Below are 55,186 nucleotides of genomic sequence, written 5' to 3' on the forward strand. Positions count from 1 at the left end.
GGCGGTGGACGCGGCCACCGAGAGCATGAACGGCAGGTTCCTGGTGAACTCGGCCTGGATCAGCTTCTCGTCGTCCGGGAAGTGGAAGATGCTCGGGCAGGTGTCCGGAGTCCACTCGTCGGCCGGGTCCGAGGCGGCCGCGGCCTGGCAGGTGGTCAGCTCGGCGGCGATCATGGGTACGCCGTTGACGTTGACCGAGTTGCTCAGCGAGTCGCCGTTCGAGGTGTAGATGTCGGAGAGCACCTGGGGCCGGAAGCCGGGCACCGCCGGGTTGCCGGGCACCCCGACCAGGCTGCGGTAGAGCACGTCGTCGGGCGACGGCGTGGCCGTCTGGAAGCTGACGCCGTACATCAGAACCTGCTGGGCCGAGTGCATGTTGAGCGCGAGCTCGGGCTTGACCCGGCGCTCGAAGGCGTTGAATGCGACGTTCTCCGGCTCGGAGCCCGGCCCGGGGCCGCGATAGCCCTCGCTGCCGGGATCCGGCGAGGAGCCCTCGTCGTCCCAGGCCCAGCGGAAGCCGAAGTTGCGGTTCAGGTCGACACCGTCGGCCACGGTGAGCTTGCCGTCGCCGTCGTTGTCGCGCAGGTTCTTGCGCCACAACCGGGCGCCGGGCGCGTCGGTGAAGGTGAAGTCGTAACCATCCGGGTTGGCGACCGGCAGGAACCACATCTCGGTGGTGTCGACCAGGCCGGTGATCCGCGGGTCGGCGCCGTACTGGTCGATGACGTGGTGCATCAGCCGCCGGGTGACCTCCGGGGTGATCCACTCGCGGGCGTGCTGGGCGCCGAAGAAGAAGCTGCCCGGGCGGGCGCCGTCCGGCGTGGCGGCGGCGTCCCTGGTCACCTTGACCGCGAGGATGTCCTGGCCGCGCAGGGTCTTGCCGATCGACTCGACCTTGGCGATACCGGGATGCGCGGCGGCCACCGCGCGCAGCTCCTCGGCGATGCCGCCGCTGCCGCTGTACGGCCGGAACACGCCTTGGCCGGCCGGGGCGGCGGCCCGCCGCTCGGTGAGCCGGACGCCTTGGTCCCGCAGCCCGTCGGCCTGCTTGCCGGTGAGCACCAGCTCGACCGGTCCGGACCGGCCGCCCTCGGGCAGATCGATTTCGGTGGTGTCCGCGCCGGCCTTGCCCAGGTCGTCGACCTGGGCCGGGGTGACCTGGGCGGACCAGACGCGGAGCCGGTCGTCGCCGGTTCCGGGTGCGGCCTGGGCGGCGGTCGCCCCGGCGAGCGGGAGGAGCGCGGCCGCGAGGGCCACGAGCGTACGTCTCACAATGACTCCTGGTGACGTCGGTATGTGTCCTTTGACTGCAACGGGCCGCCACGCCGGAACTTCAGTCCGCGTTCCGTCCAGTCCCGACAGTCCCCGCGTTCCTGCCCGAATGGTCGCCGCCGCAAGATCCGGCCGGCGACCGGCACGGACGATTCCCGACAAATACCTCCGGACGCGGTGAATGGCCGGGCGCGCCAAGATCACGTGACATCGGGGCAGTTCATAGCTCGGAACTTATTGGTTGAACCTGCATCGGATTAGCGTGGAGGCATGGCCCCCGACGACGCCCCGGCGATCCGCTTCTCGCTGCTCGGACCCGTCCGCGTCACCCGTGGCGACCTGGAGCTGAGTCTCGGGCCGCGGCAGCAGCGCCTGGTGCTGGCGCTGCTGCTGTCCCGGGCCGGCGGCCTGGTCACGATGACCGAGCTGATCGAGCTGCTGTGGCCGGCCGACGCCCCGCCCAGCGCCGCCAACGCGGTCCACCGGCAGATCGGGGCGCTCCGGCGCATCCTCGAGCCCGGCCTGCCGCCCCGGTCCACCGGCGCCTACCTGCACCGGGAGGCGGGCGGCTACCGGCTGCGGGCCGACCCGGACACGCTCGACCTGCTGGCCTTCCGCCGGGCCGCCGCGCGGGCCGCGGCGGCGCTGGCCGGGGGCGATGCGGCCGAGGCGGTGCGCCGGTCGCAGGAGGCGCTGCGGGAGTGGCGCGGGCGGGTCGCGGCCGGGCTCGAACCGGTGTCGCTGGACCACCCGGCGTTCACCGCGCTCGAGGCGGAACACATCCAGGCCGTACGGACCGCGGCGGACGCGGCGGCGGCCGGTGGCGACACCGGGGCGGTGCTGGTCCCGTTGCGGCAGGCGGCCGACCGGCACCCGCTGGACGAGGGGTTGCAGAGCCGGTTGCTGGTGGCCCTGGCCGCGACCGGGCGGCAGGCCGAGGCGGTGGACCGGTACCGGGAGATCCGGTCCCGGCTGGCCGACGAGCTCGGCGTCGACCCCGGCCCTGAGCTGCGCGAGGCGTACGACCGGCTGCTGCACCAGCGCTTCGAGCCGCGTGCTCCGGCCGTACCCCGGCCCCCGGCTCTTGATCTTGATCGGAACGGCCCGCCACGACCGGCTCAGCTGCCGCCCGGCCAGCCGTTCTTCACCGGCCGCACCGCGCTGCTGGCCGAGGGCCGGGCGATCGCCGAACGGCCCGGCGGCGGCGTGCTGGCCATCGACGGGATGCCCGGCGTCGGCAAGACCACCTTCGCGGTGCACCTGGCGCACGAGGTGGCCGCGAACTACCCGGACGGTCAGCTCTACGTCGACCTGCGCGGCTACGACGAGCAGGGCCCGGCGATGACCCCGGCCGAGGCGCTGCGCGGCTTCCTCGGCGCGCTCGGGGTGCCACAAGATCGGGTGCCGGCCGAGCTGCACGCCCAGGCCGGCATGTTCCGGAGCACGGTGGCCGGCCGGCGGCTGCTGATCGTGCTGGACAACTGCCGGGACGCCGAACAGGTGCGGCACCTGCTGCCCGGTACCCCCGGCTGCCTGGTCGTGGCCAACAGCCGCAACCGGCTCACCGGCCTGCTGACCGGCGCCGGCGCCCACCCGATGCGGATCGACCCGCCGTGCGTGGCCGAGGCCCGGGACGGCATCCGGCACCGGCTGGGCGCGCGGGCCGACCGGGAGCCCGAGGCGGTGGACGCGATCATCGCCGCGTGCGGGCGGCTGCCGCTGGCGCTGGCGGTGGTCTGCGCGCGGGCGGTGAGCCGGCCGGAGACGCCGCTGGCCGCGATCGCGGCCGAGCTGACCGAGGCGCAGGGCGGGCTGGACGGGTTCGGTGGCTTCGGCGCAGAAGACCCGCACACCGACCTGCGCGCGGTGTTCTCGTGGTCGTACCGGGCGTTGCCGGCGCCGGCGGCCCGGCTGTTCCGGATGCTGCCGGGCCATCCCGGCCCGGATTTCTCGACGGCCGCGGCGGCGGCGCTGGCCGGGGTGCCGCCGCGCGAGGGGCGGGCGCTGGTCGGCGAGCTGGAACGGGCCCGGCTGGTGGTCGAGCACCGGCCGGGACGGTTCCGGCTGCACGAGCTGCTGTGGGCGTACGCGAGGGAGCTCTTCCGGGCCGTCGACTCCCCCGACCAGCGGCTCGCGGCGCGGGACCGCATCGTCGCGTTCTACCGCGACACCATCCTGGCCGGACACCGGCTGCTGCTGGCCCGGCGCGCCTTCCTGCTCGAGCCGCTGGTCCTGCCCGAGCCCGGCCCGACCCCGCTGGACGGCGCCGGCCGGGACGCCGCGCGGGCCTGGTTCGACGCCGAACGCGACGTGCTGGGGTCGCTGGTCGGGCTGGCCGCCGCGGACGACCGGCACGGACCGGCGTGGCTGGTCGTGGTCGGCCTCCAGCCGTACTTCGACCGCAGCGGCCGGGCGCTGGACTGGGCCGCCGCCGCCCGGGTCGCGCTGGACGCCGCGATCCGGGCCGGTGACGCGCTGGGCGAGGCGCGCATGTGCCGCAGCCTGGCCGGCGCGCACCACTTCCTCCAGGAGTACGACCAGGCCCTGCGCCTGCTCGGCCGGGCCCGCGAGCTGCTGGCCCGGCACGGCTCGCCGGCCGAGCTGTCCCGGGTGGGCATCAACCAGGGCATGGTGCTGCGCGGCTGCGGCCGCCACGAGGAGGCGCTGCGGGTGCTGGAGGCGAGCACCGCCGAGGCCGAGGCGGCGGGCGAACGTCTCCAGGTGGCCGACTGCCTGACCACGCGGGCGGACAGCTGCGTGGCGTTGGGCCGGTTGGACGAGGCGCTCGATCTGGCCGAGCGCGCCCGCTGGGACCTGGCCCGGCACGACGACGTGTTCGGGCTCGGCGACGTGTGGATGGTGATCGGCTCGGTGCACGCGGCGCGGCGCAAGCACGACGAGGCGGTACGCGCGTGGCGCAAGGCGGTCACCTGTTTCAAGAAGGCGTCGGCGCCGGCGCTGACCGCCGAGGTGCTCACCCGGATCGGCGACTCGCTGAGCGACGCGGGCGACCGGGCCGGCGCCGAGCGGTCCTGGCGGGAGGCGCTCGACCTGACCTCGGACGCGCAGACCGCGGTGGCCCAGGCCCTGCGCCACCGCCTCCGGCACGTGGCCTGAACGGCCGGGATTGAACCGTACGAATCCTGTTACGTAGTAAGCGCAGTGACACGCATTCAGCTTCGTGGACGTTCCGCCGAACAGGCCGCCCTCCGCCGCTCCGGTCGCGGCGTGGTCATCGTCGGCGGCGAGCCCGGCATCGGAAAAACCGCCCTGCTGCGGGCCGAAGTGGCCCACGCCGCCGGTGACGGGTACGCCGCCCTGGCCACCGCCCGCCCCGGCGACACGGTCGCCCCGCTCGCCACGCTGGCCCCGGCCCTGCGCCCGCTGCTGTCCACGGACGGCTTCCACGCCCTCGCCGATCTGCAGGACAAGCCACTGTGGCTGGCCGAACGGCTGGCCTCGGTGCTGGCGGCCAAGGCGCCCGCGCTCATCGCGGTGGACGACGTGCAGCACGCCGACCCGCTGAGCGCCTTCCTGCTGCGGGCCCTGCCCGCCCGGCTGGCCGGGGCGCCGGTGCGGTGGCTGCTGGCCGGCTCGCTCCCCGCCGGCGCCGACGTCCGCCGGCTCGACCTGGGCCCGGTGAGCGCCGAGGCACTGGCCGAGATCGCCGCCGACCGGCTCGGGCACCGGCCGGACGCCGGGTTGCGGGCCCGCCTGGCCGAGACGGACGGGCTCCCCTACCTGGCCGTCCGGATCATCGAGGACGACCCGGCCGGGCTGCGCGCCGACGTCCGGCGGCGGCTCGCCCACGCCACCGATCGGTGCCGGGCCCTGGTGACCGCCGCGGCCGTGCTGAGCGAGGCGATCCGGCTCGACGACATCGCCTTGCTGATGGACGAGCAGCCGCTCGACCTGATCGGCCCGTTCGGCGAGGCGGTCGCCCTGGGCCTGCTGTCCGACGGCGAGGACGGCGCGGCGTTCCGGCACCCATGGCTGCGCCGCGCCGTCCTCGACGACCTCACCCCGTCGGCCCGCCGTACCCTGCAGACCAGCGCGATCGACCTCGGCGCCGGCACCGAGATGTCCACCATGGACGAGGAGCTCAACCGGCTGCTCGAGGCCGAGGCGCCCCGGCCGGACAACGCCTGGGCCACCCTGACGGCGATGGAGCAGCGTGTGGCCACCCTGATCTCGGACGGCCACACGAACCGCTCGGCCGCCGCGACCCTGCACCTCTCCCCCAGCACGGTCAGCACCCACCTGCGCGCGGTCTTCGCCAAGCTGGCCATCAACTCCCGCGTCCAGCTGACCCGCCTGGCCATGCGGCGGCAGTTGACCTGAGACTTCTCTCAGAGGGTGAGCGGGCGCTGGTTCTCGAACTCGTCGGTGCGGCCCTGGGCCCAGAACAGGTTCGGGGTCTGCTGCGGCGGCATCAGGGCGACGATCCGGCGGTGCAGGTCCGGGTACGTCGTGGCCGCGCCACTGGCCCAGACCTCGCGGAACCGCTGCGTGAACAGGCCGTTGCGGGTGCCGTCCAGGGACAGCTGGTTGTCCTGGCAGCCGGACATGAGCAGCACGCTCGCCGGGCCGGCCGGAACCGCGCGGGCGGCCTGTTTCGCCGCCCGGTAGACGTCGCGCCGCCCGGCCGCGTCGGCCGCGAGCACCTCGGCCGGCAGGTTGCGGGTGGTCGGCACCCGGGACAGGTCGACGCGCTCCGGCTCCACCACGGTCGACCGCAGCGCCGGCAGGACCAGTTCGGCCAGCCGGGTCTGCCGCTCGGCCGCCTCGGCGCCGAATGCTCGCGTCCCGTACAGCTCGTCGGCGACCGGCCCCAGAACGGCGTCGACCGCGTCACGCAGCCCGGCCGCCGAAGCGAGAACGAACGTTCTTTCTCGCTGTCCGTCGGCCGTCTCCTCGGTCGCCGCCGAATACGCCCGGTAGGCCAGGTCCACCGACCGGGCCACGGTGCCGCTGTGACAGCTGTCCGACAGGAACAGCACGCGCACACCCGGCCGGAACCGGGCCCACACCGCGCTCAGCTCGTCGTCCAGCAGCTGCCGGTCGTAGAGCACCAGCGTCTCGTCCTGCCCGTCCGGCTCCTCGCCGGTCGGGTCGGGCATCTGCGAGCCGTGCCCCGAATAGGTCAGGAAGAAGAAATCCCCCGCCCGCAACTCGTCCGCCGCGGCTCCGATCCCGGCCACCACGGCCTGGGCGGTGGCCTGTCCGTCGACCAGCACGGCCGGCGCGAACCCGCGCTCGACGGCCAGTTGCCGCATGTCGTTCGCATCATTCACACAGCCCTTCAGCTCGGGCACCCGGATCGGGTACGCGCCCGGGTCGACGACGTTCACCCCGACGTGCAGGGACCTCGCGGTTCTCGGGGAAAACGCGGCCATCGTGATCGGGCCGGCCGCCCCGTCCACCACCAGACCCTTCGCGCGCTGGAAACCGCGGACCGCGGCATCCGTACGCGTACCGAAAATGCCGTCGATCGGACCGGGATCGAACCCGGCCTGCCGGAGCAGCTCCTGAAGCCTCCGCACGTCGTCGCCCTGATGACCGCGGAGAAGTGTTCGAGCCATGATCGTTCTCCTTTCCGTTGGGGCGGCGCCACCCGGGGCAGCGCCGCCCGCGTTGACGCAGCGGTCAGTCGGTGAACAGCGAGATGATGTCCGGCACGGCCGACACCAGGGCCGGGATCGCCATGCCCAGCAGCGGCCCGAGGAAGCGGGTGGCCTCGTTCGGGTCGGTCAGCGCCACCGAGCGCCGGCCGCCGGTCAGCGCCTCGATGATCGACGGCGCGGCCTGCACGAGCTGCGGCACCACCGTGCTCAGCAGCGGCATCAGCCAGCGCGTCTGGAGCTCCTCGTCGTTGGCCGGCACGCTGCGGATGCCGGCGAAGAGCTGGCCGAGGACCGGGGCGGCCTGGGCCACGACCGGCATGACGGCCGAGAACAGCTCACCGAAGAACCGCTCCTGCACCTTCGGGTCGCGGGTGTCCTCGGCGAAGATGTCGCGGTTGTTCTCGACGATGCTGTCGATGATGGCCGGCGCGGCCTGCGCGACCACCTGGGCCAGCTGGCCGATCAGCGGGACCAGCCAGCGCGGCTGCTGACCCGCCACCGGGACCGGCGCCGAGGCCGGAGTCGTGGCGGGTGTCGTGGCCGGCACGTCGGTGCCCAGGTCGCGGCTGGAGCCGGCCGAGGCGGCCAGCAGCTCGCCGAGCCGCTGGATCACCTCCTCGGCGTTGGTGCGGGTGGTGCTGCTGTAGGCGTACGTGGTGGTCATCTCGTCCCCCTCGGGTCGGTGTTGCGGTCGATCTCAGGCAACTACCGATCCGGTCCCGGCCGTACGTGTCATCCGTCCCCCGGCCGACGGGACGATCCGGCGGCGATTCGGGACCGGCGGCAACCGTGCGGGGTTACGGTCAAGCCCGTGCAGGCGGTACGGGCCCTCGTCGTGGACGACCACCCGGTGTTCCGGCGCGGGCTGCGGTCGCTGCTCGCCGACGAGCCGTGGGTGGCCGAGGTCGGCGAGGCGGACACGGTGGCGGCGGCGGTGCCGGCCGCCAGGGAGGCCGACGTCGTGGCGATGGACGTCCGCCTGCCCGACGGCGACGGCATCGACGCCACCGCCCGGATCCTGGCCCACCGCCCGGAGACCGCGGTCCTGCTGCTGACGATGGTCGGCGACGAGCGGATCGTGCGCCGCGGGCTGGCCGCGGGCGCCCGGGGCTACCTGCTCAAGGACACCGATCCGGACGCGGTGGTGGACGCCCTGCGTACGGTCGGCCAGGGCGGGCTGGTGCTCGGCCCGCGCGTTCCCGCCACGGTGCTGACGGCCCCGGCCGCGACGGGTCCGCCCGCCCCGTTCGACCGGCTCACCGCGCGCGAGCGGCAACTCGCCGAGCACCTGGCCGGCGGCCGGACCAACGGTCAGATCGCCCGGGTCCTCGGCGTGAGCGAGAAGACCGTCCGCAACGCGGTCTCCGCGGTGCTGGCCAAGCTGGCCGTGCCCGACCGGCTCGCGGTGGCGCTGCTCGCCCGCGACGTCGGCCTGATCCCCGCCCCGTCTTCCGACGACCGCGTTCACCACCCCTTCGGCCCGGTTGTCGACGCCCGAGGTCACCACAGATGAGGGGGTACGCGGTGCCCGCCGCCGCCGCGACCGTGGTCGGGGCCGGGCTTGTCCACCAGTGGACCGGCGGCGGCCTGGTGCCGACCCTGTCCCAGCTCGCGCTGCCCGCGTCGATGGCCCTGTCCTACTCGTCGCTGGGCGCGCTGATCCTGGCCCATCGGCCCGGCCACCGGGTCGGCCGGCTGATGACCACGATCGGCGCCCTCGCCACCCTGGCCGTGCTCGCGGTCAGCTGGCCCTCGCTGGGGGTCGCGGCCTGGGTCGCGCAGTGGGCCTGGTGGCCGCCGATCGGGCTGATCCCGCTGCTGCTGCTGGCCTTCCCGACCGGCGGACTCCGGCGCGGGCCGGCCATCGCCCTGACCGTGACGGCGTTCCTCCCCGCAGTCGCGCTCGCCCTGGCCGCCCTGCCCGGCGGCCGGCCGCTGCTCGCCGGCGCGGCCCTCACCGGCCCCGCCCTGATCATGCTGCGGGTCGCCTGGCTGGGCATCGCGGCAACGGCAATCGGGATGATCGTCGTGCTGGGCGCCCTCGTCGCCCGGTTCCGCCGGGCCGCGCTCCCGGTCCGCCGCCAGCTGCTCTGCGCGGGCGCGGCCGGCGTCACGGTGCTGCTGGGCGAACTCCTCGACACGGCCGGCGTGCCCGTGGCGTGGGTGGCCGAAGGGGTGGCGCTGCCGCTCGCCCTGACCGTGGCGATCCTCCGGCTCGGCCTGTGGGACCTGGACGTGCACGTCAACCGGGCGCTCGTCTGGCTGGTCATGTCGGCCGGCGTCACCGCCGCGTACATCCTGATCGTCGGCGTGGTCCTCGGCCAGGGAATCAGCCTTCCCGTGCTGGCCCTGACCGCCCTCGTGGCGACCGGCTTCGAACCGGTCCGGCGGCTGCTCCAGCGGGCCGTCGACCGCCTGCTCTACGGGCATCGCGACGACCCGTACGCCGTGCTCTCCCGCCTCGGCCGGCACCTCGAGGAGGTGGTCGCTCCGGCCGCCGCGCTGCCCCGGCTGGTCGCCGCGATCACCGACGAACTGCGCGTCCCGTACGCGGCCGTCCGCATCACCGGCCACGCCTCCGCCCTGGTCGAACACGGTCGCCCGGCCGTGCCGCCGATCTCGTTCCCGCTGATCACCCACCGGCAGGAGGTCGGCGCCCTGCTGGTGTCACCACGCCAGACCGGCGGCGGCTTCACCCGCTCCGAACGGCGCCTGCTCCGCGCCCTGGCCCGGCAGGCAGCCGTGGCCGTCGACGCGCACCGGCTCACCCTCGACCTCCAGCGCTCCCGGGAGCGGATCGTCCTCGCCCGCGAGGAGGAACGCCGCCGCCTGCGCACCGACCTGCACGACGGCCTCGGCCCCGGCCTGGCCGGCATCGCCATGCAGGTGCGCGCCGCCCGCCGGCACGCCGACCCGACCGGCCAGGACCTGCTCGACCGGCTGGTCAGCGACCTCTCCTCGTGCAGCGCCGAACTGCGCCACCTGGTCGACGCCCTGCACCCGCCGGCCCTGGACGGCGGCCTCCCGGACGCGTTGCGGCTCGCGGCGTCGAGGCTGTCGTCGGGGCCACTCACCGTCACTGTGGACTGTCCCGCTTCGCTGGGGCTGCTGCCCGCCGCGGTCGAGGTGTCGGCGCTGCGGATCGTGGCCGAGGCGATCACCAACGCGGTCAAGCACTCGGGCGGGACGACGTGCTCGGTTGTGGTCCGCCGCCACCCGCCTGTGGATAACTCGGCGGAGTTGTCGGGCCCAGGCGCTACATTCCTGCCCACCCACAAGGGTGGGGGAGGCGGCGGTGGCGGCGAACTCGAGTTGATCATCGTCGACGACGGCGTCGGCCTGCGGCAGTGCGATGCGCAGCGCGATGAAGCCCGGCGCGGCGATGCGTATGGGTGCTCAGGGCAAAGCGCCGGCGGCGTTGGCCTCGGGTCGATGCGGGAGCGCGCCGAGGAACTGAACGGGACCTGCGAGATCGGTCCGGCGTCACCGCGCGGCACGCGAGTGGTCGCGCGCCTGCCGATCGCCCGCGACCCGGCGTCCACCGCGCGTGGTCCGCGTTCCACCGCCCGCGACCCGGGCCCCAATGCACGAGATCGGGGCTTCGTCGCGCGGGATTCGGCTTACGAGGAAGGGAAAAGCGATGCCGAAAGTCAGCTGGCCGGTCGTGGTGCTGTCGTCGAACGACCGGTTCCTGCACGTCTGCCGTGACGCCGCGGGGCTGCGTGAGCACATTGCCGCCGATCTGGCCGGTGGGCTGGCTCCGTTGAGCGGGCGACATACGGCGCTGGAGTTCTTCGGGGTCGACGGGCAGCGGCTCCAGCCGACCGTTGGGCCGCACTGGACGGTGGATGGCTTCGCGCCGGCGGGTCAGCGGGTGGCGGAGCGGGATCTGCTCGTGCGTATGGAGTCCGCCCTGCGCACGGCCGAGCGGATCGACCGGCGGCACACCGTGGGCGCGCTGGTGGCCGAGGGGCTGCCGGAGGCTGAGGCGCGGCTGGTGGCGGGGCGGGATCGGCGGCGGGTTCCGCGTACCCAGGGCAGCGTCGCCGATCAGGCCGAGCAGATTCTGGCGCTGCTGGACGAGGAGGTGGCGGATACCGCGGTCGCGTTGAACCGGGGTGGCTGGCTGCACACGGCGTGGCATGCCGCATTCGGCTGAGCTGCACGCGGTGGCGCGGGCCCGGCGGCGCCACTCGCCGGCGTTGCTCGCCCATCCGAACGTGATCGGTACGGCTGCCGGACCCCAGCTGACCGGCGGGCGGCCGACCGGGGATCTCGCGGTCAAGGTGTACGTGGAACGCAAGGTTCCCGGGCTGGTCGCGCCCGCGGCGGTTCCGCGCCTGGTGGACGGCGTGCCGACCGACGTCATCGAGACCGGCCCGGCCCGGGCGCTACCGGCCGGCGGCGAAGAACAAGGCGACGGTCAAGGCAGCGAAGAAGGCGGCAGGCAAAGCGGCGAAAGAGGCGGCGGAAAAGACGTGCTGGGAGGCGGCGACCGGGTCGGCTTCCCGGGCGACGAGGGCGGCACGATCGCGACGGTCTGCTTCGACGCGAGACCCGAGCGGATCGGACGGACGGGACGGACCGGGCCGACCGAGGGAAAAGGACGGATCGGGCGGCCACTTCTGCTCTCCAACCACCACGTGCTCGTGATGGCGCCGGGGACCAGGCTGCGCAACCGGCTCGTCCGGCCGCCGTCGCCGGATGACGTGGTGGGCCGGCTGGCCCGCGCCGCGCCCCTGCGCCCGGACGGCCCGAACCGGGTGGACGCGGCGCTCGCCCGGCTGGCGCCGGACGTCGAGGTCGAGACGCCCGAATTCGGGCCGGTGAGCGAGGCGACGCTTGCTCAGCGCGTACGCAAGAACGGCAGTAGCACCGGAATCACCGAGGGGCGGGTCCAGGACCTGGACGCCGACATCGTCGTCGAGGTGCGCGGGCGGCCGATCCGGTTCACCGGGCAGCTGGTGCTCGACCTGGCCGCGAGGCCCGGCGACTCGGGCAGCCTGGTCGTGACGCCGGACCGGGCGCCGGTCGGGCTGCTGTTCGCCGGCACGGACGCGTTCGTGCTGGCCAACCCGATCGGCGCCGTGCTCGCCGCGCTGCGGATCAGGCTGCCTTGACCATCCGGCGGTCGAGGTCGTCGACGTCGACGACCTGCTGGCCGAGCGGCCAGAAGGCGACCGGCACCAGCTTGAAGTTGGCGATGCCGAACGGGATCCCGATGATCGTGACGCACTGGGCGACGCCGGTGACGATGTGCGTGAGGGCCAGCCACCACCCGGCCAGCACCACCCACAGGATGTTGGCGAGCCCGGAGGCGACGCCGGCGCCGGGCTTGGGCACCACGGTCCGCCCGAACGGCCACAGCGAGTAGACGGCCAGCCGGCCCGCGGCCACCCCGAACGGGATGGTCACCACGAGCAGGAAGCAGATCAGTGCGGCGATGCCGTACGCGATGCCCAGCAGGAAGCCGCTGCCGAAGATGAACCACAGAACGTTCAGAAGGAATCGCACCAGCCCAGCATGACCGGACCGCGCATCAGGGTCGTCTCAGGGTCGGTAGTCGTCGTGCAGCACCACGCGCGACAGCTCGTACCGCTCCCCCAGCCGCCAGTAGTGCATCCGCCGCGCCGCCGGGGTGTCCCGTTGCAGAGCCACCCGCCAGCAGGTCGCGCCGTCGTCCCGCCGCCGGTAGGGGCTGCCCGCGCCGCCCTCCCGCAGCTGATGCGGCTCGCGTCCGGCCAGGTGGGGCGCCTGCCCGGTCAGCACCTCGACCACGACGGCGACGACCTTGGCCCGGCTGACCCCTTCGATCCGATCCAGCGAGGCGAGAAAATCCGGTCCCAGGGTGTACGCGGCCAGCGCCTTGTCGTCCCGCTCGGCGGCCGGGATGCGCCGTGCCCACTCCTGCACCACCTCGCATCGGAACGCCACCTCGGCGTCCTCGCCGCCGGTGGCCGGTTCCGGCCGGACGTGCGACGACTTGGCGTTCTTGACGGCGATCTGGCGCAGCCGGTCGGCGTTGCGGTAACGCGTCTGCCAGGCCTCGCGGGCCTGCGTCTCGCGGCCGAGCTGTGCCTCGAGCTCGGCGGCGCGGGCACGCAGGCCGGCCAGGTCGATGGCGAGGGCGGAGCGGGTGGAACGCTCGGCCGCCAGCTCGTTGGTCAGCTCGGTGACGCGGGCCCGCTCCCGGTCGAGGGCGCCGGGCGCGGAGGCCGCCTCCGATCGGGGTGGGCGGTTCCAGGGGGCGATGTCCAAGGGCGACGGACGTCTGGGCGCCGGGGCGACCGGAGCGAGAGCCACGGCCGGGGGCGCCGGGTCCGGCGGTGGCTCGATGGGCGGGAGCGCGAGCGGCGCCGGCGGCGGTGGGCGCAGCCAGGGCGGGCCGCCGTCCAGCAGCGCGGGCGCACGCACCGGCTCCTCGTCGTCGTCGATGTCGTCGAGCCGCAGCGCGTACGGTTCGACGCCGACGACCCGGCAGACCACCACCTCGCCGATCGTGAACAGCTCGCACAGCGTGTCGTTGGGGTTGGAGGTGACCGCGGCCCGCTCGGCCTCGACGACCCGGCCCGGCACCAGCCGGAGCCGCACGGCCTCTTCCGACACGCCGGCCACATCGGCCAGCACGACATCACCCACGGCGTAGTCGACCGGCGCCTCGGCCGGCAGGCTGCCCCGCACGTCGAGGCGTTTCGCGGCCGGGTCGTACACCCCGCGTACCACCTGCTTCTCGACCAGCACCCGATCGAGCCCCACGCCGGGCAGCGTGAGTTCCTCCCACACCGAGGCGGGCATGCCGTCGTCGAGCTTCACCAGCGCCCGCGAGCCGATCAGCCCGATCACCTTGGCCGACCGTTCGCTGAGCCCCGGCCGCGCCTGGGGTGTGAGCAGCCCGGCCGCGAGGGCCGCGGCCAGCGCGTCGTTGATCAGATGTTCGGTGATCCGCTTCCGGTCGGCCATCGAGTACGCGAACCGCAGCCGGCTGAGCGACGGCCGGGCCACCCACGCGTGGTCGACCGGATAGACGCGTCCGGCGCCGCCGTACACCTGGGTCTGCGGTGGCATCGCCCCGGTGAACGCCCAGGACACGTCGCTGGTCGGCATGAGCACCACGTCGGCCAGGTCACCGACCTGCGACTCGATCTCGTCGGGCGACCCGAACGGCTCCTCCTGCCCACCGGCGATCGTGAGCACCACGACGGGACGGGTGCGCCGCCCGGGCAGGGTGAGCCGCCCGGCCAGCGCCGCCGCCTGGTCCGCGGTCGTGATGAGCTCCACAGGCCGGATTATCGTCCGCTGCCGTCCCAGGTTGAGGGTCCGTTCGGCCAGGACCGGCCGTCTTCATCCGCGGGTGGCGACTCGGCCGACAAAGGTCGGATGTCTACCAGACATCGATCGTTGACATTCTCGAAGGATCGTTGGGCCGAGCACGGCGAGGTCAAAGGGCGCCGGCGCCTTCCGCCGACCGGTCACGCTCCGGTCGGGGAGGTCCGTGACCGTGCGTATCCCATAGCCGGGCGCGGCTCTTCGAAGACCAGATGGGTACGGGTGTTGAGCACGCCCGGCATGCTCTGGATCTCGTCGAGCACCAGGCGGCGGAGGTCGGCGTTGTCGCGCGCCCGCACCAGCAGGATGACGTCGAACTCCCCGCCGAGCAGCCCGATGTGCGCGACCCCCTGAAGCTTCAGGAGCTGGGCCCGGACCTCGCGCCAGTCGTGCTGACGCAGGTTGACCGTGACGTAGGCCGAGGTGCCGAGGCCGGCGGCGGCCGGGTCGACGTCGACCGTGAAGCCGCGGATCACCCCGGACTGCTGCAGACGCTCGACCCGGGCGTACGCGTTCGCCCGGGAGATGTGCAGGCGTTCGGCCAGCGTACGCATGGACATCCGCCCGTCGGCGGTCAGCTCGTCGAGGATCCGCCGGTCGGTGTCGTCAAGATCAGCCATCCGTCTCAGCACCCCTTCCCGAATGTCCGTTCAGGTAGACGATCGGCAACACTACCCGAGGGTACGAGCGACATGTTCTCGCGTTTCTCCCAGCTCTGGAGTTCATATGGCGCCGGCGAGAGCATGAGTCATGACACGTGACGCGGACCACCTGCTCCCCACGAGGGATCCGGTGCGGCTGTTGACCGAGGCGGGCAAGCCGACCGGGCTCCCGACCGTCGCGATGCCGCCGGACGAGGCGCTGGTGCGGGCCTACGCCGCGCTGGTGGCCGGGCGCCGGCTCAACGACCAGGCGTACGCGCTGGTCCGCCAGGGCCGCCTCGCCGTCTACCCCTCCTCGCACGGGCAGGAGGCCTGCCAGGTGGCCGCCGCCCAGGTGCTCGCCGACGGCGACTGGCTCTTCCCGACCTACCGCGACACGGTGGCCGCGGTGACCCGGGGCGTCGACCCGGTCCAGGTGCTCACGCTGCTCAAGGGCGACTGGCACTCCGGCTACGACCCCTACGAGCACCACGTCGCCCCGCAGGCCACCCCGCTCGCGACCCAGTTGCCCCACGCGGTCGGCGTCGCCCACGCGGCCACGCTGCGCGGCGAGCCGACCGTGGCGATGGCGCTCTGCGGCGACGGCGCCACCAGCGAGGGCGACTTCCACGAGGCGCTCAACTTCGCCGCCGTGTTCAAGGCGCCCGTGGTGTTCTTCGTCCAGAACAACGAGTACGCGATCTCGGTGCCGCTGTCCCGCCAGTCCGCCGCGCCGTCGCTGGCGCACAAGGGCGTCGGGTACGGCCTGCCCGGCGAGCGGGTGGACGGCAACGACATGGCGGCGCTGCTGGCCGTGCTCGGCGCCGCGGTCACCCGGGCCCGCAACGGCGAGGGGCCCCAGCTCGTCGAGGCGCACACCTACCGGATGCAGGCGCACACCAACGCCGACGACGCCGCCCGGTACCGCTCCGACGACGAGGTGGCGGCGTGGACCGGCCGTGACCCGATCACGCGGCTCTCGGCGTACCTGAGCGATCGTGGTCTTCTTCCCGCCGAGCGGCGGCAGGAGATCGACGAGGCGGCCGAGCGGCTCGCCGCGGTCACCCGGAACGGCATCAACCAGGATGTGACCCCCGACCCCGACGATCTTTTCGCCCATGTGTACGCGACCCCGACGCCACAACTTCGTGAACAACGCGCGTTGCTGACCGACGAGCTGGCCCGGGAGGCGTCATGACGCACGAGAAGCTGTCCATGGCGCAGGCGCTGAACCGGGCGCTGCACGACGCGATGGCCGACGACCCGGCGGTGCTGATGTTCGGCGAGGACGTCGGGCCGCTCGGTGGCGTCTTCCGGATCACCGACGGGCTCACCGCGGCGTTCGGCGAGCAGCGGTGCTTCGACACCCCGCTGGCCGAGGCGGGCATCGTCGGGATGGCGGTCGGGCTGGCCATGAACGGGATGCGGCCGGTCGTCGAGATGCAGTTCGACGCGTTCGCGTACCCCGCTTTCGAGCAGGTGATCTCGCACGTGGCGAAGATGCGCAACCGGACGCGGGGGCGGGTCGCGCTGCCGATGGTGATCCGGGTGCCGTACGCGGGCGGGATCGGCGGGGTCGAGCACCACTGCGACTCGTCCGAGGCGTACTACGCGCACACCCCCGGCCTGCACGTGGTCGCTCCCTCCAACCCCGCCGACGCGTACGCCCTGCTGCGTGACGCGATCGCCTCGCCCGACCCGGTGGTCTTCCTGGAGCCCAAGAAGCTGTACTTCGTCAAGGACGAGGTCAGGCTCACGGACGCCCGCCCGCCGATCGGCACGGCGGTGGTCCGGCGCGAGGGCACGGACGCGACCTTGATCGCGTACGGGCCGTCCGTTCCGGTCGCGCTCGAAGCCGCCGCGGTGGCGGCGCAGGAGGGCCGCGACCTCGAGGTGGTCGACCTGCGCTCGATCGTGCCGTTCGACGATGAGACCGTGTGCGCCTCGGTCCGGAAGACCGGCCGGGCCGTCGTGGTGGCCGAGTCGAGCGGGTTCGCGAGCGTCGCCTCGGAGATCGTGGCCCGGGTGACCGAGCGGTGCTTCCACTCGCTGGCCGCGCCGATCCGCCGGGTGACCGGCTTCGACATCCCGTTCCCGCCGCCGAAGCTGGAGCAGTTCCAGCTGCCCGGCGTCGACCGCGTCCTGGACTCCGTCGACGACCTCCAGTGGGAGCCGGTGTGAACACGTTCCTGCTGCCCGACCTCGGCGAGGGTCTGACCGAGGCCGAGATCGTGCGCTGGCTGGTCGCCGAGGGCGACGTGGTGGCCGTGGACCAGGCGGTGGTCGAGGTGGAGACGGCCAAGTCGGTGATCGAGCTGCCCAGCCCGTACGCCGGCCGGGTCTGCACCCTGCACGGCGCCGAGGGCCAGACCCTGGACGTCGGCAAGCCGCTGTTCTCGGTCGAGCCCGCCCCGGTGGCGGCCGAGCCCGCGCCGGCGGCCGCCGAGACCGAGCCCTCGTCGGCGGCCGCCGAGGCCTACCGCGAGGAGGAGAAGGCCGGCTCCGGCAACGTCCTGGTCGGCTACGGCACGGCTTCGTCCGCCGGGAGCGGCCGGCGCCGGAAACCCCGTACCGCCGCGACCACGCCGAAGGCCGCGCCCGGCCGCGCCGCGCGGGTCATCTCCCCGCTCGTCCGCAAGCTGGCCCGCGACGGCGGCGTCGACGTGACCGGCATCGACGCCACCGGCCCCGACGGCCTGGTGCTCCGCGCCGACGTCATGCGCGCCCTGGCCAAGCCCCCGGCGTCGTCGCCGGAGACGCGCATCCCGCTGACCGGCTTCCGCAAGGCCGTGTCGGCGGCCCTCACCCGCAGCCGCACCGAGATCCCCGAGGCCACGGTCTGGGTCGATGTGGACGCCACCGAGCTGTGGAACATCCGCGAGTCGGTCCGCCCCGGCCCCGGCATCCTGGCCTACCTGGCCCGGTTCACGATCGAGGCGCTCAAGCGGTACCCGGTCCTGAACAGCAGCCTCGACACCGAGCGCCAGGAGATCGTCCAGCACGACCGGATCAACCTGGGCCTGGCCGCCCAGACCCCGCGTGGCCTGCTCGTCCCCACCGTGGCCGGCGCCGGGTCGATGAGCGTGACCGGCCTCGACGAGGCGATCCGCAAGGTCACCGAGGACGCCCGCGAGGGCCGCCCGATCGACCAGTCGGGCACGTTCACGCTGAACAACTACGGCGGCTTCAACGTCGACGGCAGCGCCGCGATCATCAACCACCCGCAGGTGGCGATCCTCGGCTTCGGCCGCATCATCGACCGCCCCTGGGTGGTCGACGGTCAGATCGTCCCCCGCAAGATCACCCAGATGTCCTTCGTCTTCGACCACCGGGTGTGCGACGGCGGCACGGCCGCCGGCTTCATGCGCGCGGTGGCCGACGCCATCGAGAACCCCCTGGCCGCGATGGTCCGCTGGTAGGCGTCACCGCCAGTCGCGCGGGAAGCCCGGCCGCGGTGGTTTCGGCGGGCTGACCTTGCGGGCGGGGCCGGTCGTGTCGGTGCCGGCCGAACACCCGCGCAGGTCGAGGTCGAGCGACTTCAGCAGCTCGGCGGCGCTGCGGCCGAGGTCACGCCAGCTCGGTTCACGCTTCATGATCGTCCCCTTCGGTCGGGCTTCTCGAGGGTCCTGCTCGGTCAGTAGGTGGCCCGCTCATGTCGTGGACGGCCCCTATGGAGAAGGTAGCGTGGCCGGGGTCAGATCGCCGAGGTGGCGACCCGGCGACCTCAGCAGGATGACGAGCGCGGCGACCGCCGGGAGGGCGAGCAGCAGCAGAGCCGGCGTGATGCCCGCGGACGAGGCGATCGCGCCGCCCGCGAAGGCACCAACCGGGGCGCCACCCCACGCGACCATCCGGCCCACCGTGTTGACCCGGCCCTGCAGGTCGTCGGGGGTGAGCAACTGGCGCACGGTGATACCGCTCATCGTCGAGCAGAAACGGGACAGCTCGAACAACGACCACAGCACCAGAGCCAGGCCGAAGTACGGGTTGAGGGCCAGCGCGACCAGGGCGGCGGCCAGGGAGGCGTAGGCCACGGTGAGGACGCGGCCGTACCCGGCCCGGCGGACCAGGAAGGACAGCGCCAGGGTGGCGACCAGTGAGCCCACCGCGCGAGCCCCGAAGAGCAGGCCGATCCGGGCGTCGTCGGTCATCACGTGCAGCGTCCGCTCGGCGTGCACGACCAGCAGCGCACCGGCGCCGCCGAAGGACATGGACAGCCCGCAGGCGGCGATGGTCAGCGGGCGTAACAGCTCGTGTCCCCACAGGAAGGTGAGCCCGGTCCGGATGCGGGTGTCCCGTGGCGGCGTCTCGGCGTCGAAGCCGGCCAGGCTCGCGATGAGCGCCGCCGAGACCAGGTAGGTGGCCAGGTCGAAGGCGAGCAGCAGCACCGGGTCGGCCACCGCGGCCACCGCGCCGGCGATCACCGGGACGGCGATGCCGATGACCACGTCGGTCGACCAGGCCAGCTGGTTCGCGGCGGCCAGACGGTCGCGGCCGGCGATCCGGGCCTGCGCGCCCCACGCCGCCGCGTTGTTCCAGGCGAAGCCGGTGCTGATGCCGAACGCGGCGACCAGGAGATGCCACGTCTGAACGGTCCCGGAAAGGTAGCCGGCCAGCGGCACAGCCAGCGACAGGGCGCAGAAGCAGTCGGCCGCGATCATGATCAGTTTGCTGCTGTGCCGGTCGGCGACCGCGCCGGCGAACAGGCCGAACAGCAGGTAGGGAACGGCCTCCATCCCGGCCACCACCGCGGTGAGCGCGGCCGAGCCGGTGAGCCGGTAGGTGAGCAGCGGCAGCACGACGGCCGTGGCCACCGCGCCGGCCTCGGAGATCTCCCGGGCGGCGTACCAGCGGCGGAAGCGTGGCTCCGCGAGCAGCGACCTCAACCGGCGTCCCCGGCCATCACCCGCAGCAGGGCGATGGCGTCGTCGCGGCCGGCGTCCGGGATCTTGTGCCGGATCAGGTCGCCGAGGTGGGCGGCGACCTCGGCGCCGGTCTCGGCCGCGAGCAGGACGAGCACCCGGTCGAGGGTGCGCTCGGCGAAGTACGTCTGTTCCGCCAGTTCCAGGAACCGCGCGGCGCCGGCCGGGCCGTCCGCGAGCCCCAGCCGCCAGTCGATCAGGCGGCCGTCGCTGCCGGGCGCGGCGGCCACCTCGTCGTCGGCCTCGACCCGGCCGGAGGCGTACGCGTCGAAGACCGCACCGACCCCCACCATGCCGAACGGAGCGCACTCGGCCGCGCGCAGCGCGCCGACGCCCGATGACCCGTAGACCGTGACGCCCGCGTCCAGCGCACGCAGCACCTCCGTGGGTGTGACGCCCAGGACGTGCGGGAATCGGCCGTCCACGATCCCGACCGCATCCGGTGGGTGATCGCGGGCGAGCAGCCGGTCGAGGTCGCCGCGGGTGATCGGCGGCCGGTACTCGGCGGGCAGGATGTCGCGGGCAGCATCCAGGTCGAGGCTGGGACCGAGGAAGACGATCGCGTTCACGACGTCGGCCCGGCGGTCCGGCGGACGGCGTCGTTCCAGGCCGCGGCGCCGCGGAGGCCGAGCTTCGACCGGTCGATGTGCCACGACTCGGTGCCCGGCACGAGCACCCGCACCACGTGCGCCGGGATGCCCGGCGGCGACAGGTCGACGACGATCGCCCGGCCGAGGCCGCGATCGCGCACCCGGTCGAGCAGAAAGCTCAGGTCGGCGGCCAGATCGTCGGAAGGGTACGACGTGGGTGGCGGCACCGTGGGCGAGGTGATGTCCCAGACCCAGCCCGCGGGATCGTCCTCACCGAGGTCATCCCGGAGCCCCTGAAAGCGCGCGGCCCGGCCCTGAGCGCACTCGGTGATCGCCCGCAGCGCGGCGGTCCCGGCGTCCGGGTGCGTGCCGGCGCCGCTCGCGCGGGACTCGTCGCCGGCTGCCACGGCCAGGAACGTCGGGACCCCGAGATCCGAGGTGATATCGAGGAGCCGCAGCCGCACCCCGGCCCCGGCGAACCGTTCGGCCGTCGCACCGGCCAGGGGCGAGACGGCGCCCGGGTCGACGAGCCGGTGGTGATCCAGCCGGGTGGACGCGTCGCCCATGGCCGCCGCCAAGGCGCCACCCACCAGCCCGGCGAGCGTGCTGGCGTCGCGCTCCACGATTTCACAGAGGGCGTGGACGATCGCCTCCTCCAGGCTGTTTCCCGAGGCCAGGCCGTTGGTCGTGGTGATCCGGAACGGCGACGGCTCGTGCGGCGCGGTGTGAAAACCGGCTGCGGCGTACGGCACGAGCACCGGCGTGGCGCTGATCAGCTCCCAGCCCTCGACCCACGAGATCGGCCAGTCGTCCGTATAGCCCGGCGCAAGCGTCCAGCTGTCTCCAAGATGGATCGAACCGAGTCAATCTTGAGCTAATAGGTGGCCCGCCCGCCGCTGATGTCGTAGACGGCCCCGGTAGAGAAGGTAACCCGGTCGGAGGCCAGCCACGCGATCAGCTCGGCCACCTCTTCCGGCTGCCCGACCCGCTTCATCGGGATCAGGCTGGTGATGTGGGCCAGCGCGGCCGGGTCGGTGGAGGCGTTCATCGGCGTCTCGATCACCGCCGGCGCGATGGTGTTGACCAGCACGCCGGTGGTGGCCAGCTCCTTGCCCAGCGACTTGGTCAGCGCGATCACGGCCGCCTTCGAGGCCGAGTACGCGGACATGTTCGGGTTGCCGTCCTTGCCGCTGATGCTGGCCATGTTGATCACCCGGCCCCAGCCGCGCTCGATCATGCCGGGGACGAAGGCCTGGCACAGGTTGAAGGTGCCGCGCACGTTGACCGCGAACGTCCTGTCCCACCCGTCCGGCGGCAGTTCCCACAGCGGCCCGGCCGGCCCGATGATGCCGGCCGAGTTGACCAGGATGTCGACCGGGCCGACGTCCAGGGCCCGGATGGCCTCGGTCGACGTCACGTCGGCCACCACGTCGGCCCCGGCCGCGATGTCGAGCCGGATGACCCGGATGCCGTCGGCCGCGAGGCGGACCGCGGCGGCCGCGCCGAGACCACTCATCCCGCCGGTGACCAGTGCTGTTCTCATCCGGGCAGCCCGTCCATGCGGGCCAGCACCGAGAGCATGACCTCGTCGGCGCCGGCGCCGATCGCGGTGAGGCGGACGTCGCGGGCGAACCGGGCGGTCCACGTCTCCTCGAGGTAGCCCATGCCGCCGTGGAACTGCAGGCACCAGTCGGCGACCTCGCGGATCAGCCGGCCGGCCTTCAGCTTGGCCACCGTCGCCATCCGGGTGATGTCCTCGCCGGCCATCAGCGCCTCGCACGTCTGCAGGTTGTGGCTGCGCAGCAGGTCGACCTCGGCCTGGAGCTCGGTGAGCCGGAAGGCCACGTACTGCCGGTCGGCGAGCTTGGTACCGAAGACCGTCCGATCGCGGACGAAGTCGCGGGTGCGGTCCAGCGCGTACTGGGCCGAGCCGACCGTGGTGTACGCCGCGAACATGCGCTCGGTGACGAACTGCCGCATCTGCTGCTGGAAGCCGCGCCCGACCGTGCCGATCGTGTTCGCGACCGGCACCCGCACCTCGTCGAGCACCAGCTCGGCCGTGTCCGAGCAGTGGTTGCCGAGCTTGGCGAACGTGCGCGCCACGCTGAACCCGGGCGAGTCGGCCGGCACCACGATCTGCGACATGCCCCGGTGGCCGCCCTCGTCCGAGGTGCGCGCGAGCAGGCAGACCCAGTCGGCCTGGCTGCCGTTGGTGATGTAGACCTTCCGGCCGGTGATCACCCAGTCGTCGCCGTCGCGGACCGCCCGGGTACGCAGCCGGGACACGTCCGATCCGGTGTCCGGCTCGGTGACCGCGATCGCGGCGACCGCGGCGCCGGCGATCGCCGGGGCGAGGAACCGCGCCTTGAGGTCGGCGGTGCCGAGGTCGTGCAGGGACGGCGTGGCCATCATCGCCTGCACGCCGATCGCCATGCCGACGCCGCTGGCGTGCACCCGGCCGTACTCCTCGGCCGCGACCATCTGGAAACTGTGGTCGGCGCCCTCACCGCCGTACGCGGTGTCGTACTCCAGCCCCAGCAGCCCCAGCTTGGCGGCCTTCGGGAACAGCTCGTGCAGAGGTACGCGACCAGCCGCCTCCCAGCCGTCGACGTACGGATTGACCTCCGCCTCGACGAACCGGCGGACACTCTCCCGGAACGCGTGATGGTCCTCGTTCAACCGCATGAGCCGACGATGCCACCGGCGTACCGCGGAAACAAGCACGCTTGCTTGTTTTTCCGGGTTGTGCGACCGTCACGTGGTGCTGCGCATCGGCAACTGCTCCGGCTTCTACGGGGACCGGCTCCCGGCGATGCGGGAGATGCTGGAGGGCGGCGGCCCCGACGGCGTCCTCGACGTCCTCACCGGCGACTACCTGGCCGAGCTGACCATGCTCATCCTCCAGCGCGACCGGGCGGCCGACCCCGGCGCCGGTTACGCCCGCACGTTCCTGGCCCAGCTCCGCGACTGCCTCCGGCTGGCCCTCGACCGCCGTGTGACCATCGTGGCCAATGCGGGCGGTGTGAACCCCGCCGCGCTCGCCGCCGCGATCAAGGATCTCGACCCGGCCGCCCGCGTCGCCACGATCAACAACGTCCGGCACGACGACGGGTACGCCTACCTGGGCGCCTTCGGCATCGCCCGGGCGATCGAGGCCGGCGCCGACGTCGTGGTCACCGGCCGGGTCACCGACGCGTCCCTGGTCGTCGGCCCGGCCATCGCCCGCTTCGGCTGGAACCGCACCGACCTCGACGCGCTGGCCGGCGCCACGGTGGCCGGGCACGTCCTGGAGTGCGGCACCCAGTCCACCGGCGGCAACTACGCGTTCTTCGCCGAGATCGACGACCTCGACCGGCCCGGCTTCCCGATCGCCGAGATCCGCCCCGACGGTTCCAGCGTCATCACCAAGCACCCCGGCACCGGCGGCGCGGTCACCGTCGGCACGGTCACCGCCCAGCTGGTGTACGAGATCGGCGACGCCCGCTACGCCGGCCCCGACGTGACCACCCGCCTCGACACCGTCGAGCTGCGGGCGGCCGGCCCCGACCGGGTCGAGATCACCGGCGTACGCGGTGAGGCGCCGCCGCCCGACCTCAAGGTGGCCCACACGTCGGTGGGCGGCTTCCGCAACGAGCTGACCGTGGTCCTGACCGGGCTCGACATCGAGGCCAAGGCCGCCCTGTTCCGCCGCCAGTTCGAGGCGGCCGCACGAACCCGGCCGGCCGAGGTCACGTGGACGCTGACCCGCCTCGACGTGCCCGACGCGCCGACCCAGCAGCAGGCGTCCGCGCTGCTCACCGTGGTCGCCCGCGACCGTGACGAGAAGGTGGCGGGCCGGGCGTTCGCCGATGGCGCGGTCGAGCTGGCGCTGGCCTCGTACCCCGGCTTCTTCGCGACCTCACCGCCCGGCCGCGCCCACCCCTACGGTGTGTTCACATCGTCATATGTCCGGCAGGGCGAGCACGAGGTGGTGCTGGCCGACGGGACGGTCGAGACGATCGCCCCGCCGCCGGTGACGCGCGCGTTGGAGCCGCTGACCGGCCCGCCGCCGGGCGGCGCGGCGTTCTCTCAAGCCCGCCGCCTCCCGCTGGGCACGCTCGCCGGGGCACGCTCCGGCGACAAGGGCGGCGACGCCAACATCGGCCTCTGGGTACGCGACGCGAGAGCGTACCCATGGCTCAGCGCGCTCATCACCGAGCGCACCCTGAAAGACCTGCTCCCCGAGGCGGCGGAGCTGCCGATCCGAATCACCCGCCTGCCGCGCATCAACGCCGTCAACGTCGTGATCGAGGGCCTGCTCGGCCAGGGCGTGGCCTATCACGCGCGGTTCGACCCGCAGGCCAAGGGCCTCGGCGAGTGGCTGCGCGCCCGGCATGTCGACATCCCCGCCTGGCTGCTGGAGGACGCGTGACCACGATCAGGTCCACCCTGGACACCGCCGGTCCGGAGGCGCTGGCCGCCCGGGACTCCATGCTGGCGGCGCTCGACGAGATCGGGGGCGAGACGGCCAAGGCGGTCGCGGGCGGCGGGCCGAAGGCGGTCGACCGGCACCACGGGCGCGGCAAGCTGACCGCCCGCGAGCGCATCGAGCTGCTGCTCGACCCGGACGCGCCGTTCCTGGAGCTGGCCGCGCTGGCCGGGTACGGGTCGGACTTCACCGTCGGCGGCAGCGTGGTGGCCGGGATCGGCGTGGTCAGCGGCGTCGAGTGCCTGCTGATCGCCAACGACCCCACGGTCAAGGGCGGCGCCAGCAACCCGTGGTCGCTGCGCAAGACGCTCCGCATGCACGAGATCGCGCTGGCCAACCGGCTGCCGGTGATCTCCCTGGTCGAGTCGGGCGGGGCCGACCTGCCGACCCAGAAGGACGTGTTCATCCCGGGCGGCGCGGTGTTCCGCAATCTGACCCGGCTGTCGGCGGCCGGCATCCCGACGATCGCGCTGGTGTTCGGCAACTCGACCGCCGGTGGCGCGTACCTGCCGGGGATGAGCGACCACGTGGTGATGATCGAGCAGCGGTCGAAGGTCTTCCTGGCCGGACCGCCCCTGGTCAAGGCGGCCACCGGCGAGGAGTCGGACGACGAGTCGCTGGGCGGCGCCGAGATGCACGCGACGGTGTCGGGGCTGGCCGACCACTTCGCGGTGGACGAGCCGGACGCGATCCGGATCGGCCGGCGCATCGTGGCCCGCCTGAACTGGCGCAAATCCGCTCCCGCGCCGGGGCCTGTCAAGCCGCCGCGATATCCCGGCGAGGATCTGCTGTCGATCGTGCCGCCAGGCCTCAAGGCCCCGTTCGACCCGCGGGAGATCATCGCCCGGATCGCCGACGACAGCGAGTTCGACGAGGTCAAGCCACGGTACGGGAGCTCGCTGGTGACCGGCTGGGCCACCGTGCACGGCTATCCGGTCGGCATCCTGGCCAACGAGCGGGGCGTGCTGTTCAGCGAGGAGTCGCAGAAGGCCACCCAGTTCATCCAGCTGGCCAACCGCTCGCACACGCCGCTGCTGTTCCTGCACAACACCACCGGCTACATGGTCGGTCAGGAGTACGAGCAGGGCGGCATCATCAAACACGGCGCCATGATGATCAACGCGGTGGCCAACTCGACCGTCCCGCACATCTCGCTGCTGATCGGCAACTCGTACGGCGCCGGGCACTACGGGATGTGCGGGCGGGCGTACGACCCGCGGTTCGTCTTCGCCTGGCCCAGCGCGCGTTCCGCCGTGATGGGCGCGCAGCAGCTGGCCGACGTGCAGTACATGGTCTCGAAGGCGTCCGCGCTGTCCCGGGGCCGGCCCTTCGACGAGGACGGCGCCCAGGTCGTCCGGCAGATGATCGAGCAGCAGATCTCCGCGGAGGCGATGCCCATGGTCCTGTCCGGGCTGGTCTACGACGACGGCATCATCGATCCGCGGGACACCCGGGACGTGCTCGGGGTCGCGCTCTCGGCGATCCACAGCGCGCCGGTCCGCGGCACCGACGCCTTCGGCGTCTTCCGGATGTGAGGGCACCCATGATCACGTCGGTACTGGTCGCCAACCGGGGCGAGATCGCGAGCCGGATCTTCCGTACGTGTCGCCGGCGCGGGCTGGGCACGGTCGCGGTGTTCTCGGACGCCGACGCCGGCAGTCCCCACGTTCAAGAGGCAGATGCAGGGGTACGCCTCCCCGGCGCTTCCCCGGCCGACACGTACCTCCGGGGTGATCTGATCATCGAGGCGGCCCGCCGCGCCGGGGCCGACGCGATCCACCCCGGGTACGGGTTCCTCTCCGAGAACGCCGGCTTCGCCCAGGCCGTGCTGGACGCCGGGCTGACCTGGATCGGGCCGTCGCCCTCGGCGATCGCGGCGATGGGCTCGAAGGTGTCGGCGAAGAGCCTGATGGCCTCCGCCGGCGTCCCGGTGCTCCCCGGACTCGACCCCGCGTCGATCGCCGCGGCCGACCTTCCGGTGCTGGTCAAAGCATCGGCCGGGGGCGGCGGACGCGGGATGCGCGTGGTCTCCGACCTCTCCGAGTTGTCGGATGCGGTGGCGGCCGCCTCCCGGGAAGCGGCCTCCGCGTTCGGCGATCCGACCGTCTTCTGCGAGCGCTACCTGCCGGCCGGGCACCACGTCGAGGTGCAGATCCTCGCGGACGGGCACGGGACGATCTGGGCGCTCGGCGAGCGGGAGTGCTCGTTGCAGCGCCGGCACCAGAAGGTGATCGAGGAGGCGCCCTCGCCCCTGGTCGAGCGGCTCGGCCGCGACCTGCGCAAACGGCTGCTGGCGGCGGGCCGGGACGCGGCCGCCGCGGTCGATTACGTCGGCGCCGGGACGGTCGAGTTCCTGGCCACCGCCGACGGCGACTTCTGGTTCCTCGAGATGAACACCCGGCTCCAGGTCGAGCACCCGGTCACCGAATGCGTGACCGGCGTCGACCTGGTCGCCCTCCAGCTCGACGTGGCGTCCGGCCGGCCGCTGACCGGCCCCGAGCCCGAGATGACCGGCCACGCCATCGAGGCCCGCCTGTACGCCGAGAGCCCGCTCGACGACTGGCGCCCCCAGACCGGCACGGTCGCCGCCTTCGAGATCAGTGGTAGCCAGGGGCGGTATCCGGGCGCCGGATACCGCGAGGAGCTACCACTGCTGCGGGTCGACGCCGGCGTCGAGGCGGGCACGGTCGTGGGGCCGCACTACGACGCGATGCTGGCCAAGGTCATCTCCTACGCCGCCACGCGTGACGAGGCGGCCCGGAGCCTCGCGGCCGCGCTCCGCCGCGCTCGCCTCCACGGCGTCACCACCAACCGCGACCTGCTGGCCGGCAGTCTGCTGCATCCGTCCTTCCTGGACGGCACGGCCGACACCAGCTTCTACACCGCCCATCCCCCGGCGACCCTGATCCACTCCCCCGACCCGGGCCTCTTCGCTCTCGTGGCGGCGGTGTCCGACGCGGCCGCCGGACGCGGCCCGCTGCTGCCCGGCGTGACGAGCGGCTTCCGGAACATTCCGGTCGGCCACCGGCGCCGGACCTACGCGGTGGGCGACCACCCGATCGACGTGCGCTACCGCTTCACCCGCGACGGGCTCGACGCTCCCGACCACCCCTCGGCCACCCTGGTGCGGGCGGACGCGGACACGGTCGTGCTCGACGTGGACGGTGTGCGCCGGCGGTGGACGGTCGGGCGCTTCGCCGATCGGGTCGTCGTCGACGGACCGGACGGGTCGGTGGAACTGCGGGTGGTGCCGCGCTTCGCCGACCCCTCGGCCCAGGTGGCGGCCGGGGCGCTGGTCGCGCCGATGCCCGGGACGGTGGTGCGGGTGGGCGTGGCCGTGGGCGAGACGGTCACGGCGGGACAGCCGCTGGTCTGGCTCGAGGCGATGAAGATGGAGCACGCGGTCCGAGCCCCGGGCGAAGGCACCGTGGGCGAGATTCCGGTGACCCTGGGTCAGCAGGTGGGCCAGGGCACCACGCTGGTCGTGGTCGAGGATGACTGAGACGGCGCCGAAACAGGACCGCAGCCGCGCGACACGCCGAAGGCTCCTGGAGACCACCATCCGATGCCTCGCGACCCATGGATGGGAAGCTTCCACGGTCGGTTTCATCGCGGCGGAGGCCGGGATGAGCCGGGGTGCGGTGCAGCATCACTTCCGTACCCGGGAAGATTTGATCTTGGGGGCCCTGGAACACATGTTCGCGGAACGCGCCGCGCAACTCGACACCCTGCCGGAACCGCGGGGCGCCGGGCCGCAGCGCATCCACCGCGTCGTCGCCGGGCTGGTCGAGGGCATGCGGGGCGAACTGTTCCAGGCCGCGCTCCAGGTGTGGGCGGTGGCCGCGGCGGACCCCGAACTGCGTGCTGCGGTCGTACCCCTGGAAAGGCATTTTGCGCGGGCCATGCACCAACGGGCGGTCCGGCTGCTCGGCGTCGACGATGCCGACCCGGCCCAGCGGGCGATGGTGCAGGCAACCCTCGATCTGGCCCGTGGGCTGGCCCTGGCCGACGTCCTGACCGACGATTCGCGAAGACGGGCGGGTGTCGTCCGGGCCTGGTCGACGCAGCTCGCACACGCTTTGGCACCCTGAAAGAACGCCCGTACGTGACCATGGACACTACGAAGGAGCCCCGGATTGCTTAAAATGCCTGCCGCACCATCCGCCGCCGTATGAACGAGGACCCCACGATGCCGCTCACTCCCGCAGACATCCACAACATGGCGTTCAAGAAGCCGCCCATGGGCAAGCGTGGATACGACGAGGAGGAGGTGGACGCGTTTCTCGACGAGGTCGAGCAGGAGCTGATCCGGCTGCTCGAAGAGAACGGCTCCCTCCGCGACCGGGCCCAGCGCGGCGGCCCGCCACCCGGCGGGGCCGCGTCGACGATGGTGCTCAACTCCGAGTTCGCCGAGATCGCGGCCCAGCTCGAACGCGCACAGGAGGCCCGGGCCCGGGCCGAGCAGAGCGCCCGCAACACGCAGGACCAGCTCGAACGCGCCCGGCGCTCCACCCCGCCGACGCCGCCGCCGATCGCCGGTGACGACGACCGCAACCAGCGCGTGCTGGCCATGGCGCAGCGCACCGCGGACGACCACATGCGCGACGCCGAGCACGAGGCCGAGCAGGTGATGGGCACCGCCCGCAGCAAGGCCGAGCAGATCACCAGCGAGGCCGAGATCAAGGCGGCGACCATCGAGAGCGACGCGCGGCGCAACCACAGCGAGGCGCTGAGCACGCTGACCGCCAAGCGGTCGGCCACCCTCGACGAGATCGACCGCCTCGGCATGCTGGCCCGCAGCTACCAGACGGCGCTCAACGACCACGTCACCCAGCAGCTGCGCGAGCTGAACAGCGTCCCCGCCGGCGACGACTGAGGCCGTTCGCCGGTGCGCATCGCGCACTTCAGTGACAGCCACCCGGGCCGGCCGGACGGGGTGTCGGCCTCGGTCGGCCGCACGGTCGCGCTGCTCCGGTCGGCCGGGCACCTGGTCCGTGACCACCGGCCCGGCCGGCTGCTCGGGCGGCTGCGGCCGGACGAGCTCCGCTCGGTGCCGTACCCGGTCCGGCGCATGCGGGTGGCGGTCCCGTGGGGCGCCGGGCCTTCGGTTCCGGCCGACGTGGTGCACATCCATACGACGGGTACGGCCGGAATGACCGGGTTCGCGTACGCGGCCCGGCACCGGCTGCCGGTCGTCGTCACCTGGCACATCGACATGCTGGCCTACGTCCGGCACTACCCCGACCTGGCGTTCGCGGCCGCCTCGTCGGCCCACCGGATGCGCCTCGGCTGGTCGGCCCGCGACTACCTGGAACTCACCGACTGGAACGGGCGGCGGCACCACCGGCTCTCCGTGCTCGGCCATGGGCTGTTCGCCCGTACCCACCTGATCCTGGCGCCCTCCCGGAAGGCCGCGGCGTCGCTGGCCGCCGTCGGTCACACCCCGTCGATCCGGGTCCTGCCCACGCCGGTTGCCCTTCGCGCGGCCACCATCGCACCGCGCTCCGGCGGGCCGGTCGTCCTCTGCGTCGGGCGGGTCACGCCGGAGAAGAATCCGGCGCTGCTGCTCGCCGCGTTCCAGCTGGTGCTGCGCTCGTTCCCCGACGCCCAGCTGGTCTTCGTGGGCGCACACCAGGGCCGGCCGACGGTCAGGCGGGCCGCCGACCGCCTCGGGCTGGGCGACCGCGTCTCGTTGATCCCGCCGGTGCCGCCGTCGTCGGTCGATGACTTCTACGCGAGGGCCGACGTGTTCGCCTTCCCGTCCCTGACCGACACGCAGGGGCTGGTGCTGGCCGAGGCGGAGGCGGCCGGGGTGCCGGTCGTGGTCGCCGACGCGGCGCTGGCCCACCGCATCGACCCCGCCCTTCCGCCCCGGGTGACCGCCTCGCCCGACCCCGAATCCTTCGCCGCGGCGATCGTCAGCCTGCTCAGCGGCACCCCGCTGCGCGCCGCCGTGGTGTCGGCCGGCCACCGCGACATCGCCGCCCACACCCCCGCGCGCTACCTGTCCCTCCTCACCCAGGCCTACCGCGACGTCAGCTCACGCTGATCACGGCCGAACTCACGCTGCCAGGTGCCCACTCGCCGGATGCCGCCCCACAACAGAGCAAGCGATGCCGGGCTGCGACTGGCGCTGGGTATCAGCCGGCTGACAAGGGTGTGCGCCGCGGCAGGATCACGCGGTGGGAGATGCGCCAGCCGGTCTCGGTGTGCACAGCCACGTCGCAGCCCTGGCTGATCCACGAGACGCCCTGGATCAACCGTCGAGGTGGGTGCGGAGCTTGGCCAGGGCCTTGGTGAGCAGGCGCGAGACGTGCATCTGGGAGACGCCGATGCGGGTGGCGATCTCCGACTGGGTGAGGTTGCCGTAGAAGCGCATGGACAGGATGCGCTGCTCGCGCTCGTCGAGGGCGGCCAGCGCGGGGCCCAGGGCGACGCGCAGCTCGGCCAGCTCGTACCCCTTGTCCTCGCTGCCGAAGGTGTCGCCCAGCTCGCCGCTGCCCTCCTCGCCGGCGGGGGTCGACAGGCTGGTCGGTGCGTACGCGCGGGCGCCCTCGAGACCCTCCAGCACCTCATCCTCGGTGATGCCGAGGTGGGCGGCGACGTCGGCGGCGGTCGGCGAGCGGCCCAGCGTGTGGGTGAGCTCGTTGGTGGCCGCGGTGATCTCCAGCCGCAGCTCCTGCAGGCGCCGCGGGACCCGGATGAACCAGGTCCGGTCGCGGAAGTGCCGCTTGATCTCGCCGACGATCGTGGGTACGGCGAAGCCGGAGAACTCGACGCCGCGGTCGGGCTCGAACCGGTCGACGGCCTTGATCAGCCCGACCATGGCGACCTGGGTCAGGTCGCCGAGCGGCTCGCCACGGCCGTGGTAGCGGCGGGCCAGGTGTTGCGCCAGGGGCAGCCAGGCCTCGATCGCACGGGCGCGGCGGACGGCGCGGGCGGGGTCGTCGGCCGGCGTGAGGGCGAACTCGGTGATGAGGTCGCTGGCGGCGGCGGTGTCGGCGAGCACGGATGCGTTCACGGGACCCTCTCCCCTTGCCGGTCGGCAACGTTTGCCGTCGGGCAAACATAACCGTACGGCCGGACGCCGCCAACCGAAAGGATGAGGGACTTGGCGATTCGTCGGCTTATGAGGTGATCGGAAGGTGGCGTCCTGCCGGTCGCCGCTCGGAGAAGCGCTGCTCAGTGGGTCGATGCGAAGCACGAAGTCGCAGTGACGCAGGTAGCGGCCGGGATAGTTATAGGACCCGAACGAGACCAGGCGGCGTCGGCCAGGCCCGCCACGCGGGAGAAGGTGGCGTCGCACGTACCCGCTGGGTACGTTCCGGATTTACGAATCGTCGCGCTTCAGCCACGCCCGGCGGCGCGCCTCCGACGCCCGGGCCAGCCAGGCGTCCTGGATCACCTCGGCCAGCTCGGCGCGCGTGATCTCGCCGAGGCGGGCGGCCCGCACCAGCACCGACAGGTGGCCCTCGAAATGCGGCGTGGTGAAGAACGGCGTGGTCTCGTCCTGCACCAGGGCCTGCTTGTCCGCGTCCGACTCCACCCAGAAGACGATCACGTCGGGATAGCGTTCCCCGGTCGCCGGGTCGACCGCGTCCGGTCGCGGGTTCCGGAAGAACACGAACGACTTCCCGCCGACCTGGTAGACCGGGTTCTCCCCGCCGCCGTACTCGACCTTGACATGCGGCATCCCGAGCGCGATCTCATGCACATCCTCGACGGTGGCCGCGTCGGTCATCCGCCCAGCCTAGTGCCGATCCAGCCCCGCGCCGGCCTTCCTCCACCAGGCCGCGCCGCGCCGCAGCTCCGGGCCACTCGCCCGGCCCCGCCCCGCGTCACCTCGGGGCCGCCCGCCCAAGCACGCCGCGCCGCGCCGCATCCAGATCAGCGCACGGCCGCGCCAGCCGGATCGGCACGCCCGGATCGATCATCGTCCTGCCCCCGTTCCACCCGGACCGCCGCGATCGCCAGCCACACCAGGTTGACCAGGATCAGCACCCGCTCGGCCGCACCGATCCCGGGCATCGACGGCCCGTCCATGACGTCGATCATGAACACGGCCAACACCACAGTAGTCATCGCCGACACGACGGCCAGCCCCCGCAACGCCCGCGTACGCCCGAGCAGCACCGCCGCGACCGGAAACACCGCGAACGCCGTCCACGCCGCCGCGCCATGCAGCATGTCCGAAGTGGACGCCTGATCCCACCGTCCGGGCGGATCCGCCGGAAACACCCCGGCCACCAGCACCCCAGCCGCCCAGCACCCGAGCGCGATGCGGCCGACGCCGGCGCGGACCAGCCAGGTCACCCCGGCCGAGGCCACTCCGATCCCCAGCAGCGCCACGGTGATCAGCCACCCGGCCGTGAAGTTCACGTAGCGGCTGACCATCTCACCGACCGGGTCCACCTCCGGATTGACCGCGTCCGCCGCCACGATCGCCGCGGCCGACACCCCGAGCAACGCCACGATCCCCCATCGCATCCTTGTCATGCGAGCAAGCTAGGAGCGGGCGACCCACCCGGTCGTCGTCCGAATGACGTCACCCACGGATACGCCGCACGGAGACGTTCTGCACCGACGGGAGTACTACGCGACGTCGGGCCGGGTCATCAGCGGCGACCGCAGGTGGAGCGTCAGGCCGGGGCCGGTCAGGGGCACCGTGTTCCACGTCGCCACCGCGGTTCCGGCGTCGGCGTCGACCGCCAGCCGGACCCGGTGCGGGGTGGTGATGACGTACAGGTCGGCGACGAAGGTGTTGCCCTGCCAGGCGCCGGCCGCGACGACCGGGCGGCCGAGCGGCGCGCTCTCCCGCCACTCGCCGTGGCCGGCCGCGATGGTGAGGGACGGCCCGAGCCGCAGGAGCCATCCGCCGTCCGTGGGCTCGACGGACACCGCGGTGCCGTCGGGCAGCGGTGCATCCGCGGCGGAGCCGTCGAGTTTCGCCTCGGCCGAGCGTCCCGGGGCGGCCACGCCCGGCACCGGCGGCAGGGACAGCCCTCGCAGGCGATCGGCCAGGATCTCGTCGTCCCGGGGGCTGTCCCCATGGTCCAGACCGGGCAGCAGGCAGCCCCAGATCGCGTCCAAGGCCAGCTGCTCATCGGTCGTGGCCGAGGTCAGGGCAACCACGAGATCGTGTTCGGGTACGACCAGGCATTGCTGGCCGTTGTGACCGTTCCCGAAGTAGCCGTGCCGCGACATCCAGAACTGGTACCCGTACCCGTGGAGGAAGTCGGCGCCGGCCGCACCCGTCTCCGGGGGCAGGGTTTCGACGTGCCGGCTGGTCGCGAGCCGCACCCAGGCGCCCGGAACGAGTTGCCGGTCGCCCCACCGGCCCTCGCGCCGCAACAACTCGCCGAACGCGGCCACCGCCTCGGTCGTGAGATGCAGCCCGTGGAATCCGAAGGCGGCCCCGCCGGCCACCCGGTCCCACTCGGCGTGATCGACGCCCATCGGCTCGAACAGGCGCTCGTCGAGCAGCTCGGGCAGACCCCGGCCGGTCACCCGTTCCACCATCCGGGCCAGGAGGAACGTGGTCGCGTTGTCATAGGCGTGCCGGGTCCCCTCCGGGTCGGGGAACGGCACGCGCAGGAAGCCCTTGACCAGGTCGCCCGGTTCCAGCCGCCAGGCCTCGGCCAGGCTGTCCGTCCGGTGCCCGCTCGTCATCGACAGCAGATGATGGACGGTGATCCGGCGGCCCTGCTCCGGGATGCCGGCCGGGACGTGATCGGGCAACACGTCCACCACCCGGTCGTCCAGCGAGAGGAGCCCGTCGGCGATCGTCAGCCCGACCGCGACCGAGGTGAACGACTTCGTCAGCGAGTACAGCAGATGAGGACGCCCGGCCGAGAAGGGCGCCCACCAGCCTTCGGCCACGACCCGGCCGTGCCGCACGACCATGATCGAATGAAGCTCGACGGACAAGGCGTCGAGCCGGTCCAGCAGCGCGGCGATCGACCGGGACGACACCCCGGCGGCGGCCGGCGTGGCGCGCGGCAACAGGTTGGGCACCCCGGCACGGTAACCAACCGCCCGGTCCGGCCGCACTGAATAACCGCTACGTCTGGCGGAGGACCGAGACGACCTTGCCGAGGATGGTGGCCCGGTCGCCGTCGATGTCGGCGTACGCGGGATTGCGGGCCTCGAGCACGACGTGGCCGGAGCGGCGGCGGTAGACCTTGACCGTCGCCTCCTCGTCGATCATCGCGGCCACGATGTCGCCGTTGTAGGCCTCGGACTGCTGGCGCACCACCACGATGTCGCCGTCGCAGATGGCCGCGTCGACCATCGAGTCGCCGCGGACCCGCAGGCAGAACAGCGTGCCCCGGCCGACCAGGTCGCGGGGCAGCGCCAGCACCTCGTCGTCGGCGCTCTGCTCGGCCAGGATCGGGGCGCCGGCGGCGATGTCACCGACGACCGGGACGCTGACCGTGGCCGGCTCCCGGCGCTGGCGGGGCGGCCGCAGGAACATGCGGATGTCGACCGGGCGGCTCACCGTGCGGCCGCGGCGCAGGAAGCCGTACTCCTCCAGGGCCCGCAGGTGCCGGCCGACCGAGGACGCGCCGAGGCCGAGCGTGTCGCCGATCTCGCGGGTGGACGGTGAGTGGCCGTGCCGGATCGCCCAGTCCCGGATGACGGTCAGCACCTGCCGTTGCCGCTCACTCAGGGTCGACGTGTCGAGGTCCTCATCCGGTAGCACCTCCCGATCCTGCCTCACGGTGACGACGCAGGTCGCGAGCCACGCCGGAGACCGGGCTCTCGGAACTCATCACTTCGGACGGTAGCGTGTCGGCATGACGGGGAGGTTCCGGGACAGGTGGTGGCTGCTCCTGCCGATTCTGGGGTTCAGCTGCCTGGGCGGGGCGGCGTTCATCTATCTCGGCGCGCGGACCCGGCGGGCCGGCTGGTGGATCGCCGGGATCGTCTACCTCGCGCTCGGCTGGACCGCGGTCTACACCTTGCGGGACGCCGATCCGGACGGCCGGCTGTACCGCTGGGCGATGGGCCTGGCCTTCGGCGTGTGGATCGCGAGCATCGTCCACGCCTTCATGATCAACCCTTCCTGGCAACGCTGGCGCGCCACCCATCCCTGAGGACGCCGGTCGGCGACGGGGTCGCGGCGTAGGGTTCGGCGCATGACGATGACGTTGGAAGCGGCGTGGGAACTCAGCCGGGGCGACTCGGGCCTGGCGATCGTGTCGACACTGCGGGCCGATCAGACCATTCAGGCGTCGCTGGTCAACACCGGGATCGTCAAGGGAGACCTGGCGTTCGTCACGTACGGGCCGGTCAAGCTGGCCAATCTCCGTGCGCGGCCGCAGCTGACCGTGACGTTCCGCGACGGCTGGCAGTGGGCGGCCGTCGAGGGCCGGGCCGAGCTGATCGGGCCCGACGACCCGCGCGACGGCGTTGACGCCGAGGGCCTGCGCCTGCTGCTGCGCGAGATCTTCACGGCCGCCGGCGGCACCCACGACGACTGGGACGCCTACGACCGCACCATGGTCGAACAGCGCCGCACAGCCGTCTTCGTGACCCCTACGCGCGTCTACAGCAACGCGTCTTGACGATCTTGGAAGGGTGACCATTCACCCACGTGGAGCGGAGCGACCCTCGGCGGGAGCGACGGTCTGAACCACCCACCGGCCCACGACATCAAGCTCTTGACCGTCAGTATCTGACGTCGCCGGCGAGCAGGGGCGGGTAGACGGCGCGGTCAGCCAGGCCGGCGTGTTCGAGAAGCCGATGTACCGGATCTTGCCCGCCCGGACCAGGTCGTCGAGGGCGCGCATAGTCTCCTCGATCGGGGTGTTGCGGTCCCAGTTGTGCAGCCAGTAGAGGTCGACGTGGTCGGTCTGCAGCCGGCGCAACGACTCGTCGAGCTGAGCGGTGATCGAGCCTCGGCCGGCGCCGCCGCCGTTCGGGTCGCCGGGGAACATGTTGAAGAAGAACTTCGTCGCCAGCACCACGCGGTCGCGGCGGCCGGGCTGACGGGCGAACCAGTCGCCGAGGATCTTCTCGGAGTGGCCGTTGGTGTAGAAATTGGCGGTGTCGATGAAGTTGCCGCCCCGGTCGAGGTAACCGGCGAGGATCTTCTCGGACTCCTCGACGCTGCTGCCGGCGCCGGGCGGATCCTCCCCGAAGGTCATCGCGCCGAGGGCGAACGGGCTGACCCGGAGGCCGGAGCGGCCGAGCGTCACGTAATGGTCCAGAGGCATGTCACAAGCCTCTTCCCGAGAGCGCCGCGGGGGTAGTCAGGAGCACCGGCGGTCTTGCACAATCCTCCCTGTGGAGCTGGAAACCCTCATCGAGCGGCACGCCCGGCCGGACATGCGCACGCGCATACCGGGCCTGTTCCTGTCGCGCGTGACCGGCAGTGACCACGAGTTCTCGATGACCGACCCGTTGCTGGTGGTGATGGCGCGCGGCGGCAAGCGGCTGCTGCTCGGCGACCGGATGTACGAGTACCGGGCCGGCGAGTGCCTGATCGTGACGACCGGTGTGCCGGTGAGCGGCCACTTCTTCGACACCCCGGCGCTGGGCCTGGGCCTGACGCTGCGTCCGGAGACGATCACGCCGCTGCTGCTGTCCGCTCCCCCGGCCCGGCCGTCCGCCGCCCGGTCGGCGCTGGCCACCGGCCCGGCCGGCCCGGCCCTGCTGGACGCGGTCACCCGGCTGGTCCGGCTGCTCGACGAGCCGCGCGACGTCGAGGTGCTGGCGCCGCTGTACGAGCGGGAGATCCTGTGGCGCGTGCTGACCGGCCCGCACGGCGAGTCGCTGCGGCAGATCGCCCTCGCCGACAGCAACCTGTCACACGTCAACCGGGCCATCGGCTGGCTGCGCGCCAACTACGCCGAGCCGATGCGGGTCGACGACCTGGCCCGCCGGGCCGGCATGAGCGCGTCCGCGTTCCACCGCCACTTCCGCGACGTCACGGCGATGAGCCCGCTCCAGTTCCAGAAACGGCTCCGCCTCCAGGCGGCCCGTTCGCTGCTGCTGGCCCGCCCCGACGACGTGGCCGGCGTGGGCCACCTGGTCGGCTACGACAGCCCGTCACAGTTCAGCCGCGAGTACCGCCGCCTCTTCGGCGCCCCGCCCGGCGCTGACGCGGCGCGGTTGCGCTCGGCCGCCGGCCCCCTCGAACCGAGCCTTCCGTGACGGCGGTCAACCTTTAACAAGCACGACACACCCGGCGGATGAACCTGGCCGGTGCCGGATCCGTATCGCAGGGTGATCGACATCTGTCACCGGGAGCACACATGGACGTCACCGCCACAGACGGCCGCGAGTCACCGCCGTCCATCTCCGACTATTGGCCGGACCTGCCGCATCGGATCGCCGAGGCCGACTACTACACCGAGGAACCGACCGTCCCGTTCCCGCCCGCGCCTCCGGCTGACAACCGGCCCACCCTCCCGCTGCCCCCGAAGAAGTCGCCGCGCCCCAGGTCACGCCGCCGGCCGGTGGTGCTGTCGGCGCTGGCCGTGGTGGTGCTCGCCGCCGCGGGGACGTACTTCTACACCCAGCGCCCCGCCCCGACCGCGACCGCTACGCCGACCGCGACCCCGACCGAGGAGAAGGCCGCCGCACCGCAGCTGGTCTCCGCCCCGACCGGCGACCGGACGACCGCGGTGTTCGTGGTGACCAGCAACGCGTCGGCGGTGCGGATCCGGGCCGGCAACACCGAGACCGACCTGTTCCGGGTGAGCAGCCCGGACGGCGGCAGCGTCCGCCCGGACACCAGGCTGGACGGCGACACCGTGAGCCTGAGCCTGGTCGCCACCGGCAAGCCCGGGCCCGAAGCGGTCGACGTGATCCTGTCGGCCGCGGTGCGCTGGACGCTGCGGGTCGACGCGTCGATCAACAACGCCGACATCGACGTCACCAAGGCGGTGGTGGATCGGGTCGACCTGGCCGGGGACGCCGCGGACGTCCTGCTGCGCCTGCCGCAGCCGAGCGAGACGCTGCCGGTTCGCGTCACCGGTGACATCAACCGGCTGAAGGTGTCCGCCGGCGGCGCGGCCCCGGTCCGGGTTCGAGCGCGCGGCGGCGCGGGCAGCGCCACGATCGAGGGCAAACTCGTCCGCGGCGTCGCCCGCGGCACCGTCTTCGAGCCGGGCGCCTGGCGCCGCGCCGACGACAAGGTCGACGTGGACGTCCGGGTGGGGCTGGGCTCGATCAACGTCGAGAAGCCGAAGTGACTCAGTTGCCGACGTCAAGGAACGCCATCATCGGCGCCGGGTAGCGGTCGCCCCGGGCCGCGCCCAGCGGGACCGCCTTCTCGATCTCGGCCAGGTCGTCGGCGGTCAGCGTCAGGTCGAGCGCGGGCAGGGCCTCGGTCAGCCGTACGCGGGTCCGGGCGCCCACCACCGGCACGATGTCGTCGCCCCGCGCCGCCACCCAGGCGATCGCGAGCTGGGCCACCGTGCAGCCCTTCGCCTCGGCCACCCGGGCCAGCCCGTCGACCAGGCCGAGGTTGTGCCGCACGTTCTCGCCCGCGAACCGGGGCATGATCGCGCTGCGCGGGTCGCCGGCCTTGTCGGCCGACCAGTGCCCGGAGATCAGGCCGCGGCTCAGCACGCCGTACGCGGTCATTCCGATCCCCAGCTCGCGCAGCGTGGGCAGCACCTCGTCCTCGACGCCGCGGGAGATCAGCGAGTACTCGATCTGCAGGTCGGCGATCGGGTGCACCGCGTGCGCGCGGCGGATCGTCTCGGCGCCGACCTCGGACAGGCCGACATGGCGCACGTACCCCGCCTCGATCATCTCCTTGACCGCACCGACCGTGTCCTCGATCGGCACGTCCGGGTCGAGCCTCGCGGGACGGTAGATGTCGACGTGATCAACCCCCAACCGATTCAGCGTGTACGCCAGGAAGTTCCGCACCGCCTCGGGCCGGCAGTCGGCCGGGCCGAACACCCCGCCCGGCCCGCGCATCTGCCCGAACTTGACGCTGAGCTGGTAGCTGTCCCGGTCGACGCCACGAAGCGCCTCGCCGAGCAGCAGCTCGTTGTGACCCATGGCGTAGAAGTCGCCGGTGTCGATCAGCGTGACGCCCGCGTCCAGAGCCGCGTGCACGGTGGCGATGCTCTCCGCGCGGTCGGACGCGCCGTACGCCTCACCCGACATGCCCATCGCGCCCAGCCCGAGCGCCGAGACGGCCGGCCCGGTCGTTCCCAAGTTTCGTTTCCGCATGCCTCCACCCTGGGCCGGGTCCGGGCCGGCCGGGAGCGGAGCGTTCATCGTGGGAGAGCCACTCCCTGGATGCACGCCGCCGGATCCGGCCATCATGGGGACATGCAGCGTGAGCAGCTAGCCGACTTCCTGCGCCGCCGCCGCGAGGCGATCCGGCCGGCCGAGGTCGGGCTGGCCGACGGCCCGCGCCGCCGCACCACCGGGCTGCGCCGCGAGGAGGTGGCGATGCTGGCGGGCATGTCGGTCGACTACGTCGTACGCCTGGAGCAGGCCCGCAGCAGCCAGCCCTCGACCCAGCTGCTCGGCGCGCTGGCCCGGGCCCTGCGACTCTCCGACGACGAGCGCGACCACCTGTTCCACCTGGCCGGCCACCAGCCGCCCCCGGCCGACGGCCTCGCCCGCCTGGCCCGCGCCGGTCTGGTCCGCCTGCTCGACCTGCTCGACGGCACCGCGGCCGTGGTGATCTCCGACCTGGGCGAGATCCTGGCCCAGAACCGCACGTCCATGCTCGTGGCCGGCGACCACACCGCGCTGACCGGCGACCGGCGCTACCTTCCCTACCGCTGGTTCACCGAACCGGAGGTCCGCGACATGCACACGGCCGAGGACCGCGACCGCCACGCCCGCGAGATGGTGGCCGACCTGCGGGCCACGGCCGGCCGGCGGCCCAGCGACCCGGTCGTCACCGGCCTGATCGAGCGCCTGCTCACGGCCAGCACCCGGTTCCGCGACCTGTGGGAGGAACATGAGGTGGCGGTCCGCCGGGCCGACCGCAAGACCCTGATCCACCCGCGGGTCGGTCCGCTGGTGATGGACTGCGAGACGCTGATGACCCCCGACCAGGGTCAGAAGCTGCTGGTGCTCACGCCCGCCGACGCCGAGACCCGCGAGCGCCTGGCCCTGCTGCGGGTGCTGGGCACCGAGGAGTTCCCGGTCGGGGCCTAGGGCGGCGGGCGGAGGCGGACGCGCATCGCCCTGGACGCTGACACCGGTGACAAGGCCACGCGGGACCACTGCAGGGCCAGCCGCCGGTCCGGGTAGTTGACCGCCCGCAGGGTCAGCCCGTCCCCGGCCGCGGGCTCGGGGCAGAACGTGGCGTCGGCCCGGAACAGGCCGGAGCCGTCGTGGCGGTTCAGGCGCAGCACGAAGTCGCGGTGGCGCAGGTAGAAGTTGTCGTGGTTGGTCGCCTCGAACGACAGGCAGTCGTCGTCGGCCAGCCCCGGCCGCACCACGAACGTGGCGTCGGCCCGGTCGAGCGCCCGGCTGGAGCCGCCGATCGGGTCGGCCCGGGCCACGAAGTCACGGTGCCGCAGCAGCAGGCCGGACTGCCCGTTGATCTCCAGCGCGACCGGCTTGTTCAGCCAGGCCGCCCAGGCCGGCGGCCGGGCCGTGCGCGACGGCGGGGCCGGTGCCGGCGGCCGGGGCCGGTGCGACGGCGGGGCCGAGGTCCGGCGGGGCGCGGCCACGTACTCCGCGGTCGGCCCTCCGGTCGGCGCCGCCGACGGCGACTCCAGCGGCGGCACGCTGATCGTCGCCTGCGGCGCCGGGTTGAGCGGCGGCATCGACCCGAAGTCGTACGGGGTGGCGCGCGCCTCGAGCGGCCCGGCGCCCTCGCGCGGGGCCAGCGTGAGCGTCACCAGCACGGCCAGCGCCACCACCGCCGCGATCAACAGGCCCCAGAAGGTGAGCGAGTCCCGATCACCGCGGATGAAATCACGATACGAAGTCAACGAATTCCTCGGATCACGCAGGATCACGAATGGGAGCAGAGGAATCGTCGTATATGGACGCGCCGCACGCAAGCCCTGACTGTCCGTCCTGATTGATGAATTACGGTGAGCTACGTCAGCGCGGGAGTCCAGAACGGGTCGCGGCCGATGAAGCCGAGCAGCCGGGTCTGCGGGCCGGCGTCGGCCGGGACGGGCACCCGGGGGCCGTACTGGCCGGAGTTGCGGATCAGCTCCTCCATCGGCTCCATGCCGGCCACCAGCAGCGCGCAGTAGCCGGCGTCGAGCCGGTCGTCCTGGCCGGTGGCGCGGGCCAGGTCCCAGGTGTGCATGAACACGTCGGTCGTGTAGAACTGGTCGATCGCCCGGTCGAGCGGGACGTCGCCGATGTGCGGGTTGGACAGCGTTCGCCCGGCCGTCGCCGGGTCGTCGAGCAGCGTCTGCACCGCGTCGTACCGGGACCGCCAGGCCGCGACCGGGTCGTCGTCGACGCCGGGGCCGGGCGGCAGGTCGACGCCGGCGCCGCCGGCCAGGAACGGCGGGAACCATTCGACCAGGTGGCGGACCACGTCGCGGGCCGCCCACCCGGCCACCGGCGCCGGGGCGTCCCAGTTCTCGGCCCCGTTCACCCGGTCGGCGAAGACGCCGCCGATCTGACGGTGGCGTTCCGCGGGGGTGAGCTCAGACAAGGTCATCGGTCAGCATCCTCTCGAGTTTCGCGTGCCCGTCGGTCAGGCCGGCCTCCATGCCGCTCGTCAGCCAGGCATCCCGGCTCGCGAAGCTGTCCACCAGGGACTGTGAGCGGAGCCGGGACCGGCCGTCGCCGAGGTCGTCGAACCACAACGTCTCCAGGGCGACCCCGTCGGGGTTGCCCTCGTAGGTGAATGTCTGCACGATCCGGCCGGGCTGGATCTCGTGGAAGCAGCCGTGGAACGCCCACTCACCGCCGTCCCCGACCGACCGGTAGCGGTAGCTGCCGCCGGTACGGGCGTCCCAGTGGTCGATGTGCGTCCGCAGGGAATCGGGGCCGACCCAGCGCGCGAACAGGTCCGGGTCGGTGTGGGCCCGCAGCAACGCCGCCGGAGTGGCCCGGAACTCCCGGCTGACCCGGATGATCGGAACGGCCGGGTCGGCCTCGATCACGGTCATCGCGGGGGCTCCTCGTCCATGGCGGCCAGCACCCGGTCGAGGCGCTCGTACCGCTCCTCGGCCCGGCGGCGGTACCGCTCGATCCAGTCGTCCATCCGGTCCAGCGCTCCGATCTCGAGATGCACCGCGCGCGGCTGACGCCCCGGCGGCCGGCTCACCACGCCCGCCTCCTCGAGCACGCGCAGGTGCTTGTAGACCGCCTGGAGGCTCATCGCATAGGGCTCGGCGAGCTGGTTGGCGGTCGCGTCGGCCGCCGACAACCGCGCCACCATGTCACGCCGGGTGGGGTCGGCCAGGGCCGCGAAGACCCGGGACAGCGTGTCGCTCGGCATCGACGACCTCGTCCTTTCAACTAATCGGTTAAAAGGCAACGTAGCCCTCGATCACGAGCCGGTCAACCGGTTGGCGGAAGATCCAGCGCGCGCGGGGCCGGGCGGGGTGTGCTGGTGGGATGATCGCCGCGCTGGTCGCCGTTCTCCTCGCCGCCGCCACACCGGTCCCGGCGGCACCGGTGGCACCACACGTGGTGGCCGTGGACGCGGCGGAGATCCCCGACCGGGTGAGCGGGCGCGCCGACGACCCCCGCTGCGGACCGGCCGCGCCTTCGCCGGTGCCCGACGGGAGGCCGATCCGGGTGGTGATGCCGCCGGCCAAGGCGTTCACCGTGGGGGCGATCCCGGCCGCGATGTGGCGGCGCCCGCCGGTGACCGACCCGACGTGGCGGCTCACCTTCCAGGGCCTGATGTGGGTGCGCCCGCTCGCCCGCCGCGCCGCCCTCGACGGCCAGCAGAAGTCGCTGGCCGCGCTCGTCCGCCAGGTCGTGCTCTTCCATCGGCAGAACCCCGACCCCGGCTCCAACGGGTACGGGTGGGACGAGGGCACCGCCCTGCGCCGGTTGGAGGCGGAGAACTGCCTCTTCACGCTGACCCGGTCGGCGGCGCTGATCCCGGGCATGACCGCGGACGTGCGCGTGCTCACCGGCCCCCGCTACTACGGGCCGCCGCGCTACGCGGTGCACAACCACGGCTCACCGTCACCACGACCGGCAAGGTGGCCGCCGTGCTGCGCGGCGCGACCAGCGGCCCGTACGGCTGGCACTTCCCGCGCTTCCAGGTCCGCGAGCCCTCGTACCAGATCATGATCGACAACCTGGGCAACTGGACGACGACGACGTTCAGAGTCGGCTGAGCGGGGTCGGCGCCGTCGCGCGGGACAGCTTCGAGGGGTTGCGCACGTAGTAGAGCCCGGTGATCCGGCCGCCGGCCATCGCGGCCGTCATGATCCCGTCGAGGTCGCCGTTCAGGCGCATCATCAGGGCCGGGTTGCCGTTGATCACAATCGACGCCACGGTCACCGGGTCGGTGACCCGGCTGGTGCCGCGGATGAGGAACCGGGCCACCCGGTCGGCGCCGACGATCGGGTTCAGCGCGGCCTGCACGACGCCACCGCCGTCGGCCAGCGCGACCACGTCCGGCGCGAGCACGTCGAGCAGGCCCTGCAGGTCGCCGGTCTCCAGGGCCCGGCGGAACGAGTCCAGCGCGACCCGGGTGTCGGCCGCGGACACCGTCTCGCGCGGCCGGCGGGCGTCGACATGCCGGCGGGCGCGGTGGGCGATCTGGCGTACGTTGGCCTCGCTCTTGCCGACCGCCTCGGCGATCTCGTCGTACCCGACGGCGAACGCCTCCCGCAGCACGAACACGGCCCGCTCGGTCGGCGACAGCGTCTCCAGCACCAGCATCATGGCCATCGACAGGCTTTCCGCCAGCACCGCGTCCTCGGCCACGTCCGGGCTGGTCAGCAACGGTTCGGGCAGCCACGGGCCGACGTAGTTCTCCTTGCGCCGGGCCAGCGTGCGCAGCCGGTTGAGCGACAGCCGGGTGGCGATCCGGACCAGATAGTTGCGGTGGTCACGGACCTGGTCCAGATCGACGCGGACCCACCGCAGCCAGGTGTCCTGCAGCACGTCCTCGGCGTCGGCGGCCGAGCCGAGCAGCTCGTAGGCGACGGTGAAGAGCAGGTTCCGGTACGCGACGAAGGCGTCGGTGTGGTCGGTCATGTCACTGTCGGTGTGGTCAGTCATGTCACCGTCGGCGTGGTCGGTCATGTCACCCAGGACACCGCCCGCCCGGCTCCTGTGACAGGGTCGCGGGATGGCTCACATCGATCTGGGTGACAACCCCGCGCCGGGCATCCGCGGCCTGCTGGCCTACCGGCCCGACACCGGGCGGGCGCTGATGCAGCTGGCCGACACGCTGCTGCGCTCGTCCGACGGCCTCACCCCCGGCGAGCGCGAGCTGATCGCGGCACACGTGTCGAAGCTCAACGACTGCACCTACTGCGAGTTGTCGCACGCGGCCGTGGCGTCGCTCCACCACCCGGCCGTCTCGGCCAAGCTGGAGGCGCTGCTGCGGGTGGCCGCGGCCACCCGCGACAGCGGCCACGCCGTCACCGACGACCTGGTGTCGCAAGCCCGGGCCGAGGGCGCCACCGACGTCGAGATCCACGACACCATCCTGATCGCGGCGGCGTTCAGCATGTTCAACCGGTACGTCGACGGCCTCGGCACCGCGGCACCGACCGACCCCGCCGCCTACCTTCCCGGTGCCGAACGCATCCACCGGCACGGCTACACCTCCTGATGCGCCCGGTCACCGGCGGCCTGATCCGCGGCGGTCTGGTCCGCGGCGGCCTGGTCTGCGGCGGCATCACGGCCGCGGCCCTCTGCGTGCCGCTCGGTCTCCTCGATGAATACCAGGTCGACGACTACTCCGACATGGATCCCGTGATCGGCGTCTTCGGCGGCCTCCTCCTCGGGGCGGTCGCCGCGGCCCTGACCCGGCTCGTGCACAGCCGTCCCAAGGCCCACGCCGTCGTGCCGTTGTTCCTGGTCCCCGGCGTGCTGGCCCCGCTGACCCTGGGCCTGGAACGCAACCGCCTGGAGGCCGCGGTCCTGTGGAGCGCGGTCGCCGTGGCGATCCACCTGCTCGTGGCGACCCGCCGCCGGCGCTGGGCGGTCCCGGCCGTCGTCCTGGTGACCACGCTCGGCGCCGGCGCCACCTGGGCCCTCCAGGAACGCTGGCGCGCCCAGGAGTTCGAGGCGATGAGCGTGCCGCTCTACGTGCCCGAGGTGCCCGGCTACCGCCTGACCGGCACCCACGCGGGCCGCTCGATGCTGATCGAACGCCTGGAGAAGGACCGGCGCGCCCTCGACGTGAGCGTCGACCGCGCCTATCCCGGCTGCCCCACCCGGACCGACGCCGAGGTGACCCAGATCTGCCTGCCGGACGGTTATGTGGTCACGCTGCACGCCGTCTTCCCCACCGGCACGGTCGGCGTGCGCGAGGCGACGGCCGCCGAGATGGCCCGCCACCCCGACAAAGTGGGTCTGAGCGAACCGGATTGAACGGCACCGCCACAGCCTGGCCACGTCCGTCACCGTCACCGATCGCGGGCAGCGGCCGCCCGCCCGGTGTCCCCTTCGGAGGAGGTGGGTTGGGCTGATCGACGCGCGGCCGTCTCCCCACTCGGGCACTGGGTGGGTGGAAAAGGTAGCGTGGACGGCGGCGAGGACAACGACGTTGCCCAGAGGGCTGGTGCTTTCACTCTGGGCAATAGCTGGCACTCAGACGTGGCCCACACACTGGGCAGCGCCGTGGCGTCCGGCGGTGGTTGGCACCCGGAGTGCTCCGACGACGTCGGATGCCCGTCACCCTGGGTAGCATGAGGTTGATCGTCATTCAGGGAGGGCCGCTATCTGCGGCAGAAGAGTATGCATTGCCAGCCGTCGGACTGGCGCACAGCAATCATCTGGGAACCGCCGGTCGAGCACTCGCCCGAACAAACGGTGAGCTGGATCTTGGAAGAGGTCCCAAACGGCCGGGTAGGGCGATCCGTGCGACCGGCCGCAAGGGCGCTGTGACTGCTCAGCGGCCCGCTGCGCTACTCAAGACCGTCCACGCCTTTGGGTTGCGGCGGCGTGCGGAGACGGGTGGGGTCTATTCGGTCCAGTGCTCGCCGAACAGCGCCCATAGGCGCGGGTAACGGAGGGCCACCATGTCGGTGTTCAGCCGGGCCCAGTCGCCGTCGTGGGGGTTGGGATCGGTGCGTAGCGTTACGGCGCGTTCTGCGGTAACGACATCGCGGATGTCCCCGTCGATGTCCGCCCGCTGGTCGCCGACCTCGCAGGCTACGTATTCCAGGGACTCCCACGTGGGGTGGTCGTCGTCCTGCCAGGGTCGTGGGAGAGACGCCAGCCTCTGTACGGCCGGTACCGTGGCGAGGCTGTCGGGGTCGGCGATCGCTCGCTCGTGAGCTGTGCGGCCGAGCCCGACGAGCCACATCTGGAAGTAGTGGAATCCGTCGGTGCCGCAGCGGCCCTCCATGAGGATGTCGGCGGATCGCCATAGGCGATACGTGTTGGCCGGTTCCCGAGTCCCGGACAGGTGCTGGACGAAGTCGAGCAGATCTGAGCGGGAGATCCGGCTGAGCCTCTGAGCCAGAAAGGCCTCGCGGTCACCGGGCTGGGGCCCGGCTCGGTGCGATAGCTCGATGAACGACGAACAGGTCCGGGTCGTCACCCGCAGCGGCGGTGGGCCCGAGCACCCCGCGATCGAGCGGGTCGCCGCCGACGCCACCGATGGCGACCGGCTCACCGAGCTCACCGCCGGCGCGGCCGCCCTCTACAACTGCGCCAGCCCGCTCTATCACCGCTGGCTCACTGACTGGCCGCCGCTGGCCGCCGCCCTGCTGACCGCCGCCGAGCGCACCGGCGCGACGCTCGCCGTGACAAGCAACCTTTACGGCTACGGGCCGGTCGACAGCCCGATCACCGCCGACACCCCGCTGGTCGCCACCGACGCGAAACTGCGCGTCCGTGCGGACATGTGGCGGGCCGCCCTCGCACTGCACGACGCCGGCCGGATCCGGGTGACCGAGGTGCGTGGCAGCGACTACATCGAGGCCAAGTCGCTGCTCGCCGACGGCCTGGCCAGGCCGCTGCTCGCCGGCCGTCGCACGCTGGTGCCAGGCGCGCTCGGTGCGCCGCACACCTGGACATCGATCAAGGACGTGGCACGCACACTGACCACGGCAGCCATCGAAGAGCAGGCATGGGGCCGCGCGTGGCTGGTGCCGTCGCATGCCCCGATGACCGTGCGTGAGCTGGCCGACCGGTTCACCCGCGTGCACGGCGCCCCGGCGCCACGGCTGGCCCGGATCCCGTACCCGATGCTGTGGGGCGCGGGGTTGATCTCGCCGATGACGCGGGAACCGCGGGCGACCTACTATCAGTTCGCGCGGCCCTTCGTGCTGGACGCATCGCTGACCGAGCGCACGTTCGGCCTGATGCCTTCGGACCTGGACGAGGCGTTGGCGGCGGTCGGATCACCGGAGCGCGTGGGCGCTCCAGGCCGCGGCACGACCGGCTCATAGCAACGATGGTGGCCACCATGGTGCTGCTCCTGTGCCGCCGGCGGCCGGCGCATCGCTCGTATCGGCGGGTTACCCCCAAACAGGATCGGTCTGTTGGGGCGCTGGCGCGGCCAGCCGCGTTAGCGCGGGCGTGCGCGCGGTTCATTTGTCAGAGCACGCCACCTCCCCGATTGGGTGATGCCGGTCGCCCCGGGCGACACGTGGGCGACATCGGCCCCGCGACGCGCGGTCATACGGTCCAAAACGATCACAATCGCGTTCTCGACCGCGTCGAGCCGATTGCCACCCTCATCGACCTGCCAGAAGTCTCAGTTGGAACGCGCCAACCGACGACATACCTGCCGCGCTCGCGTCCCTGCCGCAGGCGACGGGCCCGGATCCGCGAGCGCCGCACGGTCGAAGGCGATCACCTCGGCGTCGGTGTCGTCATCCGATTCGGTGATGGCGATGGTGTGGTCATCGTTGGCATGGTCTACCGCATGACCGGGTCAGCTGACGACGCGCCTCGTCGCCTCGACTGGCGTGGTCGAGCCGTCTCCCTGCTGCTGGGCAGTGCTGGCGGGATGAGCGTCAATCTGGTCAGCACCGACGTGGGCTACCGGGGCGTCGCGGCAGCGGCGGCCATGGCCGCAATGATGATCGTGGCATCTCGGCTTCGGGCGCTGCCGGTCCGCGCCCCCGATCGTCCGGATCAGCATCCGGGTAGCGCTGCTGGCGAGTTTTGCGGCCGCGGTTGCCATGCCGCGCGGTCCGGGGGCGTACTCGGTCTTCGCGGCGGCGGTCTTCGGGGCGGTGGCTGTTCTGGCGACATCCAGCGTTCAGGAGGCCCTGCGGGTGTTGTGCGGTGCCGCGTGCGCGGGCGGCGGGGTAGCAGGCTTCAGCTTCGGTGTCGGTGCCTGTAATGACGGTGATCTGTTCGCCGGTATCGCGTTCGCCGGCGTCGGTGTTTCGGCCGTCGCGTTCGCCACAGCAATCGTGGCCGGTAGCGGCTGGCTGCGCGTCACCGCATTGCTCGTCGGCGGCTTGTCGGCCATCTGTTTCGGCATCGCCTTGAATTTCGAGAACTCCTCCTTCGGGATCGCGGTAAGCGCGGTGGGCGCTGCGTAAGCGGGCTCGGGATCGCGACGCTGGTCGGTGGCCGGCCGCCGATCAGCGTCGCGATTTTCGGTGCCGGTCTGGCGATCGCTGTGCTGGGAGTCGCCTCGCTCGCTGTCGGCTCAGCCGGGCAGGTCGTTGCGATGATCGTGTTCGGTATCGCCACTGTCTGCTTCGGAATCGCAAAGCTCACTGGCGACAAGCTGCTGTACGGGGCGGCCCTTGCCGGGGGCGGGACGGCGAGCATCGGATTCGGAACTATCGTGCTTGTAGCCGGACAGCCGCTGCCCTCGATCGCCCTTATCGGGCTCGGGGCGGCCTTCCTCGGAAACGGCGTTACCGGGCTGCTCGGTGGTGTCCTCGGCCACCAGCTCCGCGCGGGACTCGCAGACCTCACCCGAGAGCCGGACGCTCCAGCGAAGGGCCCGAGTTGATCAGTCGCTCGAAGGACGCGCTGCCTATATAGCGGTCTCCCAGCGCAACGTCGGGCAACTCGATCCGCCCGCCGCGCGCGTCGGTCCAGCATTCGCTCACCGGCGAGCTACCTCGTTGAGCAGGTGCCGCGGGCACGTCCGACCAAACGAACGAACAGCGCGGCGTCGCTGCCGAATCTGTCGCTGCACCACGAGGCCGGCTGGGGGGTTGGGGTGAGGGGCAGGCGGGATCGTTCTGCCCCTGCCCCTCAGATGTATGGCGTGCTTGTGCTGTGGTGTTACCGGCGTACGCGCTTGACCCACAGGGGAGCGACGACGGCGACCAGGGCGATGGCGGCGGCGATCTGAAGGATGTGGCGGATCCAGTCGAAGCCCCCGGTGTCCCTGACGCCCAGAGCAGAAGCGATGAGGTTGCCGATGATGGCGCCGATCACGCCCAGGATGATGGTCAACCAGATGGGGATGTTCTGTCGGCCCGGCAGAATCGCTCGTGCGATGAGACCGATGATCAAACCGGCGATGATGGCCCAGATGAACGACATTGTGCGCCCTTCGGTGAGTGTCCGATGTCCTGCAGATGCCCGTGAAGTACCCGTGGGGATTCGTCGGCTTGCCGGTGAGGATCCGCGCAAGATGCTGGTGCTTGGGTCGGTTGCGACGTGCCTGATCGACGATGACCGTGTTTCCTCAACGTGTGACCGGCAAACACCCGCGTCGAGGTTTAGATGAGCAGGTTTTCCGGATCGCTGATCGGCGCCCTCCCGGCTTCCCAGCCGTGATACCACCACCGCACGATCTGTCAACCATGGTTGACGGCTTGCGTTCTGTCAACTACCGTTGACAGGATGACGACCTCGACAGCCATTGCCGCCACTACGCCTGAGCGGCCTCCTCCCCACCCGAGTCGGCTGCTCGTGGCCGGCCTCCTCGTCGGTCCCCTCTTCACCGCGGCGTACCTGGTGGAAGGCGCTCTCCGTGGCGACGGGTACTCCCCGCTCCGCCATCCGGTCAGCTCACTCGCTCTCGGGCCGCAAGGGTGGCAACAGATCGCGAACTTCGTTGTCTGCGGACTGCTGGTGGTCCTGTTCTCGATCGGCCTGCGCCGCACCCTGCGCACCGGCCCGGGCGCGCTGGCCGTGCCGCTACTGGTGGCCGTCTGGGGTATCGGGCTGATCGGCGCGGGAATCTTCGTCACCGACCCGGTCGGCGGTTATCCGACCGCGGCCAGCCCGGTCACCTGGCACGGCCAACTGCACGATCTGGCCTTCTCCCTGCCCGCCTTCGCTGCGCTGACCCTCGCCATGCTGACCGCGACCGTCGCATTCGCGCGCCGGCGATCGGGCTGGTTCGCCCTGTACTCGGCTCTGAGCGGGACGGTATTCGCCGTGCTGTTCGCCTTCGCGCTGATCGGCTTCGCCGGCACCGACCCGTGGACCTCCACCGCGGGACTGTGGCAGCGGCTGTGCGTGTCCGTCGGCTGGCTGTGGCTTGCCCTCCTCGCCACGAACCGCCGACGAGCGGCCCGCCGAGCGGGGCGCTGAGCGGGGCGCTGAGCGGGGCGTCGCCGACCGCGTGCGCTGGGAACGGAGCCACCGGCGCGAGCTGGACGCGCTGCGCCGGGGCTGGCGTCAACGGGTGGCCGACGCCGCGGCTATCCGTCCGTGAGGCGGGGCATGCGGGCCGGGACCGTGCACGTGGTGGTCAGGTCGGTGGGCCGGCCCGACTCCAGGGCCAGCATGATCTCGAGGACGTGCAGGGCCACGTCGGCGCCGGTGCGGTGCGAGGTGTCCGCCTCGATGGCCTGGGCCAGGTCGGCCAGGCCCACGCCGCGGCCGCCGGGCTGGTAGCCGGCGTTCCACGGGACGGTGGTCCAGGCCGGGTCGGCGCGGGTTAAGATCTCCACGTCGCCGTCGAAGCGGTTGGGGTCGGGGACGGACAGCGTGCCGGAGGCGCCGTAGACCTCGATGTGCGGGAGGCGGGCGGCCCAGGTGTCGAAGCTGAACATGACCGTCGTGACCGCGCCGCCGGCATGCGAGAGGTAGCCGGTCGTGTGGGTGTCGACCGCGACCGGGAACGACGCGCCCTCCTTCGGGCCCGAGCCGATCAGCCTCGTGTCCTGTGGGCGCACCGACAAGCCGCTGACCTGGCGGACCGGGCCGAGCAGGTGCACCAGGGTGGTCAGGTAGTACGGGCCCATGTCGAGGACGGGACCGCCGCCGGGCTGGTAGTAGAACTCGGGGTCGGGGTGCCAGCGTTCGTGGCCGGGGGTGGTCATGAAGGCGGTCGCGGCGTGCGGGACGCCGATGGCGCCGGAGTCGAGCACGCCCAGCGCGGTCTGGAGGCCGGCGCCCAGGATCGTGTCGGGAGCGCAGGCGAGCCGGACACCTTCGGACGAGGCGGCGTCGAGAAGAGATTCCGCGAGGAGAAGGGACGGGGCGAGCGGCTTCTCGCCGTACACATGCTTGCCGTTCTTGATCGCGGCGAGGGCGACCGGGGCGTGACCGGCCGGCGTGGTCAGGTTGAGGACCACGTCGACGTCGGGGGAAGCGCACAGGTCGTCGAGGGTAAGGACCCGGGCGCCGGGATGCTGTGCGGCCAGGGCCTCGGCCCGAGAGGACGAGAGGTCGGCGACCGCGGTGACCGGCAGGGACGGGAACCGGGACAGGGTCTGGCTGTACTGGGCGCTGATCTTGCCGGCGCCGACGATGCCGACCCTCATCGGGCCGCCCACAGCAGGCCACGCTCGACGATCGTGCGCACGTTCTCGTCCTCGAGCACCTCGACCCGGTGGCCCGGCGTACACACGAAGACCTTGCCCTGACCCCACTGGCGGGTCCAGACGGCCGGGGCGGTGATCGGCCGCGACCACTCGCCCCACGGCCGGGTCGCGGTGGTGGTCGTGGCCAGCACGTCGTTGTAGTCGTCGGTCAGCACCCAGTACTGCTCGGTGTGGAGCTCGAAGTCGGAAATCCCGGAGGTGATGGGATGATCAGCGACGATCTCGATGCGGTGGTTGACGTAATTGTCCGACATGTCGCCGGTGCGGTCATCGGGAGCGAGCCGCGAGGCGTGCGTCGCGAACTGCCCGCCCACCAGCTGGAGGTAGTCCGAGCTGGCCCGGTAGGAGTCGCAGATCCCGCCGTGCCAGCCCGCGAACCCCGCGCCCCCGGACACCGCCGCGATGAGCCCCTTCAGCGCCTCCGGAGAGATCGTCGACATGGTCACGCTCTGGACGATCAGATCGACCGACGCCATGTACGAGGCTTCGGCGTAGACGGAAGGATCATCGGAGACGCGTACGGAGAAATCGTTGTCCTTGAGGAAGGGGATGAACAACTCGGTGGCCTCGACGGGCTGATGCCCCTCCCAGCCGCCGCGGACTACCAGGGCTTGTCGCATGCCCCATTCTTAACGGGTGGCTGGAACTTCCGGAAGACCCGCGAGAGCCGCCTCGAGCGCGGGGCCGGACAGCTCGTGGTCGACCATCTCCCCGGCCAGGTACCGGCTGTAGGCGGGCAGGTCGAGGTGGCCGTGCCCGCAGAGTGCGGTGAGGATCACCTTCTCCTCACCGGTCTCCTTGCACCGCAGCGCCTCCTCGACGCAGGCCGCCAGCGCGTGCGTGGGCTCGGGCGCCGTCAGGTCGGACGGCGACGGGTGGATCGTGCGTGCCGAGCGCCTTCTCCAGCCGGTGCGCGCGGAACAGCGGGGACGGCCGCCACAGCCGGTACACGTCGAGGACCTCGGGCGGGATGTCCACGTACCGCTCCGTGGTCACCTCCTGCTCGATCAGCGCCATCGGGAACAGCGGCGCCAGGTCGTCCGGGCCGATCGGCTGGAGCGTGCCCGGGTGCAGCACCGGCGGCGGGGGCGACGGCAGGTCGGGCACCAGGTTGTACCAGCGGCGCGGCATCTCCGACTCGTCGAGCAGGATCTTCGTGGCGGTCATGGGTGCATCATCGGCGATCCGGCCCGGATTCCTCAGGTCCGACACGACCAGGTCGATCAGAGGGGGCATGGGGACCGGCATGCGCAGGTGGGACACGACTGGGCTGGTGGTGCTGCTGGCCCTGGGCGCGTTCTCGATCGTCGCGATCCAGGTGTCCGGCTCGTCGACCAGGCCGCTGTTCAACGCCGTGGCCGGGTTCGCCCAGCTGTTCTTCGCCGTGCTCGGGCTCGCCTTCGCGATCCGCACCGCCCGCCTGGGCCGCGAGCTGCCGAGACATCTGAGGCGGGCGTGGCGGATGATGCTGCCGGTCTACGTGCTGTGGCCGGTGACCATCGTGCTGTACGCGGTCTACCCGGGGCAGGGCTTCCCCAGCCCGCCGGACATCGGCCGGCTGCTCATCGCCGTGGCCACGCTGATCGGCATCCTGGCCTTCGCGCGGCTGCCCGGCAGCAGCGCCGAACGGGCCAAGCTGCGTCTCGACGCCACCCTGGTCGGCGTGGGAACCGCCATGGTGCTGTGGTTCTTCGTGGTCAGCCCGGCCCTGCGGGACGACGCCACGTCGACGTGGCGGGAGATCGTGCCCAGCGTCGTGCACCCGCTCTTCGGCGCGGCGCTGCTCTTCTGCATCAGCGTGGTGCTGCTCCGCGGGCCCGGCGCGGCCGCCGCCCACCGCCCGCTGCTGGTGCTGGTCGCCGCGGTGGTCATGATCCTCACCGGGGACATGATCCGGGCGTACGTGATCAACCACGGCGGGCCGGTGATGCCGACCGCCCTGCAGACCACACTGTGGACCGGCGGCATGTTCCTGTTCATGCTCGCCCCGTACGTGCAGCGCTTGTACTGCCGCCGCCCCGACCGGATCCGCTGGGCCACCGAGGGCGGCGCCTCCTCGCGCCCGCCGCGCTGGCCCTACGTGACCGTGATCCCCGGCTACGCCCTGCTGCTGCTCGAGGTCGGCGCCAAGGAGCCGTACCCGGCCGGCGGCCTGATCGCCGGGGCGATCATCGTGTCGTCGCTGGTCTTCGCGCGGCAGATGATCGCCGCGCAGGAGAGCCGGCGGCTGGCCGTCACCGACGGGCTGACCGGGCTGGCCAACCGCTTCCAGCTGTACGAGGTGCTGCCGCGCGCCCTGGCCAAGGCGGCCCGCAACGGCACCCGGGTCGGCGTGCTGATCATCGACATGAACGGCTTCAAGCAGATCAACGACACGCTCGGCCACCGGGCCGGCGACCAGTTGCTGGTCGGCTTCGGCGACCTGCTGCGCCGCTGTGTGCTCGGCTCCGACCTGGTGGCCCGGCTGGGTGGTGACGAGTTCGCCATCGTGCTGCCCGAGCTCACCGACGAGGCGCAGGCCCAGGCGGTCATCC

The 55,186-nt window shown here is 72.5% G+C and carries 58 protein-coding genes and 1 pseudogene (2 of these 59 only partly in view); 27 read left to right on the forward strand and 32 right to left on the reverse strand.

Annotated elements, in window-relative coordinates:
* Positions 1–1,272 carry the 5' portion of a M14 family zinc carboxypeptidase gene (locus tag AB0O15_RS22960; protein WP_364321886.1) on the reverse strand. 1,557 nt of this gene lie to the left of the window's left edge, so 1,272 of the gene's 2,829 nt are visible here — the first part of the coding sequence; it begins with the start codon at positions 1,270–1,272; its stop codon lies off the left edge, out of view.
* Between the two features lie 270 nt (positions 1,273–1,542).
* Here AB0O15_RS22960 and AB0O15_RS22965 point away from each other — a divergent pair, with 270 nt between their 5' ends.
* Together AB0O15_RS22965 and AB0O15_RS22970 are read left to right on the forward strand one after the other, a co-directional pair.
* Complete coding sequence (locus AB0O15_RS22965; RefSeq protein WP_364321889.1) at positions 1,543–4,389, forward strand: BTAD domain-containing putative transcriptional regulator; 2,847 nt, start codon at positions 1,543–1,545, stop codon at positions 4,387–4,389.
* A 45-nt stretch (positions 4,390–4,434) separates the two neighbouring features.
* Entirely contained in the window at positions 4,435–5,613 is a 1,179-nt protein-coding gene (locus AB0O15_RS22970) for a LuxR C-terminal-related transcriptional regulator (RefSeq protein ID WP_364321892.1), read from the forward strand.
* 8 nt (positions 5,614–5,621) lie between these two features.
* On the opposite strand, the gene AB0O15_RS22975 is transcribed toward AB0O15_RS22970, so the two are convergent.
* The gene (locus AB0O15_RS22975) at positions 5,622–6,854 is read right to left on the reverse strand and encodes a caspase family protein (protein ID WP_364321895.1); all 1,233 of its coding nucleotides are present in this window, start codon (positions 6,852–6,854) and stop codon (positions 5,622–5,624) included.
* A gap of 64 nt (positions 6,855–6,918) precedes the next feature.
* Entirely contained in the window at positions 6,919–7,560 is a 642-nt protein-coding gene (locus AB0O15_RS22980) for a hypothetical protein (RefSeq protein ID WP_364321898.1), read from the reverse strand.
* Between the two features lie 147 nt (positions 7,561–7,707).
* On the opposite strand from AB0O15_RS22980, the gene AB0O15_RS22985 reads away from it, so the two are divergent.
* From AB0O15_RS22985 to AB0O15_RS23000, 4 genes are read left to right on the forward strand one after another with little or no spacing between them, the layout of a single operon-like run.
* Entirely contained in the window at positions 7,708–8,409 is a 702-nt protein-coding gene (locus AB0O15_RS22985) for a response regulator transcription factor (RefSeq protein WP_364321901.1), read from the forward strand.
* Entirely contained in the window at positions 8,406–10,604 is a 2,199-nt protein-coding gene (locus AB0O15_RS22990) for a histidine kinase (RefSeq protein WP_364321904.1), read from the forward strand. Before AB0O15_RS22985 ends, AB0O15_RS22990 begins: the two co-directional genes overlap by 4 nt.
* Positions 10,537–11,055 carry a hypothetical protein gene (locus AB0O15_RS22995; protein WP_364321907.1) on the forward strand — a complete coding sequence of 173 codons (519 nt, stop codon included), beginning with the start codon at positions 10,537–10,539 and terminating at the stop codon, positions 11,053–11,055. The genes AB0O15_RS22990 and AB0O15_RS22995 overlap by 68 nt, the downstream gene beginning before the upstream one ends.
* The gene (locus AB0O15_RS23000) at positions 11,039–12,016 is read left to right on the forward strand and encodes a hypothetical protein (protein ID WP_364321910.1); all 978 of its coding nucleotides are present in this window, start codon (positions 11,039–11,041) and stop codon (positions 12,014–12,016) included. The genes AB0O15_RS22995 and AB0O15_RS23000 overlap by 17 nt, the downstream gene beginning before the upstream one ends.
* Here the strand turns inward: AB0O15_RS23000 and AB0O15_RS23005 are convergent.
* From AB0O15_RS23005 to AB0O15_RS23015, 3 genes are all read right to left on the reverse strand, one after another.
* Positions 12,003–12,413: a YccF domain-containing protein gene (locus AB0O15_RS23005; protein ID WP_364322120.1), complete on the reverse strand. Its 411-nt coding sequence runs from the start codon at positions 12,411–12,413 to the stop codon at positions 12,003–12,005. The two genes, AB0O15_RS23000 and AB0O15_RS23005, sit on opposite strands and share 14 nt — an antisense overlap.
* Positions 12,414–12,446: 33 nt before the next feature.
* Positions 12,447–14,174 (reverse strand): hypothetical protein, encoded by a 1,728-nt coding sequence (locus AB0O15_RS23010; RefSeq protein ID WP_364321913.1) that lies wholly within the window; start codon positions 14,172–14,174, stop codon positions 12,447–12,449.
* 191 nt (positions 14,175–14,365) lie between these two features.
* Positions 14,366–14,842 carry an Lrp/AsnC family transcriptional regulator gene (locus AB0O15_RS23015; protein WP_364321916.1) on the reverse strand — a complete coding sequence of 159 codons (477 nt, stop codon included), beginning with the start codon at positions 14,840–14,842 and terminating at the stop codon, positions 14,366–14,368.
* Positions 14,843–14,972: 130 nt separating this feature from the next.
* Between AB0O15_RS23015 and pdhA the strand changes: the two genes are divergently transcribed.
* The 3 genes from pdhA to AB0O15_RS23030 are packed head-to-tail and all read left to right on the forward strand — an operon-like array spanning position 14,973 to position 18,282.
* On the forward strand, positions 14,973–16,061 hold the full coding sequence (pdhA, locus tag AB0O15_RS23020; RefSeq protein ID WP_364321918.1) for a pyruvate dehydrogenase (acetyl-transferring) E1 component subunit alpha: 1,089 nt from the start codon (positions 14,973–14,975) through the stop codon (positions 16,059–16,061).
* Between the two features lie 11 nt (positions 16,062–16,072).
* Positions 16,073–17,044, forward strand: coding sequence for an alpha-ketoacid dehydrogenase subunit beta (locus AB0O15_RS23025; protein ID WP_364322122.1), 972 nt, complete (start codon positions 16,073–16,075; stop codon positions 17,042–17,044).
* Positions 17,041–18,282: a dihydrolipoamide acetyltransferase family protein gene (locus tag AB0O15_RS23030; RefSeq protein WP_364321921.1), complete on the forward strand. Its 1,242-nt coding sequence runs from the start codon at positions 17,041–17,043 to the stop codon at positions 18,280–18,282. The genes AB0O15_RS23025 and AB0O15_RS23030 overlap by 4 nt, the downstream gene beginning before the upstream one ends.
* Before the next feature lie 3 nt (positions 18,283–18,285).
* Here AB0O15_RS23030 and AB0O15_RS23035 read toward each other — a convergent pair whose 3' ends face one another.
* From AB0O15_RS23035 to AB0O15_RS23060, 6 genes are all read right to left on the reverse strand, one after another.
* A complete protein-coding gene (locus AB0O15_RS23035) occupies positions 18,286–18,456 on the reverse strand; it encodes a hypothetical protein (protein ID WP_364321924.1) in 171 nt (56 codons plus the stop codon).
* Between the two features lie 75 nt (positions 18,457–18,531).
* Entirely contained in the window at positions 18,532–19,749 is a 1,218-nt protein-coding gene (locus AB0O15_RS23040) for an MFS transporter (protein ID WP_364321925.1), read from the reverse strand.
* On the reverse strand, positions 19,746–20,354 hold the full coding sequence (locus AB0O15_RS23045) for a TfuA-like protein (RefSeq protein WP_364321928.1): 609 nt from the start codon (positions 20,352–20,354) through the stop codon (positions 19,746–19,748). Before AB0O15_RS23045 ends, AB0O15_RS23040 begins: the two co-directional genes overlap by 4 nt.
* Positions 20,351–21,229 carry a YcaO-like family protein gene (locus tag AB0O15_RS23050; protein WP_364322124.1) on the reverse strand — a complete coding sequence of 293 codons (879 nt, stop codon included), beginning with the start codon at positions 21,227–21,229 and terminating at the stop codon, positions 20,351–20,353. Before AB0O15_RS23050 ends, AB0O15_RS23045 begins: the two co-directional genes overlap by 4 nt.
* Before the next feature lie 20 nt (positions 21,230–21,249).
* Positions 21,250–21,918, reverse strand: coding sequence for an SDR family NAD(P)-dependent oxidoreductase (locus tag AB0O15_RS23055; protein ID WP_364321931.1), 669 nt, complete (start codon positions 21,916–21,918; stop codon positions 21,250–21,252).
* Positions 21,915–23,060: an acyl-CoA dehydrogenase family protein gene (locus AB0O15_RS23060; protein WP_364321934.1), complete on the reverse strand. Its 1,146-nt coding sequence runs from the start codon at positions 23,058–23,060 to the stop codon at positions 21,915–21,917. Before AB0O15_RS23060 ends, AB0O15_RS23055 begins: the two co-directional genes overlap by 4 nt.
* 76 nt (positions 23,061–23,136) lie before the next feature.
* Between AB0O15_RS23060 and AB0O15_RS23065 the strand changes: the two genes are divergently transcribed.
* The 6 genes from AB0O15_RS23065 to AB0O15_RS23090 all read left to right on the forward strand — a co-directional run bounded on the left by AB0O15_RS23065 (position 23,137) and on the right by AB0O15_RS23090 (position 30,892).
* Positions 23,137–24,786 (forward strand): acyclic terpene utilization AtuA family protein, encoded by a 1,650-nt coding sequence (locus AB0O15_RS23065; RefSeq protein WP_364321937.1) that lies wholly within the window; start codon positions 23,137–23,139, stop codon positions 24,784–24,786.
* Positions 24,783–26,378, forward strand: coding sequence for an acyl-CoA carboxylase subunit beta (locus tag AB0O15_RS23070; protein ID WP_364321940.1), 1,596 nt, complete (start codon positions 24,783–24,785; stop codon positions 26,376–26,378). Before AB0O15_RS23065 ends, AB0O15_RS23070 begins: the two co-directional genes overlap by 4 nt.
* A gap of 8 nt (positions 26,379–26,386) precedes the next feature.
* The gene (locus tag AB0O15_RS23075) at positions 26,387–28,345 is read left to right on the forward strand and encodes a biotin carboxylase N-terminal domain-containing protein (protein WP_364321943.1); all 1,959 of its coding nucleotides are present in this window, start codon (positions 26,387–26,389) and stop codon (positions 28,343–28,345) included.
* Complete coding sequence (locus AB0O15_RS23080; protein WP_364321946.1) at positions 28,338–28,934, forward strand: TetR/AcrR family transcriptional regulator; 597 nt, start codon at positions 28,338–28,340, stop codon at positions 28,932–28,934. The genes AB0O15_RS23075 and AB0O15_RS23080 overlap by 8 nt, the downstream gene beginning before the upstream one ends.
* An 80-nt stretch (positions 28,935–29,014) precedes the next feature.
* On the forward strand, positions 29,015–29,719 hold the full coding sequence (locus AB0O15_RS23085; RefSeq protein ID WP_364321949.1) for a DivIVA domain-containing protein: 705 nt from the start codon (positions 29,015–29,017) through the stop codon (positions 29,717–29,719).
* A 12-nt stretch (positions 29,720–29,731) separates the two neighbouring features.
* Complete coding sequence (locus AB0O15_RS23090; protein WP_364321952.1) at positions 29,732–30,892, forward strand: glycosyltransferase; 1,161 nt, start codon at positions 29,732–29,734, stop codon at positions 30,890–30,892.
* A gap of 207 nt (positions 30,893–31,099) precedes the next feature.
* Here AB0O15_RS23090 and AB0O15_RS23095 read toward each other — a convergent pair whose 3' ends face one another.
* The 6 genes and pseudogenes from AB0O15_RS23095 to lexA all read right to left on the reverse strand — a co-directional run bounded on the left by AB0O15_RS23095 (position 31,100) and on the right by lexA (position 35,545).
* Positions 31,100–31,864, reverse strand: a complete 765-nt coding sequence (locus AB0O15_RS23095) for an RNA polymerase sigma factor SigF (RefSeq protein WP_364322126.1) — start codon at positions 31,862–31,864, stop codon at positions 31,100–31,102.
* 129 nt (positions 31,865–31,993) lie between these two features.
* Positions 31,994–32,149: pseudogene (locus AB0O15_RS23100) on the reverse strand (AbfB domain-containing protein); the annotation flags it as partial.
* A 24-nt stretch (positions 32,150–32,173) separates the two neighbouring features.
* Entirely contained in the window at positions 32,174–32,584 is a 411-nt protein-coding gene (locus AB0O15_RS23105; RefSeq protein WP_364321955.1) for an MmcQ/YjbR family DNA-binding protein, read from the reverse strand.
* Positions 32,585–32,730: 146 nt separating this feature from the next.
* A complete protein-coding gene (locus AB0O15_RS23110; protein WP_364321958.1) occupies positions 32,731–33,339 on the reverse strand; it encodes a DUF998 domain-containing protein in 609 nt (202 codons plus the stop codon).
* Positions 33,340–33,435: 96 nt separating this feature from the next.
* Entirely contained in the window at positions 33,436–34,857 is a 1,422-nt protein-coding gene (locus AB0O15_RS23115) for a serine hydrolase domain-containing protein (RefSeq protein ID WP_364321961.1), read from the reverse strand.
* 46 nt (positions 34,858–34,903) lie between these two features.
* Positions 34,904–35,545, reverse strand: a complete 642-nt coding sequence (lexA, locus tag AB0O15_RS23120) for a transcriptional repressor LexA (RefSeq protein ID WP_364321964.1) — start codon at positions 35,543–35,545, stop codon at positions 34,904–34,906.
* 94 nt (positions 35,546–35,639) lie between these two features.
* On the opposite strand from lexA, the gene AB0O15_RS23125 reads away from it, so the two are divergent.
* Both AB0O15_RS23125 and AB0O15_RS23130 read left to right on the forward strand, forming a co-directional pair.
* The gene (locus tag AB0O15_RS23125) at positions 35,640–35,939 is read left to right on the forward strand and encodes a hypothetical protein (protein WP_364321967.1); all 300 of its coding nucleotides are present in this window, start codon (positions 35,640–35,642) and stop codon (positions 35,937–35,939) included.
* A gap of 42 nt (positions 35,940–35,981) precedes the next feature.
* Positions 35,982–36,410 (forward strand): TIGR03618 family F420-dependent PPOX class oxidoreductase, encoded by a 429-nt coding sequence (locus AB0O15_RS23130; RefSeq protein WP_364321970.1) that lies wholly within the window; start codon positions 35,982–35,984, stop codon positions 36,408–36,410.
* 21 nt (positions 36,411–36,431) lie between these two features.
* Here the strand turns inward: AB0O15_RS23130 and AB0O15_RS23135 are convergent, their stop codons facing one another.
* Positions 36,432–37,061 carry an aldo/keto reductase gene (locus tag AB0O15_RS23135; RefSeq protein ID WP_364321973.1) on the reverse strand — a complete coding sequence of 210 codons (630 nt, stop codon included), beginning with the start codon at positions 37,059–37,061 and terminating at the stop codon, positions 36,432–36,434.
* Between the two features lie 70 nt (positions 37,062–37,131).
* Here AB0O15_RS23135 and AB0O15_RS23140 point away from each other — a divergent pair, with 70 nt between their 5' ends.
* On the forward strand, positions 37,132–38,001 hold the full coding sequence (locus tag AB0O15_RS23140) for an AraC family transcriptional regulator (protein ID WP_364321976.1): 870 nt from the start codon (positions 37,132–37,134) through the stop codon (positions 37,999–38,001).
* A gap of 101 nt (positions 38,002–38,102) precedes the next feature.
* Positions 38,103–39,044 carry a hypothetical protein gene (locus AB0O15_RS23145; protein ID WP_364321979.1) on the forward strand — a complete coding sequence of 314 codons (942 nt, stop codon included), beginning with the start codon at positions 38,103–38,105 and terminating at the stop codon, positions 39,042–39,044.
* 1 nt (position 39,045) lies between these two features.
* Here AB0O15_RS23145 and AB0O15_RS23150 read toward each other — a convergent pair whose 3' ends face one another.
* Positions 39,046–40,038 carry an aldo/keto reductase gene (locus AB0O15_RS23150; protein ID WP_364321982.1) on the reverse strand — a complete coding sequence of 331 codons (993 nt, stop codon included), beginning with the start codon at positions 40,036–40,038 and terminating at the stop codon, positions 39,046–39,048.
* A 102-nt stretch (positions 40,039–40,140) separates the two neighbouring features.
* Here AB0O15_RS23150 and AB0O15_RS23155 point away from each other — a divergent pair, with 102 nt between their 5' ends.
* The gene (locus AB0O15_RS23155) at positions 40,141–40,983 is read left to right on the forward strand and encodes a helix-turn-helix transcriptional regulator (protein ID WP_364321985.1); all 843 of its coding nucleotides are present in this window, start codon (positions 40,141–40,143) and stop codon (positions 40,981–40,983) included.
* Here AB0O15_RS23155 and AB0O15_RS23160 read toward each other — a convergent pair.
* From AB0O15_RS23160 to AB0O15_RS23175, 4 genes are all read right to left on the reverse strand, one after another.
* Positions 40,980–41,768, reverse strand: coding sequence for an AbfB domain-containing protein (locus tag AB0O15_RS23160; protein WP_364321988.1), 789 nt, complete (start codon positions 41,766–41,768; stop codon positions 40,980–40,982). The two genes, AB0O15_RS23155 and AB0O15_RS23160, sit on opposite strands and share 4 nt — an antisense overlap.
* Positions 41,769–41,878: 110 nt before the next feature.
* Positions 41,879–42,460 carry a TIGR03086 family metal-binding protein gene (locus AB0O15_RS23165; RefSeq protein WP_364321991.1) on the reverse strand — a complete coding sequence of 194 codons (582 nt, stop codon included), beginning with the start codon at positions 42,458–42,460 and terminating at the stop codon, positions 41,879–41,881.
* Positions 42,447–42,914 carry an SRPBCC domain-containing protein gene (locus AB0O15_RS23170; RefSeq protein WP_364321994.1) on the reverse strand — a complete coding sequence of 156 codons (468 nt, stop codon included), beginning with the start codon at positions 42,912–42,914 and terminating at the stop codon, positions 42,447–42,449. Before AB0O15_RS23170 ends, AB0O15_RS23165 begins: the two co-directional genes overlap by 14 nt.
* Positions 42,911–43,246: a metalloregulator ArsR/SmtB family transcription factor gene (locus AB0O15_RS23175; RefSeq protein WP_364321997.1), complete on the reverse strand. Its 336-nt coding sequence runs from the start codon at positions 43,244–43,246 to the stop codon at positions 42,911–42,913. Before AB0O15_RS23175 ends, AB0O15_RS23170 begins: the two co-directional genes overlap by 4 nt.
* A gap of 119 nt (positions 43,247–43,365) precedes the next feature.
* Between AB0O15_RS23175 and AB0O15_RS23180 the strand changes: the two genes are divergently transcribed.
* Complete coding sequence (locus AB0O15_RS23180) at positions 43,366–44,055, forward strand: hypothetical protein (RefSeq protein WP_364321999.1); 690 nt, start codon at positions 43,366–43,368, stop codon at positions 44,053–44,055.
* 33 nt (positions 44,056–44,088) lie between these two features.
* On the opposite strand, the gene AB0O15_RS23185 is transcribed toward AB0O15_RS23180, so the two are convergent.
* Positions 44,089–45,018 (reverse strand): RNA polymerase sigma-70 factor, encoded by a 930-nt coding sequence (locus AB0O15_RS23185; protein WP_364322002.1) that lies wholly within the window; start codon positions 45,016–45,018, stop codon positions 44,089–44,091.
* A 46-nt stretch (positions 45,019–45,064) separates the two neighbouring features.
* Here AB0O15_RS23185 and AB0O15_RS23190 point away from each other — a divergent pair, with 46 nt between their 5' ends.
* Complete coding sequence (locus AB0O15_RS23190; protein WP_364322005.1) at positions 45,065–45,553, forward strand: carboxymuconolactone decarboxylase family protein; 489 nt, start codon at positions 45,065–45,067, stop codon at positions 45,551–45,553.
* Entirely contained in the window at positions 45,553–46,317 is a 765-nt protein-coding gene (locus AB0O15_RS23195) for a hypothetical protein (RefSeq protein WP_364322008.1), read from the forward strand. The genes AB0O15_RS23190 and AB0O15_RS23195 overlap by 1 nt, the downstream gene beginning before the upstream one ends.
* 592 nt (positions 46,318–46,909) lie before the next feature.
* On the opposite strand, the gene AB0O15_RS23200 is transcribed toward AB0O15_RS23195, so the two are convergent.
* Complete coding sequence (locus AB0O15_RS23200) at positions 46,910–47,491, reverse strand: DUF4240 domain-containing protein (protein ID WP_364322011.1); 582 nt, start codon at positions 47,489–47,491, stop codon at positions 46,910–46,912.
* Here AB0O15_RS23200 and AB0O15_RS23205 point away from each other — a divergent pair.
* Together AB0O15_RS23205 and AB0O15_RS23210 are read left to right on the forward strand one after the other, a co-directional pair.
* On the forward strand, positions 47,463–48,344 hold the full coding sequence (locus AB0O15_RS23205; protein ID WP_364322014.1) for an NAD-dependent epimerase: 882 nt from the start codon (positions 47,463–47,465) through the stop codon (positions 48,342–48,344). The two genes, AB0O15_RS23200 and AB0O15_RS23205, sit on opposite strands and share 29 nt — an antisense overlap.
* A 792-nt stretch (positions 48,345–49,136) precedes the next feature.
* Entirely contained in the window at positions 49,137–49,451 is a 315-nt protein-coding gene (locus AB0O15_RS23210) for a hypothetical protein (RefSeq protein WP_364322017.1), read from the forward strand.
* A 110-nt stretch (positions 49,452–49,561) separates the two neighbouring features.
* Here AB0O15_RS23210 and AB0O15_RS23215 read toward each other — a convergent pair whose 3' ends face one another.
* On the reverse strand, positions 49,562–49,807 hold the full coding sequence (locus AB0O15_RS23215) for a hypothetical protein (protein ID WP_364322020.1): 246 nt from the start codon (positions 49,805–49,807) through the stop codon (positions 49,562–49,564).
* Between the two features lie 344 nt (positions 49,808–50,151).
* Positions 50,152–50,415, reverse strand: coding sequence for a GlsB/YeaQ/YmgE family stress response membrane protein (locus AB0O15_RS23220; RefSeq protein ID WP_364322023.1), 264 nt, complete (start codon positions 50,413–50,415; stop codon positions 50,152–50,154).
* A 303-nt stretch (positions 50,416–50,718) separates the two neighbouring features.
* On the opposite strand from AB0O15_RS23220, the gene AB0O15_RS23225 reads away from it, so the two are divergent.
* Complete coding sequence (locus tag AB0O15_RS23225) at positions 50,719–51,414, forward strand: DUF998 domain-containing protein (RefSeq protein WP_364322026.1); 696 nt, start codon at positions 50,719–50,721, stop codon at positions 51,412–51,414.
* A 110-nt stretch (positions 51,415–51,524) separates the two neighbouring features.
* Here the strand turns inward: AB0O15_RS23225 and AB0O15_RS23230 are convergent, their stop codons facing one another.
* Genes AB0O15_RS23230 through AB0O15_RS23245 form a run of 4 tightly spaced genes read right to left on the reverse strand, consistent with a single transcriptional unit; the run spans position 51,525 to position 53,819 of the window.
* Positions 51,525–52,592 carry a Gfo/Idh/MocA family oxidoreductase gene (locus AB0O15_RS23230; RefSeq protein ID WP_364322029.1) on the reverse strand — a complete coding sequence of 356 codons (1,068 nt, stop codon included), beginning with the start codon at positions 52,590–52,592 and terminating at the stop codon, positions 51,525–51,527.
* A complete protein-coding gene (locus AB0O15_RS23235) occupies positions 52,589–53,272 on the reverse strand; it encodes a ThuA domain-containing protein (protein ID WP_364322032.1) in 684 nt (227 codons plus the stop codon). The genes AB0O15_RS23230 and AB0O15_RS23235 overlap by 4 nt, the downstream gene beginning before the upstream one ends.
* 9 nt (positions 53,273–53,281) lie before the next feature.
* Positions 53,282–53,431: a hypothetical protein gene (locus AB0O15_RS23240; protein ID WP_364322035.1), complete on the reverse strand. Its 150-nt coding sequence runs from the start codon at positions 53,429–53,431 to the stop codon at positions 53,282–53,284.
* 7 nt (positions 53,432–53,438) lie between these two features.
* Positions 53,439–53,819, reverse strand: a complete 381-nt coding sequence (locus AB0O15_RS23245; protein WP_364322038.1) for a hypothetical protein — start codon at positions 53,817–53,819, stop codon at positions 53,439–53,441.
* A 79-nt stretch (positions 53,820–53,898) separates the two neighbouring features.
* Between AB0O15_RS23245 and AB0O15_RS23250 the strand changes: the two genes are divergently transcribed.
* A protein-coding gene (locus tag AB0O15_RS23250; RefSeq protein WP_364322041.1) for a GGDEF domain-containing protein crosses the window boundary here: on the forward strand, positions 53,899–55,186 show its 5' portion. Its footprint extends 176 nt past the window's final position; the window shows 1,288 of its 1,464 coding nt (coding positions 1–1,288); it begins with the start codon at positions 53,899–53,901; its stop codon lies off the right edge, out of view.

The sequence above is a fragment of the Actinoplanes sp. NPDC089786 genome (assembly GCF_040684855.1).
Lineage (GTDB): Bacteria > Actinomycetota > Actinomycetes > Mycobacteriales > Micromonosporaceae > Actinoplanes.

Coding starts and splice junctions, on each gene's coding strand:
- AB0O15_RS23225 (WP_364322026.1), top strand. CDS start 50,719: ATGACGACCTCGACAGCCATTGCCGCCACTACGCCTGAGCGGCCTCCT.
- AB0O15_RS23235 (WP_364322032.1), bottom strand. CDS start 53,272: ATGCGACAAGCCCTGGTAGTCCGCGGCGGCTGGGAGGGGCATCAGCCC.
- AB0O15_RS22975 (WP_364321895.1), bottom strand. CDS start 6,854: ATGGCTCGAACACTTCTCCGCGGTCATCAGGGCGACGACGTGCGGAGG.
- AB0O15_RS23190 (WP_364322005.1), top strand. CDS start 45,065: ATGGCTCACATCGATCTGGGTGACAACCCCGCGCCGGGCATCCGCGGC.
- AB0O15_RS23015 (WP_364321916.1), bottom strand. CDS start 14,842: ATGGCTGATCTTGACGACACCGACCGGCGGATCCTCGACGAGCTGACC.
- AB0O15_RS23000 (WP_364321910.1), top strand. CDS start 11,039: ATGCCGCATTCGGCTGAGCTGCACGCGGTGGCGCGGGCCCGGCGGCGC.
- AB0O15_RS23180 (WP_364321999.1), top strand. CDS start 43,366: ATGATCGCCGCGCTGGTCGCCGTTCTCCTCGCCGCCGCCACACCGGTC.
- pdhA (WP_364321918.1), top strand. CDS start 14,973: ATGACACGTGACGCGGACCACCTGCTCCCCACGAGGGATCCGGTGCGG.
- AB0O15_RS23135 (WP_364321973.1), bottom strand. CDS start 37,061: ATGCCTCTGGACCATTACGTGACGCTCGGCCGCTCCGGCCTCCGGGTC.
- AB0O15_RS23245 (WP_364322038.1), bottom strand. CDS start 53,819: ATGACCGCCACGAAGATCCTGCTCGACGAGTCGGAGATGCCGCGCCGC.
- AB0O15_RS23105 (WP_364321955.1), bottom strand. CDS start 32,584: ATGACCGACGCGGCCACCGTCGAGGATGTGCATGAGATCGCGCTCGGG.
- AB0O15_RS23125 (WP_364321967.1), top strand. CDS start 35,640: ATGACGGGGAGGTTCCGGGACAGGTGGTGGCTGCTCCTGCCGATTCTG.
- AB0O15_RS23080 (WP_364321946.1), top strand. CDS start 28,338: ATGACTGAGACGGCGCCGAAACAGGACCGCAGCCGCGCGACACGCCGA.
- AB0O15_RS23230 (WP_364322029.1), bottom strand. CDS start 52,592: ATGAGGGTCGGCATCGTCGGCGCCGGCAAGATCAGCGCCCAGTACAGC.
- AB0O15_RS23130 (WP_364321970.1), top strand. CDS start 35,982: ATGACGATGACGTTGGAAGCGGCGTGGGAACTCAGCCGGGGCGACTCG.
- AB0O15_RS23175 (WP_364321997.1), bottom strand. CDS start 43,246: ATGCCGAGCGACACGCTGTCCCGGGTCTTCGCGGCCCTGGCCGACCCC.
- AB0O15_RS23060 (WP_364321934.1), bottom strand. CDS start 23,060: ATGCGGTTGAACGAGGACCATCACGCGTTCCGGGAGAGTGTCCGCCGG.
- AB0O15_RS23110 (WP_364321958.1), bottom strand. CDS start 33,339: ATGACAAGGATGCGATGGGGGATCGTGGCGTTGCTCGGGGTGTCGGCC.
- AB0O15_RS22990 (WP_364321904.1), top strand. CDS start 8,406: ATGAGGGGGTACGCGGTGCCCGCCGCCGCCGCGACCGTGGTCGGGGCC.
- AB0O15_RS23035 (WP_364321924.1), bottom strand. CDS start 18,456: ATGAAGCGTGAACCGAGCTGGCGTGACCTCGGCCGCAGCGCCGCCGAG.
- AB0O15_RS23170 (WP_364321994.1), bottom strand. CDS start 42,914: ATGACCGTGATCGAGGCCGACCCGGCCGTTCCGATCATCCGGGTCAGC.
- AB0O15_RS23195 (WP_364322008.1), top strand. CDS start 45,553: ATGCGCCCGGTCACCGGCGGCCTGATCCGCGGCGGTCTGGTCCGCGGC.
- AB0O15_RS22965 (WP_364321889.1), top strand. CDS start 1,543: ATGGCCCCCGACGACGCCCCGGCGATCCGCTTCTCGCTGCTCGGACCC.
- AB0O15_RS23220 (WP_364322023.1), bottom strand. CDS start 50,415: ATGTCGTTCATCTGGGCCATCATCGCCGGTTTGATCATCGGTCTCATC.
- AB0O15_RS23205 (WP_364322014.1), top strand. CDS start 47,463: ATGAACGACGAACAGGTCCGGGTCGTCACCCGCAGCGGCGGTGGGCCC.
- AB0O15_RS22980 (WP_364321898.1), bottom strand. CDS start 7,560: ATGACCACCACGTACGCCTACAGCAGCACCACCCGCACCAACGCCGAG.
- AB0O15_RS23075 (WP_364321943.1), top strand. CDS start 26,387: ATGATCACGTCGGTACTGGTCGCCAACCGGGGCGAGATCGCGAGCCGG.
- AB0O15_RS23055 (WP_364321931.1), bottom strand. CDS start 21,918: ATGAGAACAGCACTGGTCACCGGCGGGATGAGTGGTCTCGGCGCGGCC.
- AB0O15_RS22995 (WP_364321907.1), top strand. CDS start 10,537: ATGCCGAAAGTCAGCTGGCCGGTCGTGGTGCTGTCGTCGAACGACCGG.
- AB0O15_RS23085 (WP_364321949.1), top strand. CDS start 29,015: ATGAACGAGGACCCCACGATGCCGCTCACTCCCGCAGACATCCACAAC.
- AB0O15_RS23165 (WP_364321991.1), bottom strand. CDS start 42,460: ATGACCTTGTCTGAGCTCACCCCCGCGGAACGCCACCGTCAGATCGGC.
- AB0O15_RS23150 (WP_364321982.1), bottom strand. CDS start 40,038: ATGCGGAAACGAAACTTGGGAACGACCGGGCCGGCCGTCTCGGCGCTC.
- AB0O15_RS23185 (WP_364322002.1), bottom strand. CDS start 45,018: ATGACCGACCACGCCGACGGTGACATGACTGACCACACCGACAGTGAC.
- AB0O15_RS23145 (WP_364321979.1), top strand. CDS start 38,103: ATGGACGTCACCGCCACAGACGGCCGCGAGTCACCGCCGTCCATCTCC.
- AB0O15_RS23155 (WP_364321985.1), top strand. CDS start 40,141: ATGCAGCGTGAGCAGCTAGCCGACTTCCTGCGCCGCCGCCGCGAGGCG.